This is a genomic window from Staphylococcus pettenkoferi (assembly GCF_002902685.1).
Lineage (GTDB): Bacteria > Bacillota > Bacilli > Staphylococcales > Staphylococcaceae > Staphylococcus > Staphylococcus pettenkoferi.
In genome coordinates this window covers 1-57,671 of record NZ_PPRN01000019.1, presented here as the reverse complement: position 1 = coordinate 57,671, position 57,671 = coordinate 1, and the positions used below count along the sequence as shown (strand labels likewise).

Below are 57,671 nucleotides of genomic sequence, written 5' to 3'. Positions count from 1 at the left end.
CTCTCATCAACGCATTTACCATGGGTACAGCCGTACTTAACTATCCTATATCCACAGTATCAATTTCTCGATCCTGCCCGTCACATCATAGAGAATTTGAAACCCGTCGTGACGAAAGGTAAAGGACGTGTCAAAGCTCTCGTAACCACTTGCGAAGATTACACATTAGAGAACTTTGAAGATACACTCTCCAAACTCAATTTGAAGATGGAAGTCGAAGAAGTCGAGATGGACTGCGGAGAGTAGAAGAAGTTGTGAGTGAGCACTTTTGGATTGGAAGGTAAAAGTGGTATTTCTAAAGTAAAAAGTGTATACTAAAGAAAAGGACGACATGCGGTTACATGTCGCCTAGTAAGCCCGTTAAAGACGGTAGCTGTTGAATTTTGGAAAATAAGCCATCCAACAACTCAAGTTGAGATGGCTTATTTTACGTCTTTAAAAACGTTTATCAGAAGTTGAACTGACATTAATATTATAAATGCCATTTCATAATCTGACATACTTACTCTCCTTTCGGAAGTTACTGCCAAAAATTTCAAAGGCATCACCTTCCTTAATAGAAGTTCAGCTACCACCATCAACTTGCTTACAAGAAGTATTATACCATGGAGTTGCCCAAAATGGACATACAAATTTATTTTATTAAATTAGAATAATAATAAATAATTTAGTATTTGCGCTAAGAATCTTTAAGTTTTTATAGTTCTGTTTCTCGATCCTGCCCGTCACATCATGGAGAATTTGAAACCCGTCGTGACGAAAGGTAAAGAACGTGTAAAAGCCCTCGTAACAACTTGCAAAGACTACACGTTAGAGAACTTTGAAGATACGCTCTACAAACTCAATTTGAAGATGGAAGTCGAAGAAGTTGAAATTGACTGTGGAGAGTAGAAGAAGTTGTGAATTAGAGCCTTTAGAGTGTAAGGTAAAAGTGGTATATCTAAAGTAAAAAGTGTATACTAAAGAAAAGGACGACATGTTGCAGCATGTCGTCCCAGTAAGCCCGTTTATAACGGTAGCTGTTGATGTTTAAAATATAAGCCATCCAACAACTCAAGTTGTGATGGCTTAATTTGCGTTTTTAAAGAGGTTAATCAGAAGTTGAATTGACATTAATATAATTACTGCCAACTCATAATCTGACATACTTACTCTCCTTTCGGAAGTTACTGCCAAAAATTTCATAGGCATCACCTTCCTTAATAGAAGTTCAGCTACCACCATCAACTTGCTTACAAGAAGTATTATACCATGGAGTTACCCGAAATGGACATATAGATTTATTTTATTAAATTAGAATATTAATAAATAATTCAAGGATTGCGCTGTGATATTTTCCGTTTTTATAGTAGCATTATTTTAAGTTATGCAGTATAATTGAATTAAGGAGACATGCTGGAACATGTCACCCCAGTTTAAGACGGTAGCTGTAAAATAATATGTGTTTAAGCCATTACAACCAAAGTTATAATGTTTAATTTCTTATGTTCTTAATATCATTACAAAAGTTTGAATGGATGTTAAGAGTAACATCGCAAATTCAAAATCTGTCACTTACTTTCCTTTCTAGGAAGTAAGTAGCTTCTAAAATCATAGGCATCACATTATTGGAGTTTAAGCTATTGTTATAGCATGAATGGTTGAAACGTAAATCGCATTTACGTTTCAGCTCTTTTTTATGTGTCTCTATAATAAATTAGGCTTGGAAGTAATAAAGGGATTTACTTCCAAGCCTAATATCGTCTTTAATATTAAAATGAGCTAGCCAAACTAAATAGTATATTATTAGAAGTATCATATTTATGGAAACATTCTAATTAAAACACACACCACCAACAATAAGGATAGGAGAGGTTGAGTGTGAGATGTTTATATTAATAGTTTAGAACGAATTTCATAAATTGATTGAATGAAGCAACACAAGTAAAAGGTGGGAGTAGGCGAGACTCTTGAGGGATTAAAGGTCACAGCGAAAATCCAGTAATAACGCGCACTAGCGTTATTACTTAGTTGAGCGTACGCGGTAGCTGACTGAATTCGAGAAGGCACTTTGCTTTCTCGAACTCTAGTCATCCTCGCGGGGGGGAGCACTACGAAATCACAGATTTCTGTGCTTCTCCCCCCCTAAGAACGCGAGCCGTTTCTCCCCCCCAATACGCAGTATTGCAAATTAGTAGAAGATACTATAATCCAACAATTGCAAATTAGTACAATTCACATTATTAAATTCTAGACAGCCTCAAAACACTAAACCTTTTCAATATACTGATCCTCATACTCTAAATCCTTACCTACAGGCTCCCATCGGATCAACGTCGTCACAACCACACCTATAATAGGGAACACCGCAAGAATCAACATCGTCTTATTCAAACCATAGCTACCATAAATAATAGGAAACACAAACGTCCCAAACATACTACCAAACCGACTCACAGACTCAACAAAGCCAGTTCCCTTACCACGAAGAATCGTCGGATAAGACAACGACGCAATCGCCTTACCCTGCGTTCCCGGACCACTCGAATGCCCAAACAAGAACACAGCAACCATTGCCGCAATCAACCAAGTCATCGTCTGACCATAGAAATTACCAATGAGCAACATCATACTCGCCACAAGCGTAAAGCCAATAATAGTAAGACGTCGCGCACCCAATTTCGGCGTCAACAACGCTCCAGTCAGACCACCAAAGATACCCGCAATATTAATCAACGCAGTACCCGTTAATGATTGAAGCTTATCTTGCCCCATAATCGTTGTCGCAATCAACGGTATGTAGAGACCAATCGCATAGTACTGCATCCCTTGTAGCGTAGCGATCGCTGTAGCAAGAATCGTACGCGGGCGATAACGTTTGTTAAAGAGCGTACGCATCGGATGTTTCACTTCGCGATGTTCATACGTCGCATTTTCACCCTGATCAGGCGCAATATTTACCGTGATATTATAGTTCTTCTCAAGCTCCTTACATGCTTCTTCAAGCGTTTTATTCTTCATAGACCAAGTTGGACTTTCACTAAGATAGAATAAGCGTAATATTAAAATGATTGTCGCAAACACAGCACCCATACCTACGGAGTAACGCCACAACAATGCACCTGTGCCTAAACTATAGAAGAACATCACAATGAGCGCTGAAGTCACGACTGCAATGTACCAAACTACTTGCCAATAATTGACGTTACGGCCCTTCGCTTTCTTATTACTAATTTCAGCTACAAAGGTAAAAGCCACTGGGCTATCCATTCCAATCGCAAAGCCCATGAGCAAGCGGAAACAAAGCAAGACAGATGGTACCGGAGCAAGCGCCGCACCAATTGACCCAATAATTAAAGAAATCAGAGAAATTGAGAGAATTAATTTCCGGCCGAGCTTATCCGCATAGAAACCACCGATGGCTGCGCCGAATAAAGCACCAAAGGGCATTGCTGTCATAATGTAAGATAAATATGTCTTAGATAGTGTGAACTCTGACGTCAGTTGATCGGTCGCCGTACCGAGAATCGTTAAGTCATACGCATCAAGAAAGATCGTTCCGAGAACGATGATGAGTAATAACGCCGTTCGTTTCGTATTCTTCTGACCATTAACATAATCGATAATATCTTGTTTCGTGTGAATCGTGATAGCGGATTGTGCCATTCCAATCCCTCCCCAATATGTAATGTAGTTAAACAGTTCTGAATGGAAATATGAGATTCATCCATGTGATAATAGCGGTGTAGTATCACAGGTATGCATTGTTAGTATACAATGACCTTAACAGAATTACGATTGATAATTTACAAAGTCAGAAATATTAGGAGCTGAATTTATGTTTACAGTCTTTGGTCATCGTGGATTACCATCGAAAGCACCGGAGAATACGTTAGCCTCATTTAAAGCTGCTTCTGAAGTGGAAGGAGCACAATGGTTAGAATTAGATGTAGGTATCACGAAAGATGAACAACTCATCATTATTCATGATGATTATTTAGAACGGACGACGACTATGTCCGGAGAAATTACCCAACTCAACTATTCGGAGATGAAGGAGACTTCCGCAGGTCTGTGGTATGGCGATGAATTCAAAGAGGAACGCTTGCCGACTTTTAAACAGATTGTGGAGCTAGCCAATACGTATCAAATGAATCTCAACGTGGAGTTGAAAGGTGTGACAGGTCCGAATGGCACAGCACTCTCTCGCAGTATGGTGGAACAAGTTCATTATCAGCTACAAGATTTAGACGAGGGACTCGATGTGCTGATTTCTAGTTTCAATCTTCCGTTGTTAAAAATGAGCGAAGCCATCATGCCAGAATATCGTCGTGCAGTGTTATATAAAAATGCGTATTTCAAAGAAGACTTCCGCACTGTTATGGATTTCTGCAATGCGCAAATTATTAACATTCAAGATGCGAAATTGACTGAAGCACGCGTGAAGATGATTAAGTCAGCAGGCTATGAACTCAATGTGTGGACAGTAAACAAATTAGTACGTGCCAATCAACTTGCGAATTGGGGCGTGGATGGCATATTCACAGATAAACTGGATCAACTCATCCATCTATCTCAACGTGATTAAGAGGAGTAGATCAACATGGTACGTTTGAGTATCTTAGATTATTCACAAATTGATGAAGGTAAAGATGCAGAACAAGCGTTACAAGAAACGATACGTTTAGCAAAGTTAGCTGATCGACTCGGCTACCACCGTTTTTGGGTGACCGAACACCACAATGTGCCTGCATTCGCGTGCAGTAGCCCAGAGTTGTTGATGATGCACATTGCGAGTCAGACTGAACAGATTCGTGTCGGCTCAGGTGGTGTGATGTTGCCTCACTATAGCCCTTACAAAGTAGCGGAGAACATGCGTATGCTTGAAACGTTCTATCCACATAGAGTGGATGTCGGCGTCGGCAATACGTACGGCACACTGTTAGTGAAACGCGCATTAGATGAGATGAAGTCGGAGTACAAGGACTATCGTCAAAGCGTGACGAAACTGAAACGTTACTTAACTGAATCTGCAGTGACGCTGCGAGGACAGTCATTGGTGGCGCAACCTGTCGTATCGCGCACACCTGAAATGTGGTTGTTGAGTACGAGTGAAAGAACTGGCCGTTTAGCCGGTGAATTAGGCTTAGGTTTTACGGTGGGTACTTTCCTTCTGCCTAACCAACGCATGATTGATGGTACCAAGCGCAGTGTAGCCGCGTATCGTTCTGAGTTCGAAGCGAGCGAAATGAACACGAAACCGCACGTGATGGTGACGGCATTTATCGTGATTGCTGAGACAGAGGACGAAGCGGAACAGTTAGCGCAAGCATTAGATATTTGGTTATTAGGTAAAAAGCAATTTGCTGAATTCGAACGCTTTCCTTCAATACAGACCGCGCAGGAATATCAACCCACCGACCGTGATCAAGAACGCATGACAGATCATCGCTCAAGTATCTTAGTCGGAACTGCACAATCGATTCAGCCGCAATTAGAAACACTAATTGAGATGTTCGATGCAGACGAAGTATTAGTATCCCCGTTATTGCCAGGCGTTGAAGCACGTTGTAAGGCCATCGAGTTATTGGCAGAAATAATTTAATTACAGAGAAACACCTTAAATTGCGAAATGATGAGGTAGTGAGGCTTTGTCGAATGTCGATTTGAGGTGTTTTTTTAGCTTGAATAAAAGTGTTGTGGCCTAGATCCATCATGCGTCTCGAGTGCACATTGAAAATTAATTACACCCTATATTTCTTTTAAACTTCTCAAGCTAAAGTCGTCAAAATAATGCATACCTTATATCATTATGTAGCGAAGAACTTTAAACAAACTTTACAACACCTTAATCATTAGTTATTAAACGCTTGCTACGGTAAAAGTAGTTCAAAAACTATAAGAGAAGGTGTTGGAAAAGATGTCAAAGCACAATCATTTCAAAAAAGTATCACGCAGCGCACTCACGCTTGCACTCGCACTAGGACTTGTCGTCCCTGTCGCAAATTCAGGTGAAGCACAAGCTTCTGGTGGCGGAGGCGCGTCACAACAACAAGGACCTCAACTTCAAAAGGAAAAGCCAAAAGTAGCGCCCGTACCTGCTAAAGATCAACCGAACCGTATCGTTACAAACTTTAACGGTAATACGAAACACGAAATGGCATTCAATTGGTATACAACACACCACTTTAAAGATGCGAAAGTATGGGTTTCAGAAGACCCTAATTTTACAAATCCTAAAACGTTTAAAGCTAAATCTAAAAAAGTGAAGTCTAAATACGTCGAACGAGACCAAAATGGTAACTTTATCTTCAAAGATGTGAAGAAAGATGATGATGGTAAGCCGATTAAAGATAAAAATGGTAAAGAACAAAGTAATGGCTACTTCACAGATAAAAATGTTTCCGGCCCTGAGTGGACGAGTGGGGATCAACAAGGGGAAGTGAATCTCACGTCTCAAACGGAACATACATACAAAGCACATGCGAAAGGGCTCAAGCCGAATCAGACGTATTACTATCGTGTAGGTAGTGAAGACGGACCGAAGAGTGAAGTCGGTCATTTCAAGACGTCAGGTAAGAAAGGTGATCCGTTTAAATTCGTGCAATATACAGATACGCAGAATGCTTTCTGGAATGAGCATGCACGCAATGAAGCACAGTTTGGCGCAGATACGTTACAACGCGCAATTCAAACTGCAGGTCAACCGGACTTCGCACTCCATACAGGTGATTTCGTTGAATCAGCGGAGGTAGAGGACGAGTGGAAAGATCTTTACGATCAATCACGTCCATCGTTCATGTCACAACCTCTCGCAGCCGTTTCAGGAAACCATGACGAACGTCCGTTAGATGACGATAACGATGACAAATTGCTCGATCGTTTCAACCGTCACGTCAATGTTCCGAAAGGGAATAACGCGATGAATGGTGGCTCTTATTATTCCTTTGACTACAATGGTGCGCATATGGTGGTAGCGAATACGAATGATAATAAGAAAGGTAAAGACAATCCTGATGGCAAAGCCATTGGTAAAAAGCAAATGGAATGGATTAAGAATGATATTAAACAAGCACGTAAGAAAGGTTCTAAGTGGGTCATTTTAAACTTACACAAACCGATGTACTCTAAATCTTATCATGCGCTTTCAGATGACGATGTGAAAAAAGTACGTAAAGAATTGACGAAAGAGATTGATGACCTCGATGTCGATCTCGTACTACAAGGACACGACCACGTGCTCGCGCGTACGAAAGTGCTGCAACACACGGATACGAAGAATAGTTTCGTCAACGCGAAGACTGAAGATGTGAAACAAGTGAAAGGTAAGGATAACGTCAAATACTACGATAATCCGAAAGGTTCTGTGTACGTACTTCCTAATACAGGCGGTACGAAAGAGTATGACTCTATCACTGACAAGTCGTTGAAACATATCAAGAAAGTGCGTCCTGAATTGAGCTGGTTGAAACGCAAAGATTTAGATCATTACAATAGCTTGTTCGCGCTAGGTCGTCAGCCACAAAAATCAGATGCATTTAAAGATAAACACTCAAATAATCGCGACTCTTCAAGCCAAAACTTCTCCGTCTATGAAGTGAAAGATAATAAATTGAAAGTGAAGATTTATCAATTGAGTGGTGACATGACGAAAGGTGAACCACGACAAACGAAATTAATTGATGAATTTGGAATTAAGAAAGATAAATAATATGAGTCAAAGTAAATTGAAGCAGCAAGGGGGTGACGGTCAGTTTGAAATTGAAATTATGGCAAGGTGTGGCTGTCGTGAGTGTAGCGCTAGTACTCGGTGGATGTAGTTCTGAAAGTGACAGTCACGCGAAAACAGAACAGGCACACACTCAAAAGAGCGACACACAGCATACGCACTCAGTTTCACAGAATCAGAAAGCACAACTCAAGAAGGAAGTCATACAGTATTTTAAACAACATAGCTCATCTCAGGCATCTGCTTTCACGACACGTTACTTCGCTGGTGGAACGATATCGTCGGGTGACTGGTATGCGGTAACGCCAAAGGGTCAACTACAGGTAAGTGATCGGGGTAAGCCGGGAGCGAAAGCTTTTAAGAAACATAATGTCGTCGGTATCACGATGTATACGAGTAAAGACGGGCGTAAAGGGTTAGACCCTCAAGCGAAGTCACTGTCTAATATCGAAGGTTATACGCGTGTGGCGAAGATGGACCGTCCTATTAAGAAATACTTGTTCGCTGATGATGGCAAAGTGTATGAAGCGAAGTTTAGCGGACAGGACACCACGTTGTCTACCGGATTTGCGCCTAAAGATCACAACGATAAAGATCCGAATTTGGCACCAAACGACGTGTTTAAACCGACTTCTGATAAACAGTTGGCAGATTTCTGGAAGAAGACGCTTGAAGAAGCGGATTAGTTTAAAATTAACAGTTTGAAAGTTATCAACATGGCTTTATATAAATACTTGTAAATTCCATGTGTAAAATCATATAATTAAAGAAAGTTATTGCGCGTAATGAGTCAAATAATGAAAGGTTGAGATAACGTTAACTAACCCTTATTAAGATGCGACAGTTCTACAACTACTATGTCCTTTCATCATGATTTGCGTCGCAATAACTTTCTTACCTTTATGGTAACGTCTTGTCACTTCAGTTTCACGAATGATTTTTAAAGGTAGACAGCGGTCTATCTTTGAGGTCCAATGCTATGGCGAGAAGCTTAGTAGAGCGTCTATACGTTGAGTTAATTGTAGCTGCGTTTCAACGAGCGACTACGCTTAATACTACAACTCAATTTAATACACTACATGCTGGGCTCGATTGAAATGTTATGCGACTTAAAGCGTATAGAAGACGGAGTGCATTTTACTATAACTATGAGAAATAAAGAAGAATAGAATATAAATTTCTGAATAATCTAACTTGAAGTCTGGTGCATTAGCACATAATTTGTCATAATTAAGGTAGAAGCCTAAAGCAAACACAGAATAGGCGATACGAAATGGGAGTGACAAATTATGAAGACAATTGCTATCGCAGGTGCAGGCGCTATGGGTGGCCGTATCGGTACGCAAATACAAGAAGCGGGTTACGATGTGACACTGCTCGATTATTGGAAAGAACACGTTGAGAAGATTAATCGTGACGGGATTGAAATTCAAACGGAAACGGACACCTATCATCTTGATATCAAAGCGAAGTTTCCGGAAGAAGTGAACGAACAGTATGATCTCATCATCATCTTAACGAAAGCGATGAAGTCGAAAGAGATGATTGAGGTGTTGAATCAACGTGGTGCGATTAAGTCAGACACAGCCATTCTGACAATGATGAATGGTCTTGGACATGACGAAACGTTTGCGACGGTCGTTCCGAAATCTCAAATCTTCCTCGCTGTGACGATGTGGACGGCAGGTATGAGAGGTCCAGGTCAGCTGTTGCTTGAAGGTGACGGTACAATTGAGTTGCAACGTGTCGATGGTGTTGCTGACGAACGCACGGAAACGATTAATCAAATCTTTAACGATGCGAAGCTCAATTCTCGCGTTTCTGATAACGTCTTCCAATCTGTATGGTCTAAAGCGACACTCAATAGTGTGCTCAATCCTCTATGTACGATTTTGGATAAAAGAATTGGAGAGTTCGCTCAATATGAACAATCACGTGAGATGATTACGCCAATTATTGAAGAAATTGTAGCTGTAGCTGAGGCGAAAGGGATTGAACTTAACTTTGATGATTTAGTTAAAAAGGTTGAAGGTTCTTATCCTGATGAGTTACAAGGTCTACACTATCCATCTATGCATCAAGATTTACACAGTGGCCGTTATACTGAAATTGATTATTTAAATGGTAAAATCGCTCAGTATGGTAAAGAGGTTGGTGTGGCGACACCAACAAATGCATTGCTTACACATATGATTCATCAACTTGAGATGAAATATGTTGAAGCGTAATGTAAATTGATAGAATTCACTTAGCCGGTAGTCTGCGGGTTGTCTTACCTTAGACTGCCGGCACTCTTATGTTCAGAAATAGCGAAGATGTATACACAATTTTTGTACTTTTTATTGAAACACTTTTAGGGAAAATATAGAATGAAAAGTAATCAACCTTGTAATAATGATAGAAGTTTGACGCTAAATGAGTCGGGTAGGAGAGCGCCTACCCTTTCTTATCAACTTCTTAATAAAAAGAGTTGTTACCAGATTAGAAATATAGATGAGGTGAAATTATGCAGATACTCTTTGATGCTGCAGTCAGCCCAGTTTATCGTGGTATATTGGCTTTCTTCCTCGTAATTAACGTAGTACTGGCCTTTATTATCGTCTTCTTGGATCGAGATCGACGTGAAGCCACATCGACTTGGGCTTGGTTATTCCTATTATTTATCATGCCTATTGTTGGATTCTTTGCATATATCTTCTTTGGACGTGCGGTACGTAAGAAACGTCAAACGAATACGTACTACAACCCCATTGATGATGATTTACATCGTAAGAACTATCAACAAGAGAATCCACAGAAATATATTCATGAAGCGCATAATCCTGTAGTTCGTAAACACAGTGATATCGTGAAGACCCTTTTAACGAAAGAAGCGTCGTTCCTCAGTCATAACAACCACATTGATGTGTACACTGATGGACACGATTTATATCGTCAAATGTTAGAAGATATGCGTAATGCGAAGACCTTTATACATATTGAAATTTACACACTTGAGCTAGACGGTTTAGGTAAAGAAATTATCGATGTGTTAGAAGAGAAGTTGGGGGAAGGGCTTGAAGTCAAGCTCCTCTACGATGCAGTCGGCTCTAAGACGATTCACAAATCGAAATTTAGCCACTTCCAATCGCTCGGTGGCCAGGTCGAAGCTTTCTTTAAAGCGAAGATTCCATTTATGAACTTCCGTGTGAATAATCGTAACCACCGTAAGATTACGGTTATTGATGGTCAGAAAGGTTATGTCGGTGGTTTCAACATGGGTGACGACTATTTAGGGAAAGGTAAGCTAGGTTACTGGCGAGATACGCACTTCCGTGTCCAAGGCGATGGCGTAGATGCGCTAGAGTTGAGCTTTATTCATGACTGGAACTCACAATCTCACAGGGAACAACTGTCATACAACGAGAAGTATTTCCCTAAAAATGCTTACGAAGATGGCGACAAGTCTATGCAGATTGCCTTGAGTGCGCCAAGTGACAATTGGCATCAAATCGAGTTCGGTTATATGAAGATGATTATGAACGCGAAGAAATCGATTTACATGCATTCACCGTATTTTATCCCAGATAACGGTTATATCAATGCCTTACGTATTGCGGCGAAATCAGGTGTCGATGTTAACTTGATTATTCCTTGTAAGCCAGACCACATGCTCGTGTATTGGGCGACAATTACGAGTGTGGCGCAGCTCATCAATGATGGCGTGAATGTCTATACGTATGAAAATGGCTTTATTCACTCTAAGATGATGGTGATTGATGAAGAGGTTGTCAGCGTCGGTTCTGCCAACATGGACCACCGTAGCTTCGAACTTAACTTTGAGTGTAATGCGTTTGTTTATGATGACAAAGTGGCGAAACATTTAATTGAGAAGTTCAAAGAGGACTTGAAAGTATCAGAGAAACTCACGAAAGAACGTTACGAACAACGCTCTACGTGGATTAAATTTAAACAATCGATTGCGAAACTCGCATCACCAATTCTTTAATAGGTGGCTTAAGGCTAGGGATATCCGTTTGTACGATATCCTTAGTCTTTTTGTTGTGGTGTTAAAAGTGGAGCGGTGCGTCGTAAATGAATAAAAAGTACAATATTAAAGCGGCTACCTCAAATGATGAGATAGCCGCTATTATTATGGCATCTATTATTGAACTTTGTTCACTGATGCATCGTAGATTGAATCGATTGTTTGACCTAAGATCTTGTCGAATTCTTCGTCTGATTGACTTACACGTAAGTCGTTGATTAAAGCACGAGAGAAGCTTGCGATTAAGTCTTTGTTTTGTTTAAGTACTTCGTTCGCATGTTCTCTGCTGTAACCACCAGATAAAGCAACAACACGTACCATGTTAGGGTGGTTAATTACTTCTTCGTATTGGTTAGCTTTTGTAGGAATAGTGATCTTAAGCATAACAAGTTGATCTTCATCTAATTTGTTTAAGTGTTCTAACACTTTTTTAGATAAATATTCTTCGATTTCTTGTTTGTGTTCAGCATTGATATTTACTTCTGGTTCAATGATAGGTACTAAACCTTTAGCAATAATTTGTTTAGCTACTTCAAATTGTTGTTCAACAACTTGGTCGATACCTTCTTTGTTGAATTCTAAAATGTTTGAACGCATTTTAGTACCGAAGATTTTATGGTCATTTGCACGGTCTAACAACTTGTCTAAATCAGGGATAGGTTTCATAAGTTGAACGCCGTTTTCTTCTTTATCTAAGCCTTTGTCGACTTTTAAGAATGGTACAACACCTTTGTCAGCGAGGAAGTCGCCAGTGTGTTTACCTTGAACTTCACGGTCCATAGTTTGTTCGAAGAGGATGGCACCGATGATTTTGTCTCCTGTGAACTCAGGGGATGACACGATACGTGTACGCATATCGTGAACGAGTTTGAACATTTCGTCATCATTAGAGTATTGATCTTCTTCAATACCGTAGCCTTTCAATGCTTTAGGAGTACTACCGCCACTTTGGTCTAATGCTGCGATAAAGCCTTTACCATTCTTCATTTTATCTAATTGTTCTTGATTCATTTCTTACTTCCACTCCTTTAGTTAATCTCAGTTATAGTATGCTAAAAATTCGGTCATAACGCAAATAGTAGCGCTTGTTTTTGGTGAAAATTTTGTGCTTTTTTCTAAGGTAGCGCTTTCTTTTTGGAAAGGTAGGTTGTGTGAGGTTTAATTGGGGAAATGCATGCCTTAAATTTGTATTTCTCATTCAGATAATTACCGCGCTAATTATATTTAAACTACTAAATCATCAATAGAAAGTTAGATCTTTGCAGTATAAAGAGAGAAATGGATTTAATGTCGAGAAGTTGTATAAAGCAAGGATTGAATGAGAGATTGAGCTGTTTTTTTAAATTTATTTATATACGATTTAAAAGTATAAATATACATACCTAGAAAACTATTAAGTCTGTTCAATCCGTTAAATCGTAACTTAACAAAGCGTTAACGGACGAAAATTCTCATGCTCTTGTACTTAGTTTTTATATAATTATTCATTAGGTTAGATACAATATTTTATGATGAACTTGCATTTTTATTTAATATTAGTTAGGCTCATGTCTGTACATACAAAGAAATATCTGCACAAACCACGAGGGCGAGTGTAGGTTAATCTATACCACTTTCATTCAAGATTTACACAAGATAGATATGTAAGGAGTGTTTAACTTTGAAAAAAGGGAAGGTCATGGACTGGACGACCTTCATAGGTACCGTCGTTGTACTACTTGTCGCGGTTATACCTATGATGGTCTTTCCAAAAGCAAGTCAAGATGTCATAACTCGAATTAACGATGCGATTTCGGGTTCGCTTGGGGCAGTATATTTAGCACTGGGACTGCTAATACTCGGATTTGTACTCTATATCGCATTTGGTAAATATGGAAATGTGACTTTAGGGAAAGCGACAGATCGTCCTGAATTTAATAACTTCAGTTGGGCAGCAATGCTCTTCTGTGCAGGGATTGGTTCAGACATCCTTTACTGGGGTGTTATCGAATGGGCGTTCTACTACCAAGTTCCGCCAAATGGAGCGAAAGGTATGACAGATGAGGCGCTTTCTTACGCCACTACATACGGGATGTTCCACTGGGGACCAATCGCTTGGGCTATCTATGTGTTACCAGCTTTACCGATTGGTTATCTCGTATTCGTTAAGAAGAAACCTGTTTACAAGATTAGCCAAGCTTGCCGTCCGATCTTGAAAGGTCAAACGGATAAGTTATTAGGTAAAATTGTCGACATTCTATTTATCTTCGGTTTACTCGGTGGTGCGGCAACATCACTCGCACTCGGTGTACCGATGATTTCTGCAGGTATCGAACGTCTAACGGGACTAGACGGCGAGAACATGGTTATGCGCAGTATTATCTTGCTGACAATTACTGTTATCTTTGCGATTAGTTCATATACAGGCTTGAAGAAAGGGATTCAAAAGCTGAGTGACGTCAACGTATGGCTCTCATTCTTATTACTTGCCTTCGTGTTTATCATTGGACCTACTGTCTTCATGATGGAAACGACGGTGACAAGTGTTGGGGACTTACTGAAGAATTTCTTCCACATGGCAACATGGCTTGAGCCATTTGGTGGTATCGGTGGACGTAAAGAAACGAACTTCCCTCAACAATGGACGATCTTCTATTGGTCATGGTGGATTGTATATGCACCATTTATCGGACTCTTTATCGCACGTATTTCTAAAGGTCGTACATTGAAAGAAGTCGTGCTCGGAACGATGGTTTACGGTACATTAGGTTGTATCTTATTCTTCGGTATCTTTGGTAACTATGCTGTTTATCTTCAAATTACACATGAATTCGATGTGATTAATTTCTTAAATCACCATAGTACTGAAGCGACCATCATTGAAGTAATGCATCATTTACCAATGCCAAGTATTACGATTGTACTATTCTTGATTTCAGCGTTCTTATTCTTGGCTACAACATTCGATTCTGGTTCATACATTCTTGCTTCGGCTTCTCAAAAAGTCGTTATTGGCGAACCATTAAGAGCCAATCGTTTGTTCTGGGCATTCGCATTATGTCTATTGCCGTTCTCACTCATGCTCGTAGGTGGCGAACGTGCATTAGAAGTACTGAAGACAGCATCGATTCTGGCAAGTGTGCCATTAATCGTCATCTTCCTCATCATGATGGTTTCCTTTATGCGGACGCTGGGTAATGACCGGATACGGTTACAACAGCGTGCGGATAAGCATAAAGAGATTGAAAGACGGTCTCTACGGATTGTGCAGGTTGCTGAGGATAAGCGTGACATCCACCACAACGACAACCTGTAGTGTTGGCTTGTGAGAAGCGTTTGCATTTGTTGTCAACTTTGAAAATAACTGGCTCGTTTACGGGTAGTAAACGTCACTGCGTTATTTTCTTGTTTCCTAAAATGCGAAACGCTTTCACTGCGCCAACGGGATAAAGAAAGGCAAGCGCTAGACTTATCCGCTAGTAACGCACACATTTTAAAAAATGAAATATGAAATAAAAGAGAGAAGCAGACGCGCGAATGAAGTCGTATCAACCATTTGAGACGCAGTTCTGCTTCTCTTTTACTATAAGTAACCACTACAACAGGCTTGACAGTTTAAAATTGCACATGCTAAGATAATCTTGAAAAATTCGTTAAATAAAAATTTAACAAACTTAACGGAGGTGCAGTTATGGACGTATTAAAAAACTTATCTCATCAACAATATATTGATGGTGCTTGGGTAGATAGCTCAAATAAAGCTACAAGAGACATCATCAATCCATATAACCAAGAAGTTATCTTCCAAGTTGCGGAAGGTACGGCTGAAGATACTGAACGCGCTATTCTTGCAGCACGTCGCTCATTTGAATCAGGTGAGTGGGCGAATGAAACTGCTGAGGAACGTGGTAAGAAGGTACGCGCAATCGCTGATCAAATCAAAGAACATCGTGAAGAGCTTGCACAATTAGAAACGCTAGACACTGGTAAGACATACACAGAATCACTTGCAGATATGGACGATATTCACAATGTGTTTATGTTCTACGCAGGTCTCGCTGATAAAGAAGGCGGCGAAATCATCAATTCACCTATCCAAGGTACTGAGAGTCGCGTCGTGAAAGAACCTTTAGGTGTTGTAACACAAATCACACCTTGGAACTATCCGTTGTTACAAGCATCATGGAAGATTGCGCCAGCATTAGCGGCAGGTTGTTCACTCGTAATGAAACCTAGTGAAATCACACCGCTCACTACCATTCGCGTGTTTGAAATGATGGAAGAAGTGGGCTTCCCTAAAGGTGTCATCAACCTCGTATTAGGTGACGGTTCTGAAGTTGGTAATCCGATGTCATCTCACGAAGAGGTTGACCTCGTATCATTCACTGGTGGTATCGAAACTGGTAAGCACATCATGAAACAGGCGGCAGATCATGTCACTAATATTGCGCTTGAGTTAGGTGGTAAGAACCCTAACATCATCTTTGACGATGCAGACTTCGACGTGGCAGTAGACCAAGCGCTTAACGGTGCTTACTTCCACGCTGGTCAAGTATGTTCAGCAGGTTCACGTATCTTAGTTCACAACGATATTAAAGATAAATTTGAAAAAGCACTTATCGATCGTGTTAAAAAAATTAAATTAGGTAATGGCTTTGACGATGAGACAGAAGTAGGTCCACTCATCTCTCAAGAACACCGTGATAAAGTTGAAGGTTACATGGAAGTTGCTAAACATGATGGTGCGACAATCGCAGTGGGTGGTAAACGTCCTGAACGTGAAGACTTACAACAAGGTTTCTTCTTTGAACCTACAGTGATTACAGATTGCGATACGTCAATGCGCATCGTACAAGAAGAAGTCTTCGGCCCAGTCGTTACTGTCGAAGGTTTCTCAGATGAAGAAGAAGCAATCAAACTTGCAAATGATTCAATTTACGGCTTAGCAGGTGCGATTTTCTCTCAAGATATTGGAAAAGCACAACGTATTGCTAGCAAATTGAAACTCGGTACAGTTTGGATTAATGACTTCCACCCATACTTCGCACAAGCGCCATGGGGTGGCTACAAACAATCAGGTATCGGTAGAGAGTTAGGTAAAGAAGGACTTGAAGAATACCTCAATACGAAACATATTCTTACAAACCAAGCTCCAGAAACTGTCGATTGGTTTAATAACGACTAAGCTACACTGATATTCGTAACACAATGTGATAGCACCACAAGAAGGTTGTAACGTGTAAGATGTTCTGTTAAAGACTTCCGTCGCACGTTCAACCTTTCATTTTAAAAATATAAACAAGCAAAGTAACGTAGAACAGCGTATTTCACTAGGAGGGTTATAGAAAGTATGGCGAATCAACACACAGACAAGCAATATGACTATATTATTATCGGTGGCGGTAGTGCCGGTTCAGTACTCGGTAACCGCTTGACTGCAGACGGTACGAAAGAAGTGCTCGTTCTTGAAGCAGGACGTAGTGACTATCCTTGGGATTTACTTATTCAAATGCCAGCAGCCTTGATGTATCCATCAGGTAATAAATTCTACGATTGGATTTACTCTACAAATAAAGAACCACATATGAATGGCCGTAAAGTTTCTCACGCACGTGGTAAAGTACTCGGCGGTTCAAGTTCTATCAACGGTATGATTTATCAACGTGGTAACCCAATGGACTACGAAGGTTGGGGAGCACCTAAAGGTATGGAAACTTGGGATTATGCCCACTGCTTACCTTACTTCAAACGTTTAGAGACAACATTTGGTGCAGAGAAGAATGACCCAATCCGTGGCTTACATGGTCCGATCAAGCTCAGACGTGGACCTGCAAAGAACCCGTTATTCCAAGCGTTCTTTGATGCAGCAGTTGAAGCGGGTTATAAAAAGACGCCGGACGTCAATGGTTTCAGACAAGAAGGCTTTGGTCCATTCGACAGCCAAGTCCATCATGGTCGTCGTGTGTCAGCTTCAAGAGCCTATTTGAGACCCGCGATGAAACGTCCTAACTTAAATGTTGAAACACGTGCATTCGTTACACGTTTAAACTTCGAAGGTCGTCGTGTGACAGGCGTAACTTACAAGAAAAATGGTAAAGAACATACAGTGAATGCGAAAGAAGTTATCCTTTCAGGTGGCGCATTCAATACACCACAACTTCTTCAACTCTCAGGTATCGGTGATTCAGAGCATCTCCGCTCAATCGGTATTGAACCACGCATCCACCTTCCTGGTGTCGGAGAGAACTTTGAAGACCATCTTGAAGTCTACATTCAACACGCTTGTAAGAAACCTGTGTCTATGCAACCAAGCTTGAATAAACTCAAGATGCCACTCATCGGTTTACAATGGATTCTAGGCCGTAAAGGTGCAGCTGCATCGAACCACTTCGAAGGTGGCGGTTTCGTCCGTTCAAACGATGATGTCGACTATCCTAACTTGATGTTCCACTTCTTACCATTAGCGGTACGTTATGATGGTCAGAAAGCGAAGACAGAACATGGTTACCAAGTTCACGTGGGACCAATGTACTCTAATTCACGCGGTAGCTTGAAGATCAAATCTAAAGATCCATTTGAACATCCAGATTTCGTCTTCAACTACTTATCAACGAAAGAAGATGAGCGTGAATGGATCGAAGCAATCAAAGTTGCACGTAATATCCTATCACAACCTGCTCTTAAACCATTTGATGCAGGCGAAATTTCTCCAGGACCTGATGTACAAACAGACGAAGAAATTATTGAATGGGTTAAGAACGACGGTGAAACAGCATTACATCCATCTTGTAGTGCGAAGATGGGACCTAAAGATGATCCAATGGCTGTTGTAGATCCACTCACTATGAAAGTTTACGGTATGGAGAACTTACGTGTCGTTGACGCATCTGCCATGCCACGTACAACAAACGGTAACATCCACTCTCCAGTGTTGATGTTAGCTGAGAAAGCAGCAGATATTATTCTAGGAAAAGAACCTTTAGCACCTCAATATGTCGACTATTACAAACATGGGGTGCATGATGAAGATGCGGGTACTATTCAATAGAATAGGTCAGTTGTAAAATAATGAACGATGAATCCCTCTGACGAAGTGTTATCAGACGCTTTGTTGGAGGGATTTTTCACGTTGTAAAAGGGAGGAATGATTACTTTTTACGTAAAAACTGATACAACATGATAACTTATTCATAATTGACAGCGCTTTCATTTAAGGTTATTGTAGTTTTATACATATAGAAAGATTAAGAATTCTCAGTAAATTGACAAACAAAGGGTGGGGAACATGAAAAAATATCGTTATGTCATCATCACGATGATTGTACTCATGACTATGATTAACTACATTGACCGTGGTTCAATTTCGTATGCCCAAGCTGACATTATTAAAGAATTTGGTTTCGACAAAGTCGCATGGGACTCAATTCTTGGTTATTTCGGTTATGGTTACATGCTCGGTTCATTATTCGGGGGTATCTTATCAGATAAGAAAGGACCTAAATTCGTTTGGATCGTCGCAGGTACGTTATGGTCTGTATTTGAAATGGCCATGGCTTTCGCAGGTGAACTCGGACTCGCTGTCTTCGGTGGTTCAGCACTTGCAGGTTTCGGCGTCTTACGTGTCCTCTTCGGATTCTCTGAAGGGCCGTTATTCTCTACGATGAACAAGACGAACGCGAACTGGGCTGCTCCGAAAGAACGTGGCTTACTTTCAGCATTAGGTTTAATCGGGGTTCCACTAGGTGCGTTAATCACAGCGCCTATCGCATCATTCTTATTATCTGTAACAACTTGGCGTGTACTATTCATATTAATGGGTGCGCTCGGTATCGTTTGGGTGATTATTTGGAGTAAGATGTTTACGAACTATCCAGAAGATCATCCAAAAGTATCGAAAGAAGAGTTGGCAGCCATCCGTTCGACTGACGATACATTCTCAGGTGAGAAGACAGTGGAAACGGAAGATAGTTCTAACGAACGTTGGTATCACTTCTTCAAGAGTCCAACGCTTATCTGTAATACAATTGGTTACTTCGGCTTCCAATACATCAACTTCTTAGTCTTAACTTGGACGCCAAAGTACTTACAAGACGAGTACCACTTTGAAATCCATTCACTATGGTATTTAGGTATGATTCCTTGGATCGGTGCTGTCTTTACAGCTTACTTCGGTGGTCGTTTATCTGACTGGTTACGTACGAAGACAGGAAACTTATGGATTGCACGTTCAGGATTATCGATCTTTGGTATGATTCTTGCAGCGATTTGTTTCTTGATTATTCCTACGACAAATAGTGTACCGATGATTATGTTCTTAATGATGTTAGGGGTAGCATTCCTCTTCTTACCGAATGCGGTATACTGGGCTGTCGTTATTGATACTGCACCTAAGAATGCAGGTACATACGGAGGTATTACACACTTCTTCGTTAACTCAGCGACAATTATCGCGCCAACGTTAACAGGTATTCTCGTATCATCTTATGGCTATAAATCAATGTTTATTTCAGCTGTAGTATCAGCGGTGATCGGTATTGTGGCGATGATCTTCGTTCGTCCAGGTTATAAGAAGATGAGTAAGCAAACCTAATATCTTATTAGTAAAATGAAAGAGGTCCTTGATTGAGTCTGAAATGGCTCAATTAAGGACCTTTTAGTGTGGGGGGGAAAGTACTATATTGTTTTTATTTAACGACTTTCCCTTGTTTGAGAGTAGGACAGAAATCTGTGATTTCGATGTCCTTCCCCCGCGAGGGTGACTAGAGTTCGAGAAAGCGATAGCCATCTCGAATTCAGACAGCTACCGCGTTGGGCTACATTCAACTAATTTCTCTCGTTTTATTCTGCTTTTTTAGCTAAATCGGTAATGTAACGGAAGAAGTCGTCACGATCTACATCATCGACGACACCTACTAAACGACCGTCCGTCTTATCGATATACGTGCGACCTTGGCTTGGACCTTCTATTACCACCGATGCTTTGACCGTATGTTTATGAGCGAGGGAAGCTTCGTCGGTATACGCGGTCGTGAGCACATCCCATAAGAAATAAGTAGAGTTGGTTTGGAAGTGTGTTAACGGTGGCATCGCAGCGTAGCTCACTCCTAGAAATTCGACGCCAATATACTGACGTTCACGTGCCCACATTTGACGCACTTCCCACGTTAAAGGAACTTGATTCGTGCTTTCTAATGCGACCATATCGATTTCGATATCTGAGTTAAAGACCGTTGCGACAGCTTCGGGATCCCAGAATGCGTTCCACTCTGCAGTGCCGTCATGTTCAGGTTCTTCGACGTTACCTTTGTCGAGGAAGGTGCCGCCCATCCATACTAAACGTTCGATTTGTGAAGTGATGGTTGGGTCTGCTGTGAGTGCTTGCGCTAAATCAGTTAATGGACCAGTAAATAGCAATGTTACCGGTTCTTCGCTCTGTGTTACTTTATCAATAATATCTTGATAGGCTTCTACATGCGTTGTGATATCCTTGTCGTTAGTTTCGTAATGTTCATTTAAGACGGGTAGTGCATCTACGAAGAACGCATGCATGCGCCACTCTTTTGGAAAAGGATTCTTGCCTCGTGCTTTCGAAGCGGCCACTTCAATAGGTTGGTGGCCGAAGCGTTGAATAATTTTTTCCGATGCACTGACGGCAGGTTCAATGTAACTATCCGCACCAATCACGCTAACACCAATTAACTCAATTTCTTCCATTTGAAGTAATAAAAATAATGAAACTAAATCATCTACGCCACCATCGTGGTTAAAGTATACCGGTTTCACTTGTCGTTCTCCTCATATGTTCGACTTACGATTCTGTTATAAAGAATGATTACGAATCCAGTCTACCATATGATCGAAGAACGGCATATCGGGTTCAATCGCTACCATGTGGTCAAGCTTGGCGGGTGCAAGTAAATCAATTACATCGCCCTCGTTCTGTTCAATATAATCGAAAGTTGTATCGATGAGTACTTTGTCATCGTCTACCCCATGAAGGATAAGCGTAGGCACATTTAGAGGTAAACGTGAAAGAGGTGAAGCTTGGTATAATGTCTCATCTGACGCATCACCAAAGTATTCAAGTGCTGCATCGTCACCGAGATGATGATCGTGTGTGAATTTCACATCTGTCACTGGACCGAGTGCCACGATGTAGTCGGCATATTGCGCATTGTTGAACGCCAGTTGACCTCCAACTGAATGACCGATAACAGTGAGCTGACCTTCTGCAGGGAAGTACTCAGACGACTTGAATGTTTCAAGCGCTTGTTGCACATCTGTTTCTGGCGTTGGCCACGGGTGTTCACCACGACGGTATTCAATATTTACGACATTGAAGCCGAGATGAACGAGTTTTTCCACAAAGGGATGCATCTTTTCTACGCCAATACGTTGACGCCAATAGCCACCATGCACGACAGCTAACCAATTTGCATTATCGTCAGTCTGATAAACTTCAATAAATTGTTCTTTGTGATTTCCATATGTTAAATATTCCACTTATTCGTCACTCCTCGATTAATTCATTCTTAGTTCTCATTTTACCCTACTCCTCAGCGCAAGAAACTGTAGGCTTTTTTAACTATTTTCATAAAAAGACTATACTTATTTTATGTTTTTGTTATATTAAGGATAAGATTTACTTTTATAAAATATATAGAAAGCGAGATAAAGTTAATGAGGAAATTATTTACTTCAATCATATTATTTGTTTTGTGCATAGGCGTCATGGGTTTTTCTCAAGCATGCGCGAAAGATGATGAGATCTCTGTAGAAGCAGTGGGAGACAATTTGATTCACCCAGCGGTCTACAATGATGCCCGCCAAGTCGATGGTTCTTATGATTTTAAACCGATGTATGAACCTTTGAAGCAGCGTATGTCATCAGCAGACATTTCCTTTATCAACCAAGAATCGCCAATGGGTGGAGATGACAAGCCTTTCCATGGTTTTAAGCGTTTTAACACACCAAGTGCAGTGGCAGGAGACATAATCGATACAGGTTTCAACCTCGTCAATGGCTCTAACAACCACGCGCTCGACCAAGGGATGAGTGGTTTGTACAATGAGCTCAGTATTTGGGATCATTTGAAAGACCAAGCGACCTACACAGGTACATATCGTAGCCAGAAAGAGCGTGACCATATTACGGTAAAGAACGTCAATGGTACGAAGGTGGCGCTCGTCAGCTATACATATGGCACGAACGGTATCCAGCCAGATCACCAATATAATATCAACCGTTTCGATAAAAAGCTCATCAAGAAAGATATTGCGCAAGCGAAGAAAGTCAGCGATGTCGTGATGGTGTCAGCCCACTGGGGTAAAGAAGGCACGCATAAGGTCACTGATAAGCAGAAAGACTACGCGCATTACATTGCCGATCAAGGTGCAGATGTCATTATCGGTACACATCCTCACGTCATTCAACCTATGCAGTGGATGAAAGGGAAAGACGGTAATAAGACACTTGTTGCGTACTCGTTAGGTAACTTCCTTAACGGCCAAGCGACAGGCGATGAGAACAATATTCTCGGCGGTAACCTACACTTTGATTTAGATAAAAATGCGAAGACGAAAGTGAAGAATGTGAAATGGCGTGCAGTCGTGACACATTATGAGCCTCAGAACGCGAAGACACATAAAGGTAAAGCACACTTCAAGATGATACCGCTTGAAGATTACAAAGAGAAACAAGCGAATAAACATCGTCTCAATTATAAGAAAGGTAGCCATGTGAGTGTGGATCGACTTAACGATATTAATAACGACACAATTGACGAGAAATTCCGTAAGTAAGAGCGTCATGTTCGGCACATTTATCTACAATAGAATAGACAAATGATGAATTATCATGATTTGAGTTACATGTTTTGAAGTAGTATGCGCAAGAACTTTTACTGTTTTGATGCGTATACTACTTTTTCTATTTAGATTTTAGTTAAAAGTGTAAAATTCACCCTAGATAACTTATAAAAACGCTATAAACACTGGCGCTCTAGTAGTTTGAAAGATATTTTAATTTGTAAAAGCGCTTACAATGAATGCACTTTAATGCATATTTTAGTAACGTGTAAAAATTATCTATTATAATGCTGACAACAAGTGTTTAAGCGGGCTCCTACATAGTTGAAGGATATGCATTCAAAGCCATTATTTAGTATATTAATACAATGGAATGAATAACTCATCTGCTATGGACGTTGATTTGACGATATTGCGTTTTAGAGTATAATAGCAAAGTATGCAATGCATTGTATAATCGTTAACGATTCGCAGTGCCTTGACTATCATGAATATAAAAGAAATAGGAGTTATTATGTCACAAGATAAACACAAAGGTAAGATTAATTTACCGCAACTTATATTACTCGGACTCGGTTCGTTAATTGGTTCGGGCTGGCTCTTTGGTGCTTGGGAAGCATCATCTATAGCAGGACCAGCTGCGATCCTCTCATGGATTATTGGTTTCATCGTTATCGGGACAATCGCATATAACTATATCGAGATTGGTGTCATGTTCCCGCAATCCGGTGGAATGAGTAACTACGCGCAATATACGCACGGTTCGTTACTCGGCTTTATCGCTTCATGGGCGAACTGGGTGTCATTGGTTACTATCATTCCGATCGAAGCAGTATCTGCTGTTCAATACATGAGTTCTTGGCCTTGGGACTGGGCGAAGTTCATGGGTCATTTAATGCACAATGGCCAAATCAGTACCGTAGGATTAATCGCTGTTTATGCGATTATCGCGGTCTTCTCATTACTTAACTATTGGTCAGTGAAACTTTTAACATCATTTACAAGCTTAATTTCAGTATTTAAATTAGGTGTGCCATTATTAACGATTATCATGTTAATGTTATCTGGTTTCCATACAGGTAACTATGGTCACTCTATTAATCAGTTTATGCCATATGGTAGTGCGCCAATCTTTGCGGCAACAACTGCCTCAGGGATTATCTTCTCATTCAACGCTTTCCAGACGATCATTAATATGGGGTCTGAAGTGTACAAACCTGAGAAGAATATCGCACGTGGCGTAGTGATTTCACTCGTGATCAGTGCCGTGCTTTACATCATCCTACAAAGTACGTTTATCACGTCTATGCCAACAGGTATGTTACACGAACATGGTTGGAGTGGTATTAACTTCAACTCACCATTCGCTGACATGGCGATCTTATTGAGCTTGAACTGGCTCGCCATTCTGCTTTATATTGAAGCGGTGGTTTCACCATTCGGTACAGGTGTGTCATTCGTAGCTGTCACAGGCCGTGTGTTACAAGCGATGGAACAGAATGGTCATATTCCTAAATTCTTAGGTAAGATTAACAAGCAATACAACATTCCACGTATTGCGATTGCCTTTAACGCGATTATCAGTATGGTGATGGTAACGTTATTCCGTGACTGGGGTACGTTAGCCAGCGTAATTTCAACAGCAACGTTAGTAGCCTATCTTACAGGTCCTACGACGGTTATTGCTTTACGTAAAATGGGTCCTAAGCTACATCGCCCATTCAGAGCAGGTATGTTGAAATTTATGGCACCATTCTCATTCGTCTTGGCTTCACTTGCTATCTATTGGGCTATGTGGCCAACGACAGCAGAAGTTATCTTTATTATTATTCTCGGTTTACCGATATATTTCTTCTACGAGTATAAAATGAACTGGAAGAATACGACGAAACAAATCGGCGGTAGTTTATGGATAATCGTGTACTTAGTGATTCTTGCATTACTATCATTCATTGGTAGTAAAGAATTCAAAGGTATCAACTTAATCCATTATCCATATGACTTCTTAGTCATTGCGATTGTTGCGTTAATCTTCTATTACATTGGTTCATCTAGTTACTTCGAAAGTAAATATTATAAAAATGCACAAAAAATCAATAAGAAAATGCGTAAGAAATTACGTGAAGAACGTAAACGTGAGAAAGCAGCTAAAAAAGCTGAGAAGAAGGCACAAAAAGCATAATTTAAGTGCGATGCACCTCATAGTTGGAGCGCACACTCCAGCTGTGGGGTGTTTTTGTATGTTGAGCGGTGTGGAGAGAAGAGGGGAGAGATCCAATATAAGTTCATTGTAGAAAGTGTCTGGGGTATTATCGCTTTCGTCTGCGGTAGAAAGACGTTCACCTTAACTCAATTTCGATGGCGGGAACTATCGACATACAAAACGCCCCTCACTACATCATATAGCGAGGGGCGTTTTACTTCATATTAAGAGAGTTAAGATATTGAAAAATAAAGTAGCTTATTTAACACGTTAGCTATTTTCAAGATAAGTCGTAAAGAGCTCTACATAATACTCAGTGAAGTCGAGATATTTATCTTTACGCACACATTCATCGATTTGATGTGGGTTCTCACCAGGACCAAACACGATGAATGGGAAGTTCTCATCTTTGTCGCGTAGTAAGTTAGACGCATCAGTAATCGCAACAGTTGGTGCTGCTTTGAAATTATCATTGAACTTACGATCTGCGATGGATTTACCATATTTCACAAGGTCATTGTCACCATTCGTAAGCACAGATTCCAAGTCAAGATAAAGATCGCTTTCAAGGTCAGCACCATTTTGGTTGTGTTTATCTAACGTCTCGTTAAAGAGTTGTTTCACTTTCTCATTATTGTATTCTGGAATTGTACGAATATTGAATTCAGCTTCTGCAGTGTCAGGTACAGAGTTGACTTGTGTACCGCCTGAAATGACTGTGTTACTAATCACTAATCCTTCGATAACGTCTTTGACATATTCTGGATCGATAGATTGAGGAAGTTGTGGCGCAAGTTTATCGTACATACCACTTAAATTGAGCGACTGACTGCGATTACCTTTAATAATTTGATGGTAAGCGTCGTCGATATCTTTAACGAAATCAATAAGCGGTAGTATCGCATTTTTACCAATTACAGGCATAGAACTATGTGCAGCGTGCCCTTTAGAGATAATGCGGTAGTCCATGGAACCTTTGTGAGCAATTACGAGCATGTTCTGACAAGGTTCAGCGATAACTAGGGCGTCAACCTCATCCATTTCACCAGCTTCGTACGCTTTCTGTGAACCGAGCTGTGCTTTCTCTTCACCTGAAGTCGCGATAAATTTAATGCGACCTTTCTTCAGTAAATCGTTCTCTTTAATCTCAATCATTGCGATGGCTAAAGCAGCAAGCCCTGATTTCATATCAGCTGCACCGCGACCATATAGCATGCCGTCATCTTCTGTTAGAGTAAAAGGATCGTACGTCCACTGTTCGTGCTTACCTTCAGGAACGACGTCCATATGGCCAGAAATACCAAGTACTGGTGAACCTTCGCCAATTTCGGCAATTAAGTTTCCACGATGCTCATCTAGTTCTTGGATACGAGAATCAATACCATGTTGTTTGAAGAGGTCCTGTAAGTATTGACATACCTCTAGTTCGTTATCATTCACTGTATTTATTGCCACAATGTCTGATAAGATCTGCACCTTTTCTTCATTAGAGAAAGTGCTCATACCTATCACTCCTTTGTTAAGCTATTTCAAGTATACTAGTTGGGTAAAATTGATGTGAAACATATTGCTTGTGACAACAACTTTTATAATAAAAATATTAATGCGTAAACAGAATAGTTAGTTAGGGATGTGAGGGTTCGAGAATAGAGTGTGCAGCATAGAGTACGAAGGTTATGTAATTGCGAAAACAAGACAGAAAAATACAGCCGAGGTAGAAACATGGATGAATAAAAAACCTCGACTGCATCTTTACGATATTGAAAAAGAGTTATCAGTCACTCAGTTGAAATTACTTATCTTGGAAGCCACCTGATACAAATGGAGCAAGAATTGATTTAATTACCGCAATAATCTTTTTGACCATATCAGTCACCTCCCTAAGAGTATTTCAACTCTGTAATAAAGGTAACACTAGATTGAAGCGGTGTGGGGAATAGTCCGTAGATGATTGTTATGAATGCATAACTGTTAAAATTTATATTTAATGAAATGCGCAAGTGTACGTTGGTGGAGGGCGAGGTTGTGACTATAATTATTTGTGAAAAGTATTTTCAAAATCATTAGTTATATTGATTAACAATTTCATAAACGGTATATTTAAAGTAATCGGAGGTGGCGGGAAGTTAGTGTTGAGTTTGTTTAAGAAACTTATATACAGCGTCTCATCTTAATATATAAGACATGTTAAACGTCGCAGTAGCTGGCTGAATTCGAAAAGGGTAGATTACCTTTTTCGAAATCTAGCCAGCCTTGCGGGGGAAGGACAACGAAATCAAGTAGATTTCTGTCCTTCTTCCAAAAATGAAATTGAAGAATATTTAGGGATTTAATGATAAATTAAGGGAAAAGGTGATTTTATGAAGATATTGAATATGGGGAACAAGCGTGTAGCAAGTGAATACGCTGCAATTGAAATTATTAAACAAGTAAAAGCACATCCTCAGACGACGTTAGGATTAGCTACAGGAGACACGATGTTAGAGGTCTATCCTGACTTAGTTGAATTGATCAACTTGAATCAAACGGATTTATCTGAGGTGCATACGTTCAATTTGGATGAGTATGTAGGCCTAGGTGAAGGCGACAAAGATAGTTACCATACGTATATGCAGGAGAACTTATTTAATCATAATTCAAGCTGGGTCACTGAGAATATCCACGTGCCGAACGGTAAAGCAGAGGATATTTCCCGGGAAATTGAAGATTACGAAGCACAGTTAGAAGCGGAAGGCCCTGTCGATATTCAGCTACTAGGTATCGGAGAGAATGGGCATATTGGATTCAATGAACCAGGTGCTTCATTTGAGAGTAAAACGCGTGTAGTAGATTTAACAGAATCTACAATTAATGCGAATAAAGTTCATTTTGAACGTACAGAGGATATGCCGACACAAGCCATTTCTATGGGCTTAGGTTCTATTATGTCAGCGAAACGTATTATTCTTCTAGCGTTTGGAGACAAAAAAGCGAATGCGATTCAACAATTGATTGAAGGCAAAGTTTCAGAAGCGCTGCCAGCTTCAATTTTGCATCAACATGATAATGTGGAAATTCTCGTTGATGATACGATTTACCAACAATTGGAGTAAGCAACAATAAATTAAAAATCGTACCATAATTAAAAGCTCGTAGATGCCGTTTCAAGCGATCTACGAGCTTTTTTTAATTTTAACATCGAAATTGGAAACTACTTTTACCTAAAGTTTAATAACCTGAGGAAACTTCTTCTCCATCTTCATCGTATTCTGTGACATAACCATCATCTGCATCAATCTTGTATGATCCAGCGAGGTCGCCATCTTTATCCGTGAAAGAGAAGCCCCAAGTGTCGCCATGCTTCTCAGGTTCTTGGTAAGTGTATTCATCAGTATCTAGCTTATGACCTTCGTAAGATTCAACTTTATCGATGACATTGTCACGTGTCACTGATGTATGACTTGAACTAGAACTACTGCTGTCATCATCGTCGTCATCGTCATCTAACTTCTTGTCTAGCTCTTTCTCTTCGTGTTCGTCAATCGCATCGTCGTCGAAAGTGAGCTCGACAGTTGTTGACTTATCGCCACCGCTAGGGCTTGAGACGTTCTCAGTGTTAGATTTGAATACTTTACCCTCGACTTTTGTAGTCGCATATACTTCGACTTTATCGTCTGGGGAGTAAGGGCCGAATTCTTCATCTTCATATTCATCAAAGTCACTTTGTTCTTTACCATTGATGTAAAGTTTGAGTGAGTCAGAGTCGTATGAGCTTGAGTCAATTGAGACTGTAAAGCGTTTTTGTTTAAAATTCGTCTCGGCTTGTGGCTCATTAGCTGACATATCAATTGAAAGTCCGCCTTTAAATTTCTTACCATCGACGTCTTGTTGTGCTTTAAGGTCATAAATACCTAATGGGAAAGAACCTAATGTTTTAGTGTTCTCTTCTGTCAGGTTGGATTTACGCGTTTTTTCATTATACTCATATTTCAATTCGCCTGAGTCGTCAGGATCAATTGTCACTTGTTGTTTAGGAACTTCGAACGCGTATTTTTTGAAAATGCCATACTGCTTACCATCACGTTTCACATTCATCACGTTTTGATCGCCTGAAGAAACGCCCATTTGATGGTAGTTATGCTTGGTCATCTTCTTACCAACAGTCTCTACTTCATCGGCAATGCGTGATGGACTGTCTTCTTGTTTGATATATCTGTACCAAGCTTTCGTTTCAGTCTTAGACAAGTGTTTACCGTCAGACTTTAAATGCTTAGACAAATCTCCAGTCTTACCTTTTCGAATATCATGCGCAATCGTTTCACTTTCTTTTTTAGCAGAAAGCTGTGAACTAATGATTTTATAAGCAGCGAACAAAGCAGCTAGGATTAATACGATAATAATTAAGATAATCCAGAATCGTTTGTTCGAAGATTTAGATTGCGAACGTTGTTGATTTGAATCATGCTGTGATCGATTACGGTCGGTTGTATCTTGGTTGTGGTTCGATTGTGTGTCTGAGTGACGCTTTGAGTTGAGAGGCTTCCCACATTGGGTACAAATCTTCTGCCCCTCTTTGACTCGTGCACCACAGTTACCACAGAAATTCATAAGATACCTCCTTTAATTAGTAACCATAGTCGTTAGATGACTGATTGAATAGTTCGTTCAGTGATTCTGAAGCTTCTCCGATAAGTCCAGTGAGTATGCTTTCAGCTAAAATACGTAAAATAAGCGCAATGATAATAAAATAGATGAGTATTGCATAGATTACTGGCATACGTAGTTGATGTTGATGACTATTCTTCGTCAGCAAGTATACAGGTGTCACCATAAGCATTAATAATGACAATATAAGAACTGTAATTGAGATTGAAAATGCGTGCATGCACATTAATAGACAACCTATAAAGAATATAAGTACAGGTAAGGTATTAATTAATACGAACTCTGATAAAAATTTCGTTAATGAAATTTTTACATTAATCATAAGTAACAATAAATATGTCACAAAGAATAAGACAACTAAACCGATGAGTACATAGAATACGAATTTGATAACTGCTTGTCCTTTATCAACATCAAATTCTTGTAACAGGCTAGTTGGGAATATAATTCCAAGGAATATCGCCATAAGTATGAATCCAGCAACTAACAATGTTACTAGTGTTTTAGCGCTAAATGATTTAGAACTAGAAATGATTTGGTCAGGTCGCGTAAATGCCGTTCTAAAGAAGTCTTTCATTTCGTTAAATATATCTGTTGAGTGTTGCTTGAAATCAGCCCCTTGAGGTTGTTGATTCTGAGAAGATTGTGAATTTGTGTGGTGATTCTGAGTTGGTTGTGAGTTGTTCTGTTGCTGTGAATTATTCTGATGAGGTCGCTGTTTGTATGTTGCTTGCTGATTGTCTTGAGGTTGATGATCTTGCGCTTGATGATTCTGTGATTCGGAACGTGCCTGATTAGAGGTTGTTCCTTCTTGATCGTAGCGATGCGTTGCGTGTTGCTCGTTGTCAGTCTTTACTAGATGCTCTTTATGTTCTTGAGATGTGTTTGAAGTTTCTGCTTGAGTATGTGCTTTGTCTTTATCAGTAGAAGAAGCGGATTTATCTGTAGACGGGTCTTTTAACTTTGTCCCACATTCGCCACAGAAGATATCTTGTTCATCTACTGGCTGTCCACAATTTGGACATTTCATGTCAATCACCCCTATTTATGTAAAATGATATTCAAAAATATGGTAACACAAAATAATAGAAAATAAGATGACTTTTCATAAAAAAGTTGGTAAAATTAAGAAATTTTTAATAAACGGAGATATCAGTCAGTGTGAATTTAAATTATATCGTGTGTTTAGGGGAGTTTTATGCAGAAAGGGGAAAGGGCGGTGAATTTTACCTAATCAAAAAAAGAGACCAAATTGAAAAGTGAATTCAACTTGGACTCATAATTTATATAACTTTCATCTACTCAACTAGAAGAGCATTTGGTCACTACCGAATGTGTCGCCTAACGCTTCTTGAGCAAGTACGTTGAGGTAGTTCCAAGGTCGGTCGAAGTCAGGTTGGAAGAAGAAGTCGACCATCGCAAGTTGTTCGAGTGTCCAACCTGCGTTAATAGCAACAGAAAGTGTGTTGATAGATTCGACCATATCTTCTTTAGACATCAATTGACCACCGAGAATGCGATGACTGTCTTTGTCGTACATAATCTTCATGTGAACAGTTGCGTCATCTTGCATGAATTTCGGTCTGATCGGTTCTTGAACGAATGTTGCGCCAAGATTGCCGTCATAACTATCCGCTTCCGTCTCATGAAGTCCTGTTTGACCGAATTTATAGTCAAAGAGACTTAAGCCGGACGTACCTGACACTTTCGGCATCTTCAATTGTTTACCGGCCATATTTTTAGCTGCTATCACACCTTGACGGCGAGAGTTAGTCGCTAGGGCAATATAGCGTTCTTCATTAGTAGGTGCGTAAGGGATAAGTGTTGCGTCACCACCTGCATATACGTCTTTGGCAGATGTTTGAAGATGTTCATCAATATTAATTACACCTTTGTCACCAAGTTCAATCTTACCATCTAACCATTCTGTCGCAGGTTTCACGCCCACTGCGAAGATCACTGTGTCAGCTTCGTACGTGTTTTTATCTGTTACCACTTGAGTGATATTACCGTCGTTATCACCCTCGATACGTTGAACGTACTCGCCACCGACAAAGTCGAGACCATGTGACTTAGCGTTATCTTCAAGAATACGCGTAAATTCTTCATCTAAATATGTCGCAAGAATACGGTCGTTTACGTCGATAACTTTCGTATCAATGCCTGCTTGCGCAAAGGCTTCAGCCGCTTCGATACCGATGTAGCCGCCACCAACGACAACGGCTTTCTTCGCAGCTTGCATACGTGCTTTGATTTCGCCAGCCCATTCACGACCACGCATGAAGTAAACACCTTTGTAATCATTGATACCTTCAATTGGTGGGGCAACCGGTTCGCCACCTGGGCTTAAGAATAATTTGTCATAGCTATATTCTGTAGATTTGCCATCTTCATTAACTGAAATCGTCTTATTGTCTGTATCTAAATCAACCACATCACTATTGATGTGAACATTAACGCCTTGTTTAGCGTAAGAATCTGCCGTCGCATAGTGGAGTGAATCAAGTGATGGGGAGATATCTTCTAAGTAGCTTTGAATACCGCAAGAGAGGAAAGAAGGTTTGTCGCCACGTTCGAAGAGATGAATTTCTGCTTCTTTATCTTCTTTCAATAATGTTTGAACAACTTCAAATCCTGCGTGAGAACTTCCTACTACAATATATTTCATAAAGCAACCTCCTTTAATGCTTCATCAACGTTCATAATGTCTTACGTTATTTATTTAAACTATCTGATGAGAGGTCAAACACAGGAAGCGTTTCCATGTGGTAAAAGTCATTAAGTGTTCACAGGAGAGAACGGACTTGATTTACTTTAGGAGATTTTTAATAGAGTAACTTTTTTTATTAGGTCTGATGTGATGATATAAATTAATAGCATTCAAGAGGTCGTATTGTTGATAAAATTGCGTGATAAAATGTGAAGATTTAACTGGTCTGCGTAGTTTCATTTTTAGGTATGTGGAAGGCTTTAAGTGATGTCGGGACTTTTCCTTTTGATAATCTTTAAAAAGGCCTAAAGCCAAAATCATTAAAATTTCAATTTCTGGTTGAGTTAAGATAAAGATTTTGGCTTTGATATTTTTTAAATATGAGGATGGAATTTTAAAATTCTGGATAGTATCAACTACTAGAATAATTGATATAAAGTTGTAGTAGTTAGATCCGAGAAACTTTTTCACGAATTTGTTAGGGTTACGATAGTCATTAATTAATATTTTTTCTTCTATTAAATGATTTCGAGAAAATAAAAGTAAGTCCTTTTCAAGTAAAGTTTCAATAATTATTTTTTCACTTTCACCTTCGCATATTACTGCTATAGGATGTGTTGTATCTATCTGTAATTTCATAGTTTTATTGACTCCTCTTTTACAAGCATCTCTACGTTTTTTCTAATAGCGAGATGATCTACGTAACGAGGAGAAGTCTCGATATAACCACTTATAAACACATCGCTAAGCTCCATACTTTCTGCTTCATCATCACTTAATAAACTAGTATAACGCTGAACGTCAATACTATATTGGTTGCGTGTAATATAAATGCTATCTTTACGAGTAATCAAGTCGAGTAATTCGATATAATGTGTGCTAAATAGCAAGCTAGCACCTGTACGGTTAGACTGAGTTAAGAAGAAATCTAACATATCAAGTATGATGCGTTGATCAAGATGATCTCCTATTTCATCTACTATAAGATAACCACCACTTTTTAGAATTTGAATAACGTAATAGAGTAAAGTCAGCACTTTTCTCGTGCCTAGTGAAATATACTGATGAAGCGTATCCTCTGATAAATATAAAGGCTCTCGTCTATTCTTGTACTTTAAAGTGATAGTAGTGTGTTCCTTAAAGCTAGTGTCAACTGAATAATATTCAATAGAGTGATCGAGATGTTCTAAGAATTGTTGGTTTGATGTTTCAATTAAAAAATCGATTAATTTTTTATCTGATAAAGAGGAATCGTATTCAAGTAACACAGGTTTAGAAATATCTAAGCATAACGTTGGGAAAACGGAATACTTTTGATGAAGATGATTGTATTTCACTTTATAAACATCTTTATACAGCTCAGGTTGAAAGACATTTCTCCGTTTTACTTTAGCGTTAAGTCTTCTTTTAGAAATATGTTCTTCAGTGATATAACAATCTTTATCCGTTTTACTAATTCGCACTTGAGCCCGGTAAATAGTAGTCTCGTGAGCGATATATAACGTACAGGTAACGTTATCGTCAAAATGAGTGAGAAATTGAGGATAGGTATTTAAGCTCCCACGATTAAGGAATAAATCAAAGCAACTTTTAATAATATTTAGCGTTGTCGTCTTCCCTGAAGCATTTATACCTATGAATGCCACAGTATTTAGCGCATAAATGTAGTGGTTAATACGTGTGAGTCTTTCTTCTGGAAAGTTTGGATTGAAAGGTTGGCTAGCTGTAAAGTCGATATCTAGTGTTTGGTTCTTAAAGTGATTCAAGGGAGTTATAATGAGTCGGAGTACTTTCATGGTGTATAACCTCTTTTCAATAAGTTGTCTCGCGATAGGATAGTGTCAGTTAAGGTTCTATAGTTGTTGAATGGTAAAAAGTATATTTGTTGGATTGAATAACGGAGAGTGGTTTTGTAGCAGAAAGTTAATCATGTATCTTTAAAACAAACTGAGTATACGAGCGATTAACCCCGCAAAGGCTATTAGAATACTACAACCGGCTAATGACCAAGAAATGAGGCTGTTTCTCATTGATTTAAACTCAGCCAGCATCTTTAATTCCATTTCGTTCATTGCGATAGTGATTTTGTCTTCGATAACGGAGGGAAGTTGATTTAATTTGTCATTAACGCTATTAAGGCTATTTTCATTTAACTTTTCGTGTTGTTGAAATTCTTCTTTAGTTGGATATTGCGTCATCGTCATTACCTTCTTGTCATGTTCTGTCTTGATGAGAGTGGATTAAGCTTTATTATAAAGCATGTCGATGAGAAAGGGAAATGCGAAGATAGATAACCGCTTCTTTTAAAAATCTGACAAAGAAGCGGCTCAGAAACACACATTTTTTAAACCACTCACCACAACAATAATGTTAAATATAATCCTAATAATGTCATGACGAGTACAGGAATAGTAATGACGATGCCTGTTTTGAAGTAGACACCCCAGCTTATCTTGATACCCTTTTTACTCAACACGTGAAGCCAAAGTAACGTCGCCAGTGAGCCTATCGGTGTGATCTTCGGACCGAGTTCTGAACCGATAATATTTGCGTAAACTAAGGCAGACTGAATGGGCTCAGTGAGATGTAGTTCGTCGATCGCTAACACGTTGATAAAGACAGTCGGCAAGTTATTCATGATAGAAGACATGATTGCTGACAGAAAGCCCATCCCCATTACACTAGCGAAAGGATCTTGATCAGATAAGTAGCGTAGACCGTGCGCAAGCAATTCGGTTAGCCCTGCATTTTTCACTCCAAAGACGACGAGATACATACCTAGCGAGAAGAGAACGATATTCCACGGTGCGCCTTTAAGTACGTGGCGTGTGTCAACTGCCTTTGAACGTGCTGAGATGAGCAGTAAGATGAGCGCGACGATGCCTACGATAACGGACACAGGGAGTTGGGTAAAAGCACTGCTTAAATAACCGATGAATAAGATGATTAACGCAATCCATGACCAACGGAATAGTTTCTGGTCTTTAATCACTGTTTGTGGTGCAACTAAGTCTTCAGTATGGAATTGTTGTGGGATGGCTTTTCGAAAATACAACCATAAAACTACAATGCTACTTCCCAATGCAAAGAGGTTCGGAATCATCATGTGAAGCGCATAATCGATAAAGCCGATAGAGAAATAGTCGGCAGAGATGATGTTCACTAAGTTGCTGATGGTGAAAGGTAGGGAAGTCGTGTCCGCGATAAAGCCACAGCCGATGATAAATGGAAAGATAACGCGTTTGTTGGCGTTTAACGTGCGCATAATGGCTAACACAATCGGCGTCAGAATGAGTGCGCCACCGTCATTAGCGAAGAAAGCACTAATTAACGCGCCTAGGATAAGTATGTATAGATACATTAAGAAGCCACGACCACGAGATGCACGGACCATGTGTCGCGCGGCCCATTCAAAGAACCCGATATCATCGAGAATAATAGAAACGATGATGAGTGCGACGAACGTCAAGGTCGGATTCCAAACGATACGAGCAACATCTAAGACATCGTTGAAAGAGACGACACCTATGACCAGTGCGAGCACTGCACCGACGATTGCAGGAATGCTAATGTCGAGACCTCTGGGTTGCCAGATAACCAATATTAACGTGAGTACGAATAGTGTAATTGCGATCCAAACCATAGCTTTACCTCCGTAATATAGTAACGATATCACGATTTGAGGTGTGGTGCTATATAGGTGGTTGAAGCGGGTGTGAGAGAGTGACCAGGTTGTTTGTGAGTTTGAGATAGTAAAACGAGTGTTAAAAATGTCGGGTATATTTGACACTTTTACTAATGTCATATATATTTGACATAGAGAGGGAGATGAGTCATGACGAAATTAAATCAATATCGTAAAGCGCTTGGCATTTCCCAACTTGAATTGTCCAAAAGAGTAGAGGTTTCGCGCCAAACCATTAATATGATCGAGAACAATAAATATAATCCCTCGTTATCACTATGCATCAAGTTGGCGAAAGCACTGAATACAGATTTAAACACTTTATTCTGGGAGGACGAAGGCGATGAATGAGAAACTACTGAAGTGGTTTATTGGTACATCTACAGAGAGAGATGAGCGAGAGCAACAAGAGATAGCTGAGAGTTTAGGTACAGGATTAATGTATGTTGCGATAATCCTTCCTATACTACTATTAATCAATATAATCAACGATGCATTCCATCATCATTATAGTATGGGAACGTTTAGTCTCTTTGCTTTACTCATATTTATAAGTATTTATTCAATGGTGAAGATGAGAAAGTATCGTTTAGATAATGACCGTGTACATAATGAACAAGAATATAAAAAGTTGTTGAAGAAGTATAGAATACGTTGCACTCTAGCAGGTGTTTACTTTGGTGTAGTTATGGCAGCACTCAATTACTTCCTTGAACCAATGTTTCTCGATTTTTCAGATGGTTTGAGTCCACTACAAGTCTGTGTATATTTATTTAGCGGCGTATTATTTGGTTTCTTTATATACTTTTTTATGAAAAGCAAAATTCAAAAAGAATACGACGAATAGTTAGAGCAATAAATCTAAGCTACAAATATTAAAGAAGCAATTAATGTTTACAAATACAAAAAGTGAGCGAACTTCAATTATGCATTTAGCCATAGTAACGAAGTCTCGCTCACTCTTTTTTATTATTTTCTTGGAATGCCTATCACATGCCCGAATTGTGGTGGCATTTCTCTTGTTTCTTGCGCTTGATAATAACTTTCGAATTTCTCGATCACTTCTTGTGGGAAGTTCATACTTTTACGCTCATAGTTACTCACAGCCATCATCATTACTTCGTACGTAGCTGCACGCTCATCCTTCTCGTTATACATCGTCAAAAAGAGATGGATGCGCTTGTGATCGTAGTCATAAATATATGGATCGATGTAGAAGCGTTCGTTCACTTGTAGTTCTTGTAGAAACGACAAGTGAGATTCCAGAGAGAACACTGTACATTCGTTATTCTGACGATATTCAATCGTGAATCCCATATTTTCGAAAAGTTCTACGACAGAATCGCTAAAGATTGCATAATACGTTGCGTCGTGTAAGTGATTGTTGTGGTCTATCCATTCAGGCTTGACCACATTTTGTGAAATATATTCTAAATCCATTCCCATTCCCCCGGTAAAAAATATGTAATAACTTCTCCATTCTATCAGTTCGATGACTGCAAGGTCTAAGCATCTGTTTTTAAGTTATTATGTGCATAAGAGTTAAAATGTTCCTGTTGCATTCGTGATTATATTCAGATAATATAGTTTTGTAAGCGCTTACTTTTTATAATTTTATCTATAATCAAAGGTTATTTATTGCTAGAACTAACAAACCTGTTGTAAGGTGTACGGTATAAACTTTTATCATCACTATGCTTTAAGGGACTAAAAGCATCGTCGTTAGCGAATAACTCGATGAGACGCCAGTGCTCGTCACACGCTAACGAAATTTGATTACATACGAAGGGGATTTTTATGAAACGAATACTATTGATAGGTAGTGCATTTATCGGATTGATCGTCGGAGCAGGATTCGCTTCCGGTCAAGAGATTCTGCAATATTTCACTAGCTTTGGGATGGTAGGAACTTTCGCTGCACTCATCTCCACAGTACTCTTTGCGTACGTGGGTATGATGATGATGTGGCTCGGTTCGAAATTTAAAGCGACAGGTCACAACGATGTCGTACATAAGATTACAGGTTCCGGTTGGTTCGGAAATACGTTGTCATGGCTCATCGACGTGATTCTCATCTTGACGCTACTCTGTTTCGGTATCGTTATGTTAGCAGGTGGCGGTTCTAACCTTGAGCAACAATTTGGTTGGCCGACATGGGCTGGTACGACGCTCATGGCGATTATCACGTTCTTAGCTGGTATGTTGCGTATTGACGCTGTAGTTAAAATTATTGGTAATGTCACACCATTACTTATTATCTTTATTCTGATTATCGCGATCTTCTGTATCTTTACGTTGGATGGCTCTCTCGGTCATCTCAATCATTTAGCACAAGGACATAAACCAGCGATTAATAACTGGGTCGTGTCTGGTATTAACTATGTATCACTGAACGTGGGTCTCGGTGCATCGATGACGTTCGTTATGGGTGGTAATGAGAAGAATAGTAAGATTGCGGCTATCGGTGGTTTGCTTGGTGGCTTTGTGCTTGGATTAATGATTATTGTGAGTCACCTTGCGATTTTCTCTAAAATTGATGTCGTAGGTCACTTGCCGTTGCCTATGCTTGGATTGGTGAATGAGATTTCTCCTATTCTTGGCTTTATTATGGCGATTGTGGTGTACTTGATGATCTTTAATACGTGTCTGGGTATGTTCTATTCTTTAGCGACGCGTTTTTCTGATGCGGGTACGTCTAAGTTTAAGGTGATCTTTACGGTGACGTTGATTATTGGATATATTGTAAGCTTTGTTGGCTTTACTGATTTGATGGCGATTCTGTATCCAATCATTGGTTACTTTGGTGTGTTGATGATTCTGGTATTGATTTATGCGCCGATTAAGATGAAGATGAATAAGAAGCGGGGCGAGACTGAGGCGCCTGCTGATTAGTCTATTGTTTGGGCAAGGTTGAAGGTGTATGCTTTTGGCCTTGTCTTTTTTGTGGGGTGAGATGATTAAAATGTCTTCTTCTAATTTGCATTTGAGGGAATGTAGTGTGTTGTACTAATTTGTATTCGTAGGAATGTGGAGTTTGTTCCTAATTTGCAATACTGCGTATTGGGGTGGCGACGCTTTCCGCAGGCATGGCTTGAGCCTGTAGTCTCAAGACGCATGCTATTCCTGCAGGAGTCGCGCCATCCCCCTTAACTTGTATTGCAAGTGTTTTGAACAGGTTTATACTAATTGTAATTCATCACAAATCATCACACCCTCTCTCTTTGTTTGTGTTTGGTTTAATAGGGTGTTTCTAGGAAGAGAGTGTGGCGACATAAAAGTTGAGTTTCTTATGACAATAATACTGCGTATTGGGGGTGGCGACGCTTTCCGCAGGCATGGCTTGAGCCTGTAGTCTCAAGACGCATGCTATTCCTGCAGGAGTCGCGCCATCCCCCCTTAACTTGTATTGCAAGTGTTTTGAACAGGTTTCTACTAATTGTAATTCATCACAAATCACCACACCCTCTCTCTTTTGTTTGTGTTTGGTTTAATAGGGTGTTTCTGGGAAGAGGGTGGATTCGTTTAAAGTGAATGTATCCTCTGAGGATAAAGATTTTGAAAACGACGTTATAATATTCATCTTCCAAAATTAATTTTATTAACGCAAAGAAGCTACGTTTTAGCGCTCCTAAAACGTAGCTTGTTTCTTCTATTAATATTTGCGTAAGAAGGGTGCTTCTCTATCGAATAGGTCTTTTACAACTTGATCTTGGACTTGTCCTAATAAGCGTTCGATGACTTGTGTTTTACGGGCAAGAATACGGATGTTGAAGCCGTGGGTTGGAAGTTGTGATATGGCGAAACGACAGTCTAAATCTTGCGCTGCAGATTTCATGACGTCGTAGAGACGGTCAATCATCTTCTGCGTGACGTCTGGGTGGATAAAGTAACATGAGCCGAGATGGGTGTAGTCTTCCATATAGCCAATACCGCCCACCGCATCTTTCGCAGGATTCAAGCGTAAGTTATCGAAGACGACGAGCTCGTTATCGACGTAAATTTCATTGATTAGGTGTAGTTGTTCGTAGCTGAAATCGGAATCTTCGCTAGAGTAACCCGGAGTCAGAATATCGGTGTAGAATATGCTGCTTGTTGGGCTCAGGTTAAAATGATTATGCTGGAAGAAGTTCGCATGTTCGTATGCGATGATCGGATCACCGACGTATTCTAGATAGGCATGCTCTCCGATATTAAAAGTTTGGTATTGTTCGACATGATCTTCCAGCGTTTTATAAATCTTTGTCGCACCTTGAGATGTTAACGTGACTGCTGCGTTCGCTTCAACATCAAAGTTCATGCGGTAGCGGTCGCCATCTAAATAACCACCACCGACATTAACGATGTAAAAAGTCGGAATCGTAGACCCATTGAGGTAAATGGGGCGCATGACCTTTAAGGCTTTTTCAAAAAAGATGTCACGTGCGACTGACTTTCTACCATTATGAAAGACCGTTAAATCGAGCTCTCCTGTCCACTTAGGTTGTTGCGCTGTCATTACTCTAATCCTTTAAGAAAGACATCGCGTTCGATCCAGTTGATAACGTCGTCGAGCCCTTCGTCTGTCTTAAGGTTAGTGAAAGCAAATGGGCGTTCGCCACGGAATGTGCGTGTATCGGCTTCCATTTGTTCGAGTGAAGCACCTACGTGAGGGGCTAAGTCAGTCTTGTTGATGACGAAGAAATCGGATTTGATCATTCCTTGTCCACCTTTACGTGGAATCTTCTCACCTTGAGCAACGTCGATGATATAGATTGAGAAGTCGACCAGTTCGGGACTGAATGTCGCTGCAAGGTTGTCACCGCCTGATTCGATAAAGATGAGTTCGATGTCGTCGTTACGCTCTTTTAGCTCATCGATAGCAGCGAAGTTCATTGAAGCATCTTCACGAATCGCTGTATGAGGGCAGCCACCTGTTTCAACACCAATGATGCGGTCTTCAGGTAGCACACCTGTATCGACGAGAATCTTTTCGTCTTCTTTCGTGTAAATATCGTTAGTAATAACGCCGATGCTCATATCTTTGGCAAGGCGTTTGACAATTTTTTCTACGAGTTGGGTTTTACCCGCACCTACAGGACCTCCGATACCAATTTTAACTGTATCTGTCACAGTCAATTCCTCCTTTGTAATAGCTATTTAGACTTATGAGATAAAAATACGGACGTTGACATGCTCGTGCTCCATTTGGTTGAGTTCAAGACCTGGAGCGGTAATGCCAAGTTCGGATTCGTCAATGTCGAATATATGTTGTCGTACGGCGGTAATCGTCGGATACATACGATGAACGATGCGCTGACCTGCTGTCTGACCGAGTGGAATTGCACGCACTGCGTTCTGAGTGAGACTCGACACGTTCTGATAAAGGTAATAGTCGATGATGGATGGGAGATCGACACCTAGATAGTGACCGATCATCGTAAAGCAAATGGCAGGGTGCAATTTGGCTTTCTTGTCTAACATTTGTTGATGATACCAAGCAACCCACTCACTGTCGTATAGTTCCATAGCGAGTTTGACCATACGTGTGCCCATCTGTTTCGTACCTTGACGCGTCTCTTTCGGTAAACTTTGAACGAAGATGAGACGATCTAAGTGCAGAATCTTGTCTGTATCTTCGTTATTGAGCGCTTCATAAACGAGACGCATCGTTAAGCCGTCGGAATATGTCAGTTGTTCATTGAGAAAGAGCTGAAGCCACTCATGGAAAGTAGCTTCGTCGTGAACGACACCGCGTTGAATGTACGTTTCGAGACCCAATGAATGACTGAAAGCGCCAGTTGGAAATTGTGAATCACAGAATTGAAAGAGCCGTAAAGCTTGATGATCAATCATGAGAGTGTCCTATATGGCGGAATGCTTGATTGACTTTACGTGCCTCATGACTGTACGGAATGCCTAAGTCTTTCAATAAATCTTCGACGAGATAGTCATATTGTACGAGCATCTCTGTTTCTGTGAATTGTGCTGGCATATGACGGTTACCGAGTTGGTGGGCGATGTCACCCATTTCTTTCAGTGATCGCGGCTTGATGACGAGTAAATCTTCAGAGTTGACGTCGACGATAATCATGTTGTCGTCATCTTTGTATAAGATGTCTCCGTATTGTAAGTCGATAGGATTTTTTAAACGGATGCCGATTTCGTTACCGTGATCCGTCGTTACGCGTTGAATGCGTTTAACTAAATCAGAGTTCTCTAGGTAGACCTTTTCCGTATGAATGTTCTTCTCATCAGGACTTAAGTGTGCGATGTTGCCTTGAATTTCTTCAACTATCATCTTGATGTTAGCTCCTTTCAATTAGAATAAGAAATAGCGTTGTGCGAGCGGTAATGTTTGTGCGGGTTCGCTCGTAATCTTTTCACCATCTACAAAAACTTCGTAAGTTTGTGGATCGACATCTAATTTCGGTGTCTCACTATTGTTCTTCATATCTTGTTTCGTTAAGTTACGGATGCCGTGCACTGGGCGTACTTTACTGCGTAAGCCGAGTACTTGAGCGATATCGTGTTCGAAAGCAGTCGTTGATACGAAAGTCATTGAGGTACCATTAATGTTAGATCCATATTGGCCGTACATACGACGGTATTTCATCGGTTCGGAAGTAGGGATAGAGCCGTTCGCATCGCCGTTAACTGCAGAGTTGATTAAACCGCCTTTAACGATAAGTTCAGGTTTCACTCCGAAGAATGCAGGATCCCAGATAACCAAGTCAGCAAGCTTACCGCCTTCGATTGAACCGACATAGTCTGAAATACCATGTGTGATGGCAGGGTTAATTGTATATTTCGCGATATAGCGTTTGATACGGTTGTTGTCGTTGTATTCGCCATCACCTTCAAGGCTGCCTCGTTGTTCTTTCATACGATGCGCAACTTGCCAAGTTCTCGTAATGACTTCGCCGACACGTCCCATCGCTTGAGAGTCAGAGCTAATCATACTGAAGATACCCATGTCTTGTAAGACGTCCTCTGCCGCAATCGTTTCTTTACGGATACGAGAGTCTGCGAAAGCCACGTCCTCTGGAATTGAGGCATTTAAGTGATGGGTGATCATAACCATATCGAGATGTTCGTCAATTGTGTTGTGTGTGTAAGGTAGGGTAGGGTTCGTAGATGATGGGAGCACATGTGAATAGGATGCCGATTTGATTAAGTCAGGAGCGTGACCGCCACCTGCACCTTCCGTATGGTACATGTGTAGTACACGGCCTTTGACCGCTTTCATCGTATCTTCCATAAAGCCCGCTTCATTCAACGTATCTGCGTGTAGCGCGATTTGGACATCATAGTCGTCAGCTACAGAGAGTGCGTGATCGAGCGCGGAAGGTGTCGCACCCCAGTCTTCGTGTACTTTCAGACCGATTGCACCAGCGTGGATTTGTTCGATGAGCGCAGTGTGGTTTGCCGCTTGTCCTTTACCAGTGAAACCTACGTTCAATGGTAGTTCTTCCGCAGCTTGAAGCATGCGATGGATATGCCATGGACCCGGCGTTACGGTTGTCGCTTTCGCACCTTCTGATGCACCTGTACCGCCACCGATATGTGTAGTTATACCGCTTTCGAGTGCGACCTCGGCTTGTTCTGGATTGATAAAATGCACGTGCGTATCGATACCGCCAGCTGTCACAATTTTACCTTCGCCAGCAATGATATCTGTCGTTGAACCGATAATAATGTCCACGTTGTCCATGATGTCTGGATTACCCGCTTTACCGATTTTCATAATGTAGCCATTCTTCACACCGATATCTGCTTTAACAATCTTGTCGTAATCAAGAATTAAGGCGTTAGTAATGACGAGATCTGCGACATTTTTATCATCACGCGTCACATTCGGATTCATCGCCATACCATCACGGATAGATTTACCGCCACCGAATGTTGCTTCGTCGCCGTAAGTCGCGTAGTCCTTTTCGACATGCGCAAATAAGTTTGTGTCACCTAAACGTACAGAATCGCCCGTCGTCGGACCATAGAGACTCGTATATTGTGATTGCGTCATTTTGAAACTCATTGGTCATACCCACTTTCTTTATTAGCATTCTCAGAACCTTCGTCTTCAGCAGCGATAATCTTAGAGTCATCGCTCGTATCATCTTCACCAGGTTTCACGACACGTGATTCATCGACTGTATCGTTAACTTCACCATGGAAGCCGAAGATACGACGATTACCGCCATATTCTACGAGTTGAATGTCCTTTTCATCGCCAGGTTCGAAACGGACAGCTGCACCTGCTGGAATGTCGAGGTGTTTGCCATACGCTTTCTCACGTTCGAAGTCTAAAGCAGGATTCGCTTCATAGAAATGGTAGTGCGAACCCACTTGGACTGGACGATCTCCTGTGTTCTTCACTGTTAATCGTGTTTCATGGTGCTCTTGATTCACTGTAATTTCGGTATTTTTAACTTTAATTTCACCAGGTTTCATCATACGACCTCCTCAGACGATAGGGTGGTGGACAGTGATGAGTTTCGTACCGTCAGGAAATGTCGCTTCGACTTCCATCTCAGTTAACATATCTGCAACACCTTCCATCACGTCGTCCTCATTTAAGATTTGTTTACCATAGCTCATCAATTCAGCTACTGATTTACCATCTCGAGCCCCTTCGAGTAGTTCGTAGCTGATAATTGCCATTGCTTCAGGATACTTCAGTTTCAGCCCACGTTGTTGACGTCTGCGAGCTACATCTGCAGCGACCACCAACATGAGTTTGTCTTGTTCACGTTGAGTAAAATGCACAGCGTTCCCTACTTTCTATAAAAATATTGTGTGTAAAACTATTTAATGCTGTCTATTTATAATGTTATTCCTAATTATGTACTACTACAAGAAAAAAGCTAATACTAAATAATCACTACTAACATTAATAGTGTAATTATGAAAAATGTATTACTTTATATTTGTAGAATTATATAATAGTATTGATTTGTATAACCAAATCGAGAAGGTGAGGACTTGAATTACATACGCATTATTCTGCGCAATATTTCGCAAGTATTATTGATTAACAACGCGTGGACCGGTTTGTTGATTCTCATCGGTTTATGGATTGGCAGCATTGAAGTCGGTATCATGACTTTAATCGCGAGTATCGTCGCTCTGTTGTTAGCGCCTTGGACAAACTATTCTGAAGCGGAGATTAAAGAGGGACTCGCAGGGTTTAATCCCGTACTAACTGCGATTGCGCTGACACTCTTCCTCTCTAATGAGTGGTATAGCTATGTCGTAGTACTGGTGGCGATTGTCATTACTTTACCCATCGGCTCAGCATTCAGAGAGTTCTTCAAGCCATTTAATGTTCCGATGTTGACAATGCCGTACGTCTTCATCAGTTGGATTATCTTGTTGATGTCTTTCCAATTTGAATTTATCAATGCGAACGTCAACATTTTACCGGACAAGGTACATGAGATTGAATACTCACACCATCCGATACAGATGATTACGGCGTTCTTTACGGGATTTAGTGAAGTCTTCCTGCTAAAAAGTCTCCTCGCAGGGATTCTGATACTCATCGGAATCTTCGTTGCCTCACGTAAAGCAGGACTCTATGCCATACTCGCTAATCTCATCGGTTTAGGGGTCGTGATGTTGATGGGTGCCAATCATGACGAGGTCAACGAAGGTCTCTTTGGCTATAACGTTATCTTGACGACACTCGCACTCGGCGTGGCCTTTAACACACGTCTACATCGCATCGTAAGTATCGTGCTCGGTATCTTGTTGACGATTGTGCTACATGCCGGGCTTACGACCTTGCTCACACCATTCGGCATTCCTGTATTTACCCTGCCATTTATCGTGGCGACGTGGATCATGTTATTCGCAGGTTCAAGTATGAAAGTGCAGGATGATTAATTATTTGAAAAAGAATGGGGAGAGCGTGGGTAAGTGAATCACCGTTTTACCTTAGTGAATGACGTGTCTGAACGAATAACAATGTGGGGACTGCAAAAATAATATGATGAGGGTCTCCGCCAATGAGTGACAACTTAATATAAGAAGCATGGATAATTTGATTGAAAGAAGGAATGGAACCATGAAGAAAGTAATCGCAATGGTTGCTTCATGTACATTACTCCTTGCAGGATGTGGTTCTGCAAGTCAGAAAGATCAAGCGCAGACATTGAATGTGGAGATTCCACTGAAAACGACGTCGATAGCGCCCTATGATACCGATGTGCCTGTGAAGATGGGTGCAGTAGAAGCGCTTTTTAAAGCTCAGTCCAACGGCAAAGTGAAGAAAGAATTAGTGAAATCTTATCATCAACCATCAAATAAAGAATTGGACTTGACGTTGAAAGACGACATTCATTTTCAAAATGGAAAAAAGCTGACAGGGCAAAAGGTGAAAGAGAGTCTGGAAGAAAGCTTGGATAACAGTGGACTCGTCAGAGGGTCGTTACCTATCAAGTCAATTGAAGCACATGGGCAAGAGGTGAAGATACATACCTCTAAAGCATATCCAGAACTCGTGTCGGAGCTAGCTAGTCCGTTCGCAGGTATTTATGACACGCAAGCGAAAGGGAACGTGAAGAAACAACCTGTAGGTACAGGGCCTTATCAAATCAAGCACTATCGTCAATCGCAATCGATTGAAGCGGATCGTTACGAACACTACTGGAAAGGTAAGCCGAAGATGCAACATCTGAAAGTGTCTTACCAAGAAGATGGCGATAAACGTACGAGTGACTTGAAAGCAGGTCGCGCAGACATCATTACAGATGTGCCTGTTGAGAAGATGGATAGCTTGAAGAAAGATGATAAGACGAAAGTGTCCAATGTATCAGGTTTCAGAACGAGCTTGTTACTCTACAATCATACGAGTGATAAAGTGAATAAAGATGTGCGAGAAGCCTTGGATCGTGTCATTGATAGAGATAGTATCACGAAACATATCTACAAAGGCTACGCACACCCAGCGACAGGTCCGTTTAATGACAAATTAGATTATATTAAAGATCAAGAACCAACTGCTCAAGATATTCAAAAAGCGAAGCAGTTGTTGAAAGACAAGGGCTACGATCAACATCATCCGTTGAAATTGAAGATGGTGAGCTATGATGGTCGTCCAGAACTGCCTAAGATTGCGCAAGTGATTGAATCAGATGCGAAAAAAGCGAATATCGACCTTGATATTCGTAATGTAGACGATATTGAAGGTTACTTGAAGAATAAGAAACAATGGGATGTGTCGATGTATAGCTTTGGTACCTTACCACGTGGCGACACAGGCTATTTCTTCAACCAAGCGTATATGCCAGATGGTGCGATTAATAAAGGCGACTATCATAATCAACATGTCGTCGATCTGATTCATCAATTGAACACGACCGTCAATACACAAGACCGTCATCAACTGACTGAACAAATTCTGAAAGCCTCAGATAAGGATCAAGCCAACAGTTACATCGCCTACAATGACACACTCATAGCAATGAACCATAAAGTGCATCACCTTCAAGCCTCTCCAGAAGATATTTACTTGGTAGATTACAAGGTGGATAAAGGCTCATGATTGTAAAAAGTATACTTTCTAGAATAGGACAAATGATCATCGTATTATTTGTCCTTTCTACTGTGACGTTTATTTTAATGAAACTTGCGCCTGGAGATCCTGTAGACAAGATACTTCATCTCGATGAAGCCAATGTTTCTCATCAACAGGTTGAACAAACACGTGAAAGTTTAGGCTTGAATGCTTCCTTTCTATCGCAATACATTCATTGGTTAGGCCAAGTGATACATCTTGACTTCGGACAAAGTTATCAAACCGGAGAGCCAGTGACGCAAGAATTGTTGTATTATACACCACCTACGCTGATCATAGCTGGCGCGACTATTGGAGTGGTCTTTCTCGTGACGGTCCCACTTGGGATACTCGCAGCAAAATACTATCAACGTACTTTGGACAGAGTTATTCGTATCGTCACTTCCTTTGTGGTCAGCATCCCTTCGTTCTTTATCGGCATTATTTTAATTTACTGTCTGAGCGAGCAACTTCATTGGTTGCCGTCATCAGGCATTGATTCGCCTTTAAGCTATGTGATGCCCGTTGTCGCATTAAGTCTGGGTATGAGTGCTTACTATGTGCGGCTCATGCGTTCACGTCTCGTTGAGGGCTATCATTCACGTGAAGTGCAAGCGTCTCGCAATCGCGGGCTTTCGGAACGCTTTATTTTACGTAAAGATATGTTACAACCTGCGCTGATTCCCATCGTGACGATGTTAGGTATGTCGGTGGGCAGCTTAATAGGCGGAACTGTGGTCATAGAGAATTTATTCGGCATTCCAGGTATTGGCCACTTTCTCGTCGATAGTATTCGTGCGCGTGATTATCCGGTCGTTCAAGGTGCTGTGCTGATGATTGGTTGCTTCGTCGTGATCGCGAATACAGTGAGCGACGTGATTCTGATGTGGCTTGATCCAGAGCGACGCGTGCACACGCATGTAGATCAGTCGGGTAAAAAGGACACGCCTAAAGGAGGAGGCATATTATGAAAAAGATAATAAAAGGCTCGAATTTGCCTATCCTCCTTTGCGTGGTTTACATGTTCATTATCGTGGCGAGTCAATTGTTTGTGAGCGCACATCAAGCATTCGACGTTCACTTAGGCGAAACGTTACGTGCGCCCTCTAGTGCACATTGGTTAGGCACTGACGATTATGGACGCGATCTCTTTGCCCGCATTGTTATTGGTGCACGTTACACCCTTGTAGTAACACTGTTAACACTCATCGTGACGGCAATCGTCGGTATTCCTTTAGGATTATTAGCTGGCTATTATGGGGGATGGCTGAAGTCTGCGATGATGCGTTTAGTGGATATCGGCTTAAGCATCCCTGAATTCGTCTTAATGATTGCGCTCGCTAGCTTTTTCAAACCGAGTATCTGGACTTTAGTCATTGCGATTGTTCTGATTAAATGGATGACCTATACGCGGCTCACTTGCGCATTAGTGAGTAGCGAAGTGACGAAACCTTATGTTCAGATGGCGCGGTACTTTCATGTCCCCAATCTTGTCATTATGTGGAAACACTGCATGTGCCGTGCCTGGCCTTCGCTCATCGTGATTATGACGGTCGATTTCGGTAAGATTATTTTATATATTTCATCACTCTCATTCCTCGGTTTAGGCGCACAACCCCCATCTCCAGAGTGGGGTGCGATGCTGAATGCGGGTCGAAGTTATATGACGAGTCATCCGATTCTGATGCTTGCGCCAGCTGCGATGATTTCCTTGACGATTCTGCTCTTCAACTTAGCTGGAGATGCGTTACGAGATCGACTGTTAGACAAAGGAAGTGAATCTCATGACTGAAGAAATATTAAGCGTTGAACATCTTAGCGTGACATCTGATACTGGCGACCCTCTCGTGCAGGATATGTCGTTGACGTTATTGCGCGGTCATCTACATATGTTGATTGGCGAAAGTGGCTCCGGTAAAAGTTTAACGGCGAAAGCGTTGATTGGGGCGCTTCCGAGTGATTTACACAGTTCTATGGAAGCTTTACGTTATCAAGGTGAACAGCTACAGTCTGTGACATCACTTTTAGGACGTAAAATAGGCTACATTGATCAAGATTATACGCATAGTTTCAATAATCATACGCGATTAGATAAACAACTCGCTGAGATTTATCGCTATCATTTTCAAGTATCACGTCAGCAAGCACAACGTCGTGTGACGCAAGCGTTGAAGCGGGTGAATCTTGAATCTGCAATCGCACACGCTTATCGCTTTGAACTATCGGGCGGACAACTCGCTCGAATACAAATTGCGAGCGTCTTAATGTTGAATCCTGAAGTGATTATTGCTGATGAACCACTTGCCTCATTAGATGTGCTGACAGGGAAAGCGATTATGGAACTATTGACGCACTTGACTACGACTCACGGGCAAACACTGTTACTCATTACGCATGACCTATCTCAAGCGCAGCAACACAGTGATGTGATTGACGTGATGAAAGCAGGACAACACGTGGACTATTTAACCGCAGAAGATGTGGAGCAACAACAGATGACAGACTATACACGTCAACTCTTCGCAGCACGTAAACGACTTACGAAGGAGCAAAGCTAATGATACAACTAGAACATGTGCACTTTAACTATGGTAAACGCGAGATCTTACATGATATTAATTTAACGCTTGAGAAAGCTCGTATCGTCGGCGTAGTTGGGGAAAGTGGTTCTGGAAAGACGACGTTGAGCCAAGTTATTCTAGGCGCTCAGAAGCCGACGAAAGGTCAGGTTCATCGCTCGAACCAACGTATCTTGCCGATCTTTCAACATGCGAGCCAAAGTTTCAACCCCGATATGACGATTGGCGCTTCGATGAGTGAAGCCTTGAAGTATTATGACAAGACGCAATCTGCAGAGGCGCAACAACGTCTCGAACAGTTAATGGTGTCATTGAAGTTACCTCAAGAGCTGTTGCGACAACGACCAGGTCAAGTCAGCGGGGGCCAACTTCAACGGCTCAACATTATTCGCACGTTGATGTTTCAGCCTGAACTACTCATTTGCGATGAGATTACCGCCAACTTAGATGTGATTGCCGAACAACATGTGATAGATATACTGACCGCATATCATCGTAAGACTCATCAGAGCATGTTAGTGATTTCGCACGATCTAGCGTTCTTACAACAATTTGTCGATGAGTTTGTGGTGTTAAAAGATGGACGTATTGTCGATCACTTTGAATGCTTAGAATTGTTTGATGAGCAGCGTGCAGCTTATACCAAAGAATTAGTTGCAGTTTACGAAGAATAGCTTCATCAGAGATGAGTAAAAATATTGAAAACGCTTATCAATTAACTTGAATAATATTTTATGCGATGTATAATTGAAAATAACTTAACGTAATTGAGAAAAAAGGAGCATTTTAATATGAAAAAGTTACTCATTCCGTTGATTGTTCTCGTACTTGTACTCGCAGCATGTGGAAATGGCTCAGATGATAACGGAGATAAGAATGATAAGAAGACGTACAAGCAAGACGATGGCAAGAAAGTGAAAGTGCCGAAACATCCTAAGCGTGTCGTGGTACTTGGAACAACTTACGCAGGTGGCTTGAAACAACTCGATACCAACATCGTGGGTGTAGCGAACCTCGTGGATGATAGTAAAGTTCTCAAGAAGAAATTTAAAGGCGTGAAGAAAGTCGATCCAGAGAAAGTGGAAAGCGTTGCGAAATTGAAACCAGATCTTATCGTTACATACAATACGGATAAGAACTTGAAGAAATTGAATAAGATTGCGCCAACAGTGGCTTACGATTATCAGAAACATGATTATAAGGATCAACATAAAGAGTTAGGTAAGCTTGTGGGCAAAGAGGATAAAGCGCAGAAATGGATTGACGATTGGGATAAGAAAACGAAGAATGATAGTAAAGAAATCAAGGATAAGCTAGGTCAGGATACGACGGTTTCTATTATCAAGGACTTTGATAAGAAGGTTTATGCGTTAGGTAAGACGTATGGTCATGGTAGTGAGGTCGTGTATGATTCGTTTGGTATGAAGATGCCGGATAAGGTTGAGAAGGCGACGAAGAAGAATGACTTGGCTGAGATTTCGAATGAGGAGATTCCTGAGATGGCTGGGGATTATGTGATTACTCCGGTTGCGAAGGGTAGTAAGTTGTCGTTTGAGGATAAGGATTATTGGAAGAATACGGATGCTGTGAAGAATGGACATACGATTAAGGTTGATGAGGGGATTTATTGGTTGAATGACCCTTATTCTATGGATTATGAGCGTAAGGATTTGAAGGAGCAGTTGTTGGATAAGTAATTTCATTAACTGATTTCTATTGATAAAAGGTAATTATATTTTTATTGTTTACGCTTAATTGTTTTCTCTTGCGAGAAAAACTGAAAGGCTTTTAGTGATCTGTGAAAATTTAATACCTTGCAATGAATGGGAGATGATACTTTAAGTCATGCTTGCCCAGGGGCTGCGCCTCAACTAATTTTCGCTTTTGAAGCAAGCGAAAATGGATTTTCGGCTGCAGCTTAATCCCTCGGGCGTCAGACTTAGTATCATCTCTTTTTGTATTCTTATCATTTATAGATTTATTGATAAGCAGGCTTTCAGTTTGTGCTTAAGGGCTACAACTTAAACAAAACAATCTTTTATTCAACTATTACATCCTCTCCTTCCATCCATATTATTTACTTGTGTGTGGGTGGATTATAGAAACTGAATACTGTTTCTATCATTTGGGAATGTCGTAGTAATTTTTGTTTCTCTTACGAGAAAACTGAAAGTCTCATTTGAGAGTGACGGTTAAATTGTTTTCTCTTGCGAGAAAAGAACTAAAAACCTTTAGTGGTTCGTGGAAATTGAATAGCTCGCAATGAATGGGAGATGATACTTTAAGTCATGCTTGCCCAGGGGCTGCGCCTCAACTAATTTTCGCTTTTGATGCAAGCGAAAATGGATTTTCGGCTGCAGCTTGATCCCTCGGGCGTCAGACTTAGTATCATCTCTTTTAGTGTGCGGTGAATTGATTTTGTTTCTAATGAACGGTTTTCAGTTCAGCGATAGGGGGAATTCAATGTATTCCTTTAACGATGTGTTTTTAGATTTTCAGTTTCTCGAAATAAACATTCGTCAATTTCATTCTAATACTGCAAACCATAAACTGCTCCATCATCTTACTCACCCAAACTTTACCATCACATTCTTCTTTTAGTGGTGTGTGGAGGAAGGGTGTAATGGTACTAATTAAAGAGCTCTGTATGAATCGCATGTTTCTGGAAATCAGGAGGGTAAAGAAGCTAGTTACTGTATGGAAATAACTAAACAGTCTTACTTAGTTGTGAAGAGATGGACTAATTTCAATGTAAAGTTAAAGCACCGGACGCTGATGCGCCTGGTGCTTATTTTTAGTCTTTGATGTGTTTTTTAGAATGTTGAAGTCCGTAGATAAAGTAGATTGCGAGTCCGAAGATGAACCAAGCGAGTGTGTAGAGTTTCGCTTTGCTATCGAGTCCCCAGAATACAATTGCTGTACTGAGGAATCCTAGGATTGGCAATACTGGGAAGAATGGCATCTTGAAGCCGGGTTCTGGTAGATCTTTACCTGCTCTGCGACGTAATGCGAAGATACCGACTGATACGAACATAAATGCGACGAGTGTTCCTGCTGAAATGAGTTGGGCTAGGAATTCGAATGGTGTTACTGCACCAAGGATAACTGCGACGATTGTGAGTACAATCAATGAATTGTTTGGTAGGTGTTTTTTGTTCAATTTACCTAACCATGATGGTAGTAGGCCGTCACGTCCGAATGAGTAGACGAGTCGTGAGCCTGCGAGCATCATACCGATGAGTGCTGTGAACATACCGATGACTGAAATACCTTGAACGATGGCAGCGACGACTCCGAATCCGCTTTGGCGTAGTGCCCAGCCTACAGGTTCAGCTGTCGTACCGTATGCGGAGTATTTGAACATTCCGATGAGTACGAGTGAAACGGCAACGAAGAGTGTTGCTGCGATGATGAGTGAACCCATGATTCCGCGTGGCATCGTTTTCTGTGGGTTGATGGCTTCGGCTGAGTTGGCTGCGATTGAGTCGAAGCCAATGTATGCTAGGAAGATCATTGATACCCCTGCGTAGATACCTTGCCAGCCACCGAATGCGCCATTTGCAGTTTCTTTGTATTCTGGGATGAATGGCACGTAGTTTTCTGGATGTACCACTGTAAGTCCGACTACGATGAAGAGCAAGACGGCAAAGACTTTTAATACTACAAGGATATTCTCTACTCGTGCAGCTTCTGATACGCCAAACGAGAGGAGTAATGCAGTTAAGATGATAACGATAGCAGCAATGATATCGATGATGCCGCCAGATGCACCTAATGTATGAGTTAAAGCATCGGGTAACTGGATACCTAGTGGCGAGATGAGGCCGCGAAGGTTGGCTGAGAAACCTGAGGCAACGAATGCGACGGCGATAATATATTCGGCTAATAGGGCCCAACCTGCAATCCAACCGAAGATTTCGCCAAAGACGACGTTAATCCAAGAATAGGCTGAGCCAGCGTAAGGCATAGTGGATGACATTTCTGCGTAAGCAAAGGATACGAGTGCAGCAACGACGGCAGCGAGGATAAATGAGATGACTACGGCCGGTCCAGTATGTTGTGCAGCAACGATACCAGGCAGAGTGAAGATAGCCGTAGAGACAATTGTCCCGACTCCGAGTGCAATCACATCTCTGACACGGAGCGTGCGTTCGAGATGCGAATCTTTATCTTGATAGACTGATGGATCTTCTTTCTTGAAGATCTTTTGAGTAAAACCTCCCATGAGTAACCTCCTGATTGATATTAAAATGTATTACTCCGTTCATGACAGAGCGATAAGATAATTTATATCATAGCACAATTCTCGGAAAATAGTTAGATAATTCTCAATGTTGCGAAATAAATTTTGTGACAAATTTTACTTTAAGAGAGAATAGTATTGAAAAAATGCATGCAAGTTAGATTCTCATCGCAATTTGAAGAAGTGATGAACAGATTTTACCATTTTACGAAAAAATAAACTACACCTAATGAACAACTATTGATATAATTTGGTAAAGCAATATAAAAGGGTGATTAATATGATAGAAATGGATGGCATCGTAGCGAAAATGAAAAATCAGAAGATTAACTATGATAAAGTCCTACGAAAAATGATAAATGACTGGGAACGCAATGGGGAGCGTCCAAGCATACTACTACATAGCTGCTGTGCGCCGTGTAGTACCTATACATTAGAGTTTCTCACACAATATGCGGATGTAGCGATTTACTTTGCCAATCCAAACATTCATCCTAAAAATGAGTATTTGAGACGTGCAAAAGTTCAAGAACAGTTCGTTCACGACTTCAACGAACGTACTGGCGCAAATGTGAAATATATTGAGGCGCCATACAAACCACATGAATTTATGAAGATGGCGAAAGATAAAGGGTTAACAGAAGAACCAGAAGGCGGCCGTCGCTGTACAGCTTGCTTCGAAATGCGTCTCGAATTCGTAGCTGAAGCGGCTGTGGAATACGGCTATGATTACTTCGGTAGTGCGCTAACACTTTCACCGAAGAAGAACGCACAACTCATCAACGAAATCGGTATGGATGTACAGAAGATTTACGATGTGAACTATTTACCAGGCGACTTTAAGAAAAACAAAGGATACGAACGTTCAATCCAAATGTGTAACGACTACAATATCTTTAGACAATGCTATTGCGGATGTGTCTTCGCAGCTATGGACCAAGGTATTGACTTTAAACAAATCAATAAAGATGCGAAAGCGTTCTTAGAGCAATTCTAATCAGATAGAGATGCGCACCTCAACAAAGTCGTTGAGGTGCGTATTATTTGTGGATAAAAGTTTTAGTATATGTTATAACATATGTAATGTTATATAAGAAGAGTGTAATTTAGTAACGTCAACAAGAGAAATCATCAAGAACCTTGAGAATGATGGATGGTTTTTAGTAAGTAAGGTAGATAGCCATGGTCATTACAAGCACTTAATAAAAAAAGGTAAAGTTACTGTCCCTCATCCTAAAAAGATATTTCTATAGGAACTGAAAAAGCAATATATAAACAAGCTAAAATGTAATCTTTAAACAACGAAAGAATCAGGAGGCGTTTAATTTGAAATACACATACTATGCAGTTTTAGAAGAAGAAAAAGAATATTTTAATGTTTCATTCCCAGATTTGCCTGGAGTCTTAACTTATGGAAAAGGTATTAAGGAAGCGGTGGAGAATGCGCAAGATGACTTGAATGGCGCATTATTATTAATGGAAGAAAATCAAGAAAGTATGCCTGAAGCGTCTACTTATAACCAACTTGCCGAACAACTAAATGAGAAAGAACGACTCCAACTCATTATTGCAAATACCGACGTGGCAAGAGCGCTAGAAGAGAACAAGACAGTTAATAAAATGGTGACACTCCCAAAATACTTAGTGAAACTAGGAAAAGAACATAACGTTAACTTTAGCCAAGTCCTACAACAAGCTCTTAGAGAAAAACTGAAGATTTGAAGTGGCAAATGGTAGAAATTTCACCTTTGTAGAATAATTTATATTTCATCTAAAACTATATTGAATGTAGGTAGACTCCGATGCACGAGTATGAATTAGTTAGAAAGAAACTCTTTCTATCCTAGAAATACTATAAATGAAAACAGAAAGAGTAGTGTGTGTTTTGGACAGTGTGTATTGGAAGAATACTTACTTTTCCTCGATATTCTAAAACCCGAATCACACGATGCATAACCTTATATAGAAACACTTACTCCCTCGAAATATTATAATTTAAATAACAATGAAAAGAGAGAATATGTGATGTGAAGTAGTCGAATACGTAAATGAAGAAGATCAATATTTCTTAGTACTCATGCAACACGAGTAAAAGGTAGGAGAAGGCGAGACTCTTGAGGTATTAAAGGGCACAGCGAAAATCCAGTAATAACGCGCACCAAGCGTTATTACTTAGTTGAGGGTCGCGGTAGCTGACTGAATTCGAGAAGGCACTTTGCTTTCTCGAACTCTAGTCATCCTCGCGGGGGAAGCACAACGAAATCACAGATTTCTGTGCTTCTCCCCCTAAGAACGCGAGCCGTTTCTTCCACCCAATACGCAGTATTGCATTCTCGAAATACTATAATTAAACACAAAAATAAAGAAAGTAATGTGTTTGTATGAGTAGTAATTATAGTCTAATTAAGCATTAGGTCGAAGTTTATAAAATATAGAAATACATGCAATACAAGCAAAGGGTTGGCGCGACTCCTGCAGGAATAGCATGCGTCTTGAGACTACAGGCTCAAGCCATGCCTGCGGAAAGCGTCGCCACCCCCAATACGCAG

General features: G+C 40.6%; 49 protein-coding genes (1 of these 49 running past the window's edge). 28 read left to right on the top strand and 21 right to left on the bottom strand.

Going from position 1 to position 57,671, the window contains the following annotated elements:
- Both CD126_RS04090 and CD126_RS12100 read left to right on the top strand, forming a co-directional pair.
- Positions 1-246 carry the 3' end of a glutamate racemase gene (locus CD126_RS04090; protein WP_169931244.1) on the top strand. It extends 576 nt beyond the left edge of the window, so the window shows 246 of its 822 coding nt (coding positions 577-822); its start codon lies beyond the left edge, outside the window; the stop codon is at positions 244-246.
- Positions 247-753: 507 nt separating this feature from the next.
- Positions 754-891: a hypothetical protein gene (locus tag CD126_RS12100; RefSeq protein ID WP_169931242.1), complete on the top strand. Its 138-nt coding sequence runs from the start codon at positions 754-756 to the stop codon at positions 889-891.
- Between the two features lie 1,356 nt (positions 892-2,247).
- Here CD126_RS12100 and CD126_RS04085 read toward each other — a convergent pair.
- Positions 2,248-3,645, bottom strand: coding sequence for an MFS transporter (locus tag CD126_RS04085; RefSeq protein WP_002471150.1), 1,398 nt, complete (start codon positions 3,643-3,645; stop codon positions 2,248-2,250).
- A gap of 172 nt (positions 3,646-3,817) precedes the next feature.
- On the opposite strand from CD126_RS04085, the gene CD126_RS04080 reads away from it, so the two are divergent.
- The 6 genes from CD126_RS04080 (at position 3,818) to cls (ending at position 11,696) form a co-directional block, all read left to right on the top strand.
- Positions 3,818-4,567 (top strand): glycerophosphoryl diester phosphodiesterase, encoded by a 750-nt coding sequence (locus CD126_RS04080; protein WP_049407322.1) that lies wholly within the window; start codon positions 3,818-3,820, stop codon positions 4,565-4,567.
- A 15-nt stretch (positions 4,568-4,582) separates the two neighbouring features.
- Positions 4,583-5,584: an LLM class flavin-dependent oxidoreductase gene (locus CD126_RS04075; RefSeq protein WP_103370071.1), complete on the top strand. Its 1,002-nt coding sequence runs from the start codon at positions 4,583-4,585 to the stop codon at positions 5,582-5,584.
- A 315-nt stretch (positions 5,585-5,899) separates the two neighbouring features.
- Positions 5,900-7,690 (top strand): metallophosphoesterase family protein, encoded by a 1,791-nt coding sequence (locus tag CD126_RS04070; protein WP_049407318.1) that lies wholly within the window; start codon positions 5,900-5,902, stop codon positions 7,688-7,690.
- A 44-nt stretch (positions 7,691-7,734) separates the two neighbouring features.
- A complete protein-coding gene (locus CD126_RS04065; RefSeq protein WP_049407316.1) occupies positions 7,735-8,394 on the top strand; it encodes a hypothetical protein in 660 nt (219 codons plus the stop codon).
- Between the two features lie 603 nt (positions 8,395-8,997).
- Complete coding sequence (locus CD126_RS04060) at positions 8,998-9,936, top strand: ketopantoate reductase family protein (protein WP_049407314.1); 939 nt, start codon at positions 8,998-9,000, stop codon at positions 9,934-9,936.
- Between the two features lie 278 nt (positions 9,937-10,214).
- Positions 10,215-11,696 (top strand): cardiolipin synthase, encoded by a 1,482-nt coding sequence (gene cls / locus CD126_RS04055; protein WP_049407313.1) that lies wholly within the window; start codon positions 10,215-10,217, stop codon positions 11,694-11,696.
- 156 nt (positions 11,697-11,852) lie between these two features.
- On the opposite strand, the gene CD126_RS04050 is transcribed toward cls, so the two are convergent.
- Positions 11,853-12,746 carry a fructose bisphosphate aldolase gene (locus CD126_RS04050; protein ID WP_049407310.1) on the bottom strand — a complete coding sequence of 298 codons (894 nt, stop codon included), beginning with the start codon at positions 12,744-12,746 and terminating at the stop codon, positions 11,853-11,855.
- Positions 12,747-13,395: 649 nt separating this feature from the next.
- On the opposite strand from CD126_RS04050, the gene CD126_RS04045 reads away from it, so the two are divergent.
- From CD126_RS04045 to CD126_RS04030, 4 genes are all read left to right on the top strand, one after another.
- On the top strand, positions 13,396-15,030 hold the full coding sequence (locus CD126_RS04045; protein ID WP_002471436.1) for a BCCT family transporter: 1,635 nt from the start codon (positions 13,396-13,398) through the stop codon (positions 15,028-15,030).
- 375 nt (positions 15,031-15,405) lie between these two features.
- Complete coding sequence (gene betB / locus CD126_RS04040) at positions 15,406-16,899, top strand: betaine-aldehyde dehydrogenase (protein WP_049407308.1); 1,494 nt, start codon at positions 15,406-15,408, stop codon at positions 16,897-16,899.
- 165 nt (positions 16,900-17,064) lie between these two features.
- Positions 17,065-18,762: a choline dehydrogenase gene (gene betA, locus CD126_RS04035; RefSeq protein ID WP_049407307.1), complete on the top strand. Its 1,698-nt coding sequence runs from the start codon at positions 17,065-17,067 to the stop codon at positions 18,760-18,762.
- Between the two features lie 237 nt (positions 18,763-18,999).
- On the top strand, positions 19,000-20,304 hold the full coding sequence (locus tag CD126_RS04030) for an MFS transporter (RefSeq protein ID WP_103370070.1): 1,305 nt from the start codon (positions 19,000-19,002) through the stop codon (positions 20,302-20,304).
- A 248-nt stretch (positions 20,305-20,552) separates the two neighbouring features.
- On the opposite strand, the gene CD126_RS04025 is transcribed toward CD126_RS04030, so the two are convergent.
- Positions 20,553-21,497, bottom strand: a complete 945-nt coding sequence (locus CD126_RS04025; protein ID WP_049407303.1) for a nucleoside hydrolase — start codon at positions 21,495-21,497, stop codon at positions 20,553-20,555.
- A 36-nt stretch (positions 21,498-21,533) separates the two neighbouring features.
- Positions 21,534-22,217, bottom strand: coding sequence for an alpha/beta hydrolase (locus tag CD126_RS04020; protein ID WP_049407301.1), 684 nt, complete (start codon positions 22,215-22,217; stop codon positions 21,534-21,536).
- A 228-nt stretch (positions 22,218-22,445) separates the two neighbouring features.
- Here CD126_RS04020 and CD126_RS04015 point away from each other — a divergent pair, with 228 nt between their 5' ends.
- Positions 22,446-23,516 (top strand): CapA family protein, encoded by a 1,071-nt coding sequence (locus tag CD126_RS04015; protein WP_049407298.1) that lies wholly within the window; start codon positions 22,446-22,448, stop codon positions 23,514-23,516.
- 520 nt (positions 23,517-24,036) lie between these two features.
- Entirely contained in the window at positions 24,037-25,704 is a 1,668-nt protein-coding gene (locus CD126_RS04010) for an APC family permease (protein WP_049407296.1), read from the top strand.
- A gap of 291 nt (positions 25,705-25,995) precedes the next feature.
- On the opposite strand, the gene CD126_RS04005 is transcribed toward CD126_RS04010, so the two are convergent.
- Positions 25,996-27,228, bottom strand: a complete 1,233-nt coding sequence (locus CD126_RS04005; RefSeq protein ID WP_103370069.1) for an ArgE/DapE family deacylase — start codon at positions 27,226-27,228, stop codon at positions 25,996-25,998.
- An 857-nt stretch (positions 27,229-28,085) separates the two neighbouring features.
- On the opposite strand from CD126_RS04005, the gene nagB reads away from it, so the two are divergent.
- Positions 28,086-28,817 (top strand): glucosamine-6-phosphate deaminase, encoded by a 732-nt coding sequence (gene nagB, locus CD126_RS04000; protein WP_103370068.1) that lies wholly within the window; start codon positions 28,086-28,088, stop codon positions 28,815-28,817.
- Between the two features lie 115 nt (positions 28,818-28,932).
- Here nagB and CD126_RS03995 read toward each other — a convergent pair whose 3' ends face one another.
- The 7 genes from CD126_RS03995 to CD126_RS03965 form a co-directional block, all read right to left on the bottom strand.
- Positions 28,933-30,312, bottom strand: a complete 1,380-nt coding sequence (locus CD126_RS03995) for a TcaA 3rd/4th domain-containing protein (protein WP_049407291.1) — start codon at positions 30,310-30,312, stop codon at positions 28,933-28,935.
- A 16-nt stretch (positions 30,313-30,328) separates the two neighbouring features.
- Positions 30,329-31,399 carry a zinc ribbon domain-containing protein gene (locus tag CD126_RS03990; RefSeq protein ID WP_103370067.1) on the bottom strand — a complete coding sequence of 357 codons (1,071 nt, stop codon included), beginning with the start codon at positions 31,397-31,399 and terminating at the stop codon, positions 30,329-30,331.
- A gap of 276 nt (positions 31,400-31,675) precedes the next feature.
- Entirely contained in the window at positions 31,676-33,037 is a 1,362-nt protein-coding gene (locus CD126_RS03985) for an FAD-dependent oxidoreductase (RefSeq protein ID WP_049407288.1), read from the bottom strand.
- Positions 33,038-33,178: 141 nt separating this feature from the next.
- Positions 33,179-33,718 (bottom strand): hypothetical protein, encoded by a 540-nt coding sequence (locus CD126_RS03980; protein ID WP_049407286.1) that lies wholly within the window; start codon positions 33,716-33,718, stop codon positions 33,179-33,181.
- Complete coding sequence (locus CD126_RS03975) at positions 33,715-34,875, bottom strand: AAA family ATPase (protein WP_049407284.1); 1,161 nt, start codon at positions 34,873-34,875, stop codon at positions 33,715-33,717. The genes CD126_RS03980 and CD126_RS03975 overlap by 4 nt, the downstream gene beginning before the upstream one ends.
- A 141-nt stretch (positions 34,876-35,016) precedes the next feature.
- A complete protein-coding gene (locus CD126_RS03970; RefSeq protein ID WP_049407282.1) occupies positions 35,017-35,277 on the bottom strand; it encodes a hypothetical protein in 261 nt (86 codons plus the stop codon).
- Between the two features lie 155 nt (positions 35,278-35,432).
- Positions 35,433-36,722, bottom strand: a complete 1,290-nt coding sequence (locus CD126_RS03965; RefSeq protein ID WP_103370066.1) for an arsenic transporter — start codon at positions 36,720-36,722, stop codon at positions 35,433-35,435.
- A gap of 192 nt (positions 36,723-36,914) precedes the next feature.
- Here CD126_RS03965 and CD126_RS03960 point away from each other — a divergent pair, with 192 nt between their 5' ends.
- Complete coding sequence (locus CD126_RS03960) at positions 36,915-37,115, top strand: helix-turn-helix transcriptional regulator (RefSeq protein WP_049407278.1); 201 nt, start codon at positions 36,915-36,917, stop codon at positions 37,113-37,115.
- The gene (locus CD126_RS03955) at positions 37,108-37,611 is read left to right on the top strand and encodes a DUF3278 domain-containing protein (RefSeq protein WP_049407276.1); all 504 of its coding nucleotides are present in this window, start codon (positions 37,108-37,110) and stop codon (positions 37,609-37,611) included. Before CD126_RS03960 ends, CD126_RS03955 begins: the two co-directional genes overlap by 8 nt.
- Before the next feature lie 122 nt (positions 37,612-37,733).
- Here CD126_RS03955 and CD126_RS03950 read toward each other — a convergent pair whose 3' ends face one another.
- On the bottom strand, positions 37,734-38,204 hold the full coding sequence (locus CD126_RS03950) for a thioesterase family protein (RefSeq protein WP_049407274.1): 471 nt from the start codon (positions 38,202-38,204) through the stop codon (positions 37,734-37,736).
- Positions 38,205-38,561: 357 nt separating this feature from the next.
- Here CD126_RS03950 and CD126_RS03945 point away from each other — a divergent pair, with 357 nt between their 5' ends.
- Complete coding sequence (locus CD126_RS03945) at positions 38,562-39,656, top strand: YkvI family membrane protein (protein WP_049407272.1); 1,095 nt, start codon at positions 38,562-38,564, stop codon at positions 39,654-39,656.
- Between the two features lie 760 nt (positions 39,657-40,416).
- Here CD126_RS03945 and CD126_RS03940 read toward each other — a convergent pair.
- Genes CD126_RS03940 through CD126_RS03910 form a run of 7 tightly spaced genes read right to left on the bottom strand, consistent with a single transcriptional unit; the run spans position 40,417 to position 45,509 of the window.
- Positions 40,417-41,259, bottom strand: a complete 843-nt coding sequence (locus CD126_RS03940; RefSeq protein ID WP_103370065.1) for an urease accessory protein UreD — start codon at positions 41,257-41,259, stop codon at positions 40,417-40,419.
- Positions 41,259-41,873 (bottom strand): urease accessory protein UreG, encoded by a 615-nt coding sequence (gene ureG, locus CD126_RS03935; protein ID WP_049407269.1) that lies wholly within the window; start codon positions 41,871-41,873, stop codon positions 41,259-41,261. Before ureG ends, CD126_RS03940 begins: the two co-directional genes overlap by 1 nt.
- Positions 41,874-41,906: 33 nt before the next feature.
- Positions 41,907-42,596: an urease accessory protein UreF gene (locus tag CD126_RS03930; RefSeq protein WP_049407267.1), complete on the bottom strand. Its 690-nt coding sequence runs from the start codon at positions 42,594-42,596 to the stop codon at positions 41,907-41,909.
- On the bottom strand, positions 42,589-43,041 hold the full coding sequence (gene ureE / locus CD126_RS03925; RefSeq protein ID WP_049407265.1) for an urease accessory protein UreE: 453 nt from the start codon (positions 43,039-43,041) through the stop codon (positions 42,589-42,591). Before ureE ends, CD126_RS03930 begins: the two co-directional genes overlap by 8 nt.
- A gap of 21 nt (positions 43,042-43,062) precedes the next feature.
- The gene (gene ureC, locus CD126_RS03920; protein WP_049407264.1) at positions 43,063-44,778 is read right to left on the bottom strand and encodes an urease subunit alpha; all 1,716 of its coding nucleotides are present in this window, start codon (positions 44,776-44,778) and stop codon (positions 43,063-43,065) included.
- The gene (locus CD126_RS03915; protein WP_049407262.1) at positions 44,775-45,194 is read right to left on the bottom strand and encodes an urease subunit beta; all 420 of its coding nucleotides are present in this window, start codon (positions 45,192-45,194) and stop codon (positions 44,775-44,777) included. The genes ureC and CD126_RS03915 overlap by 4 nt, the downstream gene beginning before the upstream one ends.
- Before the next feature lie 12 nt (positions 45,195-45,206).
- Entirely contained in the window at positions 45,207-45,509 is a 303-nt protein-coding gene (locus CD126_RS03910) for an urease subunit gamma (RefSeq protein WP_103370064.1), read from the bottom strand.
- Between the two features lie 216 nt (positions 45,510-45,725).
- On the opposite strand from CD126_RS03910, the gene yut reads away from it, so the two are divergent.
- From yut to CD126_RS03875, 7 genes are all read left to right on the top strand, one after another.
- Positions 45,726-46,628 carry an urea transporter gene (gene yut / locus CD126_RS03905; RefSeq protein WP_049407261.1) on the top strand — a complete coding sequence of 301 codons (903 nt, stop codon included), beginning with the start codon at positions 45,726-45,728 and terminating at the stop codon, positions 46,626-46,628.
- 181 nt (positions 46,629-46,809) lie between these two features.
- Positions 46,810-48,288 carry a nickel ABC transporter substrate-binding protein gene (gene nikA, locus CD126_RS03900; RefSeq protein WP_103370063.1) on the top strand — a complete coding sequence of 493 codons (1,479 nt, stop codon included), beginning with the start codon at positions 46,810-46,812 and terminating at the stop codon, positions 48,286-48,288.
- Positions 48,285-49,271 (top strand): nickel ABC transporter permease, encoded by a 987-nt coding sequence (gene nikB, locus CD126_RS03895; protein WP_049407259.1) that lies wholly within the window; start codon positions 48,285-48,287, stop codon positions 49,269-49,271. Before nikA ends, nikB begins: the two co-directional genes overlap by 4 nt.
- Positions 49,268-50,092, top strand: a complete 825-nt coding sequence (nikC, locus tag CD126_RS03890) for a nickel transporter permease (protein WP_049407257.1) — start codon at positions 49,268-49,270, stop codon at positions 50,090-50,092. The genes nikB and nikC overlap by 4 nt, the downstream gene beginning before the upstream one ends.
- Complete coding sequence (locus CD126_RS03885; RefSeq protein ID WP_103370062.1) at positions 50,085-50,858, top strand: ATP-binding cassette domain-containing protein; 774 nt, start codon at positions 50,085-50,087, stop codon at positions 50,856-50,858. Before nikC ends, CD126_RS03885 begins: the two co-directional genes overlap by 8 nt.
- Positions 50,858-51,553 carry an ATP-binding cassette domain-containing protein gene (locus tag CD126_RS03880; protein WP_049407254.1) on the top strand — a complete coding sequence of 232 codons (696 nt, stop codon included), beginning with the start codon at positions 50,858-50,860 and terminating at the stop codon, positions 51,551-51,553. The genes CD126_RS03885 and CD126_RS03880 overlap by 1 nt, the downstream gene beginning before the upstream one ends.
- 117 nt (positions 51,554-51,670) lie before the next feature.
- Positions 51,671-52,576, top strand: a complete 906-nt coding sequence (locus CD126_RS03875; RefSeq protein ID WP_103370061.1) for an ABC transporter substrate-binding protein — start codon at positions 51,671-51,673, stop codon at positions 52,574-52,576.
- A gap of 1,097 nt (positions 52,577-53,673) precedes the next feature.
- Here the strand turns inward: CD126_RS03875 and CD126_RS03870 are convergent.
- Complete coding sequence (locus tag CD126_RS03870; protein WP_049407251.1) at positions 53,674-55,104, bottom strand: APC family permease; 1,431 nt, start codon at positions 55,102-55,104, stop codon at positions 53,674-53,676.
- Positions 55,105-55,402: 298 nt separating this feature from the next.
- On the opposite strand from CD126_RS03870, the gene CD126_RS03865 reads away from it, so the two are divergent.
- The 3 genes from CD126_RS03865 (at position 55,403) to CD126_RS03855 (ending at position 56,844) form a co-directional block, all read left to right on the top strand.
- Complete coding sequence (locus CD126_RS03865; protein ID WP_049407248.1) at positions 55,403-56,119, top strand: epoxyqueuosine reductase QueH; 717 nt, start codon at positions 55,403-55,405, stop codon at positions 56,117-56,119.
- Between the two features lie 130 nt (positions 56,120-56,249).
- Positions 56,250-56,375, top strand: a complete 126-nt coding sequence (locus tag CD126_RS03860; protein ID WP_082143037.1) for a type II toxin-antitoxin system HicA family toxin — start codon at positions 56,250-56,252, stop codon at positions 56,373-56,375.
- A 73-nt stretch (positions 56,376-56,448) separates the two neighbouring features.
- The gene (locus CD126_RS03855) at positions 56,449-56,844 is read left to right on the top strand and encodes a type II toxin-antitoxin system HicB family antitoxin (RefSeq protein ID WP_049407245.1); all 396 of its coding nucleotides are present in this window, start codon (positions 56,449-56,451) and stop codon (positions 56,842-56,844) included.
- Positions 56,845-57,671: the final 827 nt, after the last annotated feature.

What these genes read in the sequence shown, in the direction of transcription:
- CD126_RS04085 (WP_002471150.1), bottom strand. Translation starts at nt 3,645, where the DNA reads ATGGCACAATCCGCTATCACGATTCACACGAAACAAGATATTATCGAT.
- CD126_RS04080 (WP_049407322.1), top strand. Translation starts at nt 3,818, where the DNA reads ATGTTTACAGTCTTTGGTCATCGTGGATTACCATCGAAAGCACCGGAG.
- CD126_RS04075 (WP_103370071.1), top strand. Translation starts at nt 4,583, where the DNA reads ATGGTACGTTTGAGTATCTTAGATTATTCACAAATTGATGAAGGTAAA.
- CD126_RS04070 (WP_049407318.1), top strand. Translation starts at nt 5,900, where the DNA reads ATGTCAAAGCACAATCATTTCAAAAAAGTATCACGCAGCGCACTCACG.
- CD126_RS04060 (WP_049407314.1), top strand. Translation starts at nt 8,998, where the DNA reads ATGAAGACAATTGCTATCGCAGGTGCAGGCGCTATGGGTGGCCGTATC.
- cls (WP_049407313.1), top strand. Translation starts at nt 10,215, where the DNA reads ATGCAGATACTCTTTGATGCTGCAGTCAGCCCAGTTTATCGTGGTATA.
- CD126_RS04050 (WP_049407310.1), bottom strand. Translation starts at nt 12,746, where the DNA reads ATGAATCAAGAACAATTAGATAAAATGAAGAATGGTAAAGGCTTTATC.
- betB (WP_049407308.1), top strand. Translation starts at nt 15,406, where the DNA reads ATGGACGTATTAAAAAACTTATCTCATCAACAATATATTGATGGTGCT.
- betA (WP_049407307.1), top strand. Translation starts at nt 17,065, where the DNA reads ATGGCGAATCAACACACAGACAAGCAATATGACTATATTATTATCGGT.
- CD126_RS04030 (WP_103370070.1), top strand. Translation starts at nt 19,000, where the DNA reads ATGAAAAAATATCGTTATGTCATCATCACGATGATTGTACTCATGACT.
- CD126_RS04015 (WP_049407298.1), top strand. Translation starts at nt 22,446, where the DNA reads ATGGGTTTTTCTCAAGCATGCGCGAAAGATGATGAGATCTCTGTAGAA.
- CD126_RS04010 (WP_049407296.1), top strand. Translation starts at nt 24,037, where the DNA reads ATGTCACAAGATAAACACAAAGGTAAGATTAATTTACCGCAACTTATA.
- CD126_RS04005 (WP_103370069.1), bottom strand. Translation starts at nt 27,228, where the DNA reads ATGAGCACTTTCTCTAATGAAGAAAAGGTGCAGATCTTATCAGACATT.
- nagB (WP_103370068.1), top strand. Translation starts at nt 28,086, where the DNA reads ATGAAGATATTGAATATGGGGAACAAGCGTGTAGCAAGTGAATACGCT.
- CD126_RS03995 (WP_049407291.1), bottom strand. Translation starts at nt 30,312, where the DNA reads ATGAATTTCTGTGGTAACTGTGGTGCACGAGTCAAAGAGGGGCAGAAG.
- CD126_RS03990 (WP_103370067.1), bottom strand. Translation starts at nt 31,399, where the DNA reads ATGAAATGTCCAAATTGTGGACAGCCAGTAGATGAACAAGATATCTTC.
- CD126_RS03985 (WP_049407288.1), bottom strand. Translation starts at nt 33,037, where the DNA reads ATGAAATATATTGTAGTAGGAAGTTCTCACGCAGGATTTGAAGTTGTT.
- CD126_RS03980 (WP_049407286.1), bottom strand. Translation starts at nt 33,718, where the DNA reads ATGAAATTACAGATAGATACAACACATCCTATAGCAGTAATATGCGAA.
- CD126_RS03975 (WP_049407284.1), bottom strand. Translation starts at nt 34,875, where the DNA reads ATGAAAGTACTCCGACTCATTATAACTCCCTTGAATCACTTTAAGAAC.
- CD126_RS03970 (WP_049407282.1), bottom strand. Translation starts at nt 35,277, where the DNA reads ATGACGCAATATCCAACTAAAGAAGAATTTCAACAACACGAAAAGTTA.
- CD126_RS03965 (WP_103370066.1), bottom strand. Translation starts at nt 36,722, where the DNA reads ATGGTTTGGATCGCAATTACACTATTCGTACTCACGTTAATATTGGTT.
- CD126_RS03960 (WP_049407278.1), top strand. Translation starts at nt 36,915, where the DNA reads ATGACGAAATTAAATCAATATCGTAAAGCGCTTGGCATTTCCCAACTT.
- CD126_RS03955 (WP_049407276.1), top strand. Translation starts at nt 37,108, where the DNA reads ATGAATGAGAAACTACTGAAGTGGTTTATTGGTACATCTACAGAGAGA.
- CD126_RS03950 (WP_049407274.1), bottom strand. Translation starts at nt 38,204, where the DNA reads ATGGATTTAGAATATATTTCACAAAATGTGGTCAAGCCTGAATGGATA.
- CD126_RS03945 (WP_049407272.1), top strand. Translation starts at nt 38,562, where the DNA reads ATGAAACGAATACTATTGATAGGTAGTGCATTTATCGGATTGATCGTC.
- CD126_RS03940 (WP_103370065.1), bottom strand. Translation starts at nt 41,259, where the DNA reads ATGACAGCGCAACAACCTAAGTGGACAGGAGAGCTCGATTTAACGGTC.
- CD126_RS03930 (WP_049407267.1), bottom strand. Translation starts at nt 42,596, where the DNA reads ATGATTGATCATCAAGCTTTACGGCTCTTTCAATTCTGTGATTCACAA.
- ureE (WP_049407265.1), bottom strand. Translation starts at nt 43,041, where the DNA reads ATGATAGTTGAAGAAATTCAAGGCAACATCGCACACTTAAGTCCTGAT.
- ureC (WP_049407264.1), bottom strand. Translation starts at nt 44,778, where the DNA reads ATGAGTTTCAAAATGACGCAATCACAATATACGAGTCTCTATGGTCCG.
- CD126_RS03915 (WP_049407262.1), bottom strand. Translation starts at nt 45,194, where the DNA reads ATGAAACCTGGTGAAATTAAAGTTAAAAATACCGAAATTACAGTGAAT.
- nikA (WP_103370063.1), top strand. Translation starts at nt 46,810, where the DNA reads ATGAAGAAAGTAATCGCAATGGTTGCTTCATGTACATTACTCCTTGCA.
- nikB (WP_049407259.1), top strand. Translation starts at nt 48,285, where the DNA reads ATGATTGTAAAAAGTATACTTTCTAGAATAGGACAAATGATCATCGTA.
- nikC (WP_049407257.1), top strand. Translation starts at nt 49,268, where the DNA reads ATGAAAAAGATAATAAAAGGCTCGAATTTGCCTATCCTCCTTTGCGTG.
- CD126_RS03885 (WP_103370062.1), top strand. Translation starts at nt 50,085, where the DNA reads ATGACTGAAGAAATATTAAGCGTTGAACATCTTAGCGTGACATCTGAT.
- CD126_RS03880 (WP_049407254.1), top strand. Translation starts at nt 50,858, where the DNA reads ATGATACAACTAGAACATGTGCACTTTAACTATGGTAAACGCGAGATC.
- CD126_RS03875 (WP_103370061.1), top strand. Translation starts at nt 51,671, where the DNA reads ATGAAAAAGTTACTCATTCCGTTGATTGTTCTCGTACTTGTACTCGCA.
- CD126_RS03870 (WP_049407251.1), bottom strand. Translation starts at nt 55,104, where the DNA reads ATGGGAGGTTTTACTCAAAAGATCTTCAAGAAAGAAGATCCATCAGTC.
- CD126_RS03865 (WP_049407248.1), top strand. Translation starts at nt 55,403, where the DNA reads ATGATAGAAATGGATGGCATCGTAGCGAAAATGAAAAATCAGAAGATT.